This window comes from Nocardia australiensis (assembly GCF_020733705.1).
Classification (GTDB): domain Bacteria; phylum Actinomycetota; class Actinomycetes; order Mycobacteriales; family Mycobacteriaceae; genus Nocardia; species Nocardia australiensis.
In genome coordinates this window covers 803065-858846 of record NZ_JAJFZM010000002.1, presented here as the reverse complement: position 1 = coordinate 858846, position 55782 = coordinate 803065, and the positions used below count along the sequence as shown (strand labels likewise).

General features: G+C 65.6%; 57 protein-coding genes, 1 tRNA gene and 7 pseudogenes (2 of these 65 cut by a window edge). 25 read left to right on the top strand and 40 right to left on the bottom strand.

Annotated features, from left to right (window positions below; translation table 11 throughout):
- The 3 genes in view from LKE06_RS18830 to LKE06_RS18820 are tightly spaced (each overlapping or abutting the next) and all read right to left on the bottom strand, a layout consistent with a single transcriptional unit that may run on beyond the window.
- On the bottom strand, nt 1–1924 hold the 5' portion of the coding sequence (locus LKE06_RS18830) for an MMPL family transporter (RefSeq protein WP_228000542.1). The gene continues 170 nt to the left of window position 1, outside the view; only the first 1924 of its 2094 coding nucleotides appear in the window; it begins with the start codon at nt 1922–1924; its stop codon lies beyond the left edge, outside the window.
- Nucleotides 1924–2463, bottom strand: coding sequence for a WKL family lipoprotein (locus LKE06_RS18825; protein WP_228000541.1), 540 nt, complete (start codon nt 2461–2463; stop codon nt 1924–1926). Before LKE06_RS18825 ends, LKE06_RS18830 begins: the two co-directional genes overlap by 1 nt.
- Nucleotides 2464–2820 carry a hypothetical protein gene (locus LKE06_RS18820; protein WP_228000540.1) on the bottom strand — a complete coding sequence of 119 codons (357 nt, stop codon included), beginning with the start codon at nt 2818–2820 and terminating at the stop codon, nt 2464–2466.
- Nucleotides 2821–2983: 163 nt separating this feature from the next.
- Here LKE06_RS18820 and LKE06_RS18815 point away from each other — a divergent pair, with 163 nt between their 5' ends.
- The 3 genes from LKE06_RS18815 to LKE06_RS18805 are packed head-to-tail and all read left to right on the top strand — an operon-like array spanning nt 2984 to nt 5410.
- The gene (locus LKE06_RS18815; protein ID WP_228000539.1) at nt 2984–4030 is read left to right on the top strand and encodes a YncE family protein; all 1047 of its coding nucleotides are present in this window, start codon (nt 2984–2986) and stop codon (nt 4028–4030) included.
- Nucleotides 4030–4311, top strand: coding sequence for a DUF5703 family protein (locus tag LKE06_RS18810; RefSeq protein WP_228000676.1), 282 nt, complete (start codon nt 4030–4032; stop codon nt 4309–4311). Before LKE06_RS18815 ends, LKE06_RS18810 begins: the two co-directional genes overlap by 1 nt.
- A 4-nt stretch (nt 4312–4315) precedes the next feature.
- The gene (locus LKE06_RS18805; protein ID WP_228000538.1) at nt 4316–5410 is read left to right on the top strand and encodes a quinone-dependent dihydroorotate dehydrogenase; all 1095 of its coding nucleotides are present in this window, start codon (nt 4316–4318) and stop codon (nt 5408–5410) included.
- 70 nt (nt 5411–5480) lie between these two features.
- Here LKE06_RS18805 and LKE06_RS18800 read toward each other — a convergent pair whose 3' ends face one another.
- From LKE06_RS18800 to LKE06_RS18790, 3 genes are read right to left on the bottom strand one after another with little or no spacing between them, the layout of a single operon-like run.
- Nucleotides 5481–5891, bottom strand: coding sequence for a hypothetical protein (locus tag LKE06_RS18800; RefSeq protein ID WP_228000537.1), 411 nt, complete (start codon nt 5889–5891; stop codon nt 5481–5483).
- On the bottom strand, nt 5888–6172 hold the full coding sequence (locus LKE06_RS18795; protein WP_228000536.1) for a hypothetical protein: 285 nt from the start codon (nt 6170–6172) through the stop codon (nt 5888–5890). The genes LKE06_RS18800 and LKE06_RS18795 overlap by 4 nt, the downstream gene beginning before the upstream one ends.
- Nucleotides 6169–6447, bottom strand: coding sequence for a hypothetical protein (locus LKE06_RS18790; RefSeq protein WP_228000535.1), 279 nt, complete (start codon nt 6445–6447; stop codon nt 6169–6171). The genes LKE06_RS18795 and LKE06_RS18790 overlap by 4 nt, the downstream gene beginning before the upstream one ends.
- A gap of 448 nt (nt 6448–6895) precedes the next feature.
- On the opposite strand from LKE06_RS18790, the gene LKE06_RS18785 reads away from it, so the two are divergent.
- The 3 genes from LKE06_RS18785 to LKE06_RS18775 all read left to right on the top strand — a co-directional run bounded on the left by LKE06_RS18785 (nt 6896) and on the right by LKE06_RS18775 (nt 10094).
- Nucleotides 6896–8389 (top strand): PfkB family carbohydrate kinase, encoded by a 1494-nt coding sequence (locus LKE06_RS18785; protein ID WP_228000534.1) that lies wholly within the window; start codon nt 6896–6898, stop codon nt 8387–8389.
- 67 nt (nt 8390–8456) lie between these two features.
- Entirely contained in the window at nt 8457–9248 is a 792-nt protein-coding gene (locus LKE06_RS18780) for a GTP cyclohydrolase II (protein WP_228000533.1), read from the top strand.
- Nucleotides 9249–9398: 150 nt separating this feature from the next.
- Nucleotides 9399–10094: a GTP cyclohydrolase II gene (locus LKE06_RS18775; protein WP_228000532.1), complete on the top strand. Its 696-nt coding sequence runs from the start codon at nt 9399–9401 to the stop codon at nt 10092–10094.
- A 73-nt stretch (nt 10095–10167) separates the two neighbouring features.
- Here the strand turns inward: LKE06_RS18775 and LKE06_RS18770 are convergent, their stop codons facing one another.
- On the bottom strand, nt 10168–10320 hold the full coding sequence (locus LKE06_RS18770) for a hypothetical protein (protein WP_228000531.1): 153 nt from the start codon (nt 10318–10320) through the stop codon (nt 10168–10170).
- A 249-nt stretch (nt 10321–10569) separates the two neighbouring features.
- On the opposite strand from LKE06_RS18770, the gene LKE06_RS18765 reads away from it, so the two are divergent.
- The 4 genes from LKE06_RS18765 (at nt 10570) to LKE06_RS18750 (ending at nt 14029) form a co-directional block, all read left to right on the top strand.
- Complete coding sequence (locus LKE06_RS18765; protein WP_228000530.1) at nt 10570–11055, top strand: MarR family winged helix-turn-helix transcriptional regulator; 486 nt, start codon at nt 10570–10572, stop codon at nt 11053–11055.
- 79 nt (nt 11056–11134) lie between these two features.
- Nucleotides 11135–11401, top strand: a complete 267-nt coding sequence (locus LKE06_RS18760) for a hypothetical protein (protein WP_228000529.1) — start codon at nt 11135–11137, stop codon at nt 11399–11401.
- A gap of 5 nt (nt 11402–11406) precedes the next feature.
- Nucleotides 11407–11880, top strand: a complete 474-nt coding sequence (locus tag LKE06_RS18755) for a TIGR03618 family F420-dependent PPOX class oxidoreductase (protein ID WP_228000528.1) — start codon at nt 11407–11409, stop codon at nt 11878–11880.
- A gap of 319 nt (nt 11881–12199) precedes the next feature.
- Nucleotides 12200–14029, top strand: coding sequence for an AMP-dependent synthetase/ligase (locus tag LKE06_RS18750; protein ID WP_228000527.1), 1830 nt, complete (start codon nt 12200–12202; stop codon nt 14027–14029).
- A 57-nt stretch (nt 14030–14086) separates the two neighbouring features.
- On the opposite strand, the gene LKE06_RS18745 is transcribed toward LKE06_RS18750, so the two are convergent.
- Both LKE06_RS18745 and LKE06_RS18740 read right to left on the bottom strand, forming a co-directional pair.
- Nucleotides 14087–14617: a YbhB/YbcL family Raf kinase inhibitor-like protein gene (locus LKE06_RS18745; protein WP_228000526.1), complete on the bottom strand. Its 531-nt coding sequence runs from the start codon at nt 14615–14617 to the stop codon at nt 14087–14089.
- A gap of 34 nt (nt 14618–14651) precedes the next feature.
- Complete coding sequence (locus LKE06_RS18740; protein WP_308188383.1) at nt 14652–16013, bottom strand: M20/M25/M40 family metallo-hydrolase; 1362 nt, start codon at nt 16011–16013, stop codon at nt 14652–14654.
- A gap of 213 nt (nt 16014–16226) precedes the next feature.
- Here LKE06_RS18740 and LKE06_RS18735 point away from each other — a divergent pair, with 213 nt between their 5' ends.
- On the top strand, nt 16227–16478 hold the full coding sequence (locus LKE06_RS18735) for a hypothetical protein (protein ID WP_228000525.1): 252 nt from the start codon (nt 16227–16229) through the stop codon (nt 16476–16478).
- A 48-nt stretch (nt 16479–16526) separates the two neighbouring features.
- Here the strand turns inward: LKE06_RS18735 and LKE06_RS18730 are convergent, their stop codons facing one another.
- On the bottom strand, nt 16527–16910 hold the full coding sequence (locus LKE06_RS18730; protein ID WP_228000524.1) for a winged helix-turn-helix transcriptional regulator: 384 nt from the start codon (nt 16908–16910) through the stop codon (nt 16527–16529).
- 176 nt (nt 16911–17086) lie between these two features.
- On the opposite strand from LKE06_RS18730, the gene LKE06_RS18725 reads away from it, so the two are divergent.
- A tRNA-Leu gene (locus tag LKE06_RS18725) sits at nt 17087–17171 on the top strand.
- Between the two features lie 22 nt (nt 17172–17193).
- On the opposite strand, the pseudogene LKE06_RS18720 reads toward LKE06_RS18725, so the two are convergent.
- The 3 genes and pseudogenes from LKE06_RS18720 to LKE06_RS18700 form a co-directional block, all read right to left on the bottom strand.
- Nucleotides 17194–18189: pseudogene (locus tag LKE06_RS18720) on the bottom strand (recombinase family protein); the annotation flags it as partial.
- Nucleotides 18190–18243: 54 nt separating this feature from the next.
- Nucleotides 18244–19399, bottom strand: a pseudogene (locus LKE06_RS33265) (IS3 family transposase).
- A gap of 68 nt (nt 19400–19467) precedes the next feature.
- Complete coding sequence (locus tag LKE06_RS18700; protein WP_308188393.1) at nt 19468–19809, bottom strand: MmyB family transcriptional regulator; 342 nt, start codon at nt 19807–19809, stop codon at nt 19468–19470.
- Between LKE06_RS18700 and LKE06_RS18695 the strand changes: the two genes are divergently transcribed.
- Nucleotides 19741–19998, top strand: coding sequence for a hypothetical protein (locus LKE06_RS18695; RefSeq protein WP_228000692.1), 258 nt, complete (start codon nt 19741–19743; stop codon nt 19996–19998). The two genes, LKE06_RS18700 and LKE06_RS18695, sit on opposite strands and share 69 nt — an antisense overlap.
- 203 nt (nt 19999–20201) lie before the next feature.
- Here the strand turns inward: LKE06_RS18695 and LKE06_RS18690 are convergent, their stop codons facing one another.
- The 8 genes and pseudogenes from LKE06_RS18690 to LKE06_RS18655 all read right to left on the bottom strand — a co-directional run bounded on the left by LKE06_RS18690 (nt 20202) and on the right by LKE06_RS18655 (nt 27607).
- Entirely contained in the window at nt 20202–21821 is a 1620-nt protein-coding gene (locus tag LKE06_RS18690) for a GMC family oxidoreductase (protein WP_228000522.1), read from the bottom strand.
- A 21-nt stretch (nt 21822–21842) separates the two neighbouring features.
- The gene (locus LKE06_RS18685; protein WP_228000521.1) at nt 21843–22277 is read right to left on the bottom strand and encodes an HIT family protein; all 435 of its coding nucleotides are present in this window, start codon (nt 22275–22277) and stop codon (nt 21843–21845) included.
- Between the two features lie 59 nt (nt 22278–22336).
- Nucleotides 22337–22600 (bottom strand): hypothetical protein, encoded by a 264-nt coding sequence (locus LKE06_RS18680; RefSeq protein WP_228000520.1) that lies wholly within the window; start codon nt 22598–22600, stop codon nt 22337–22339.
- Between the two features lie 107 nt (nt 22601–22707).
- Entirely contained in the window at nt 22708–23568 is an 861-nt protein-coding gene (locus LKE06_RS18675) for an enoyl-CoA hydratase/isomerase family protein (protein ID WP_228000519.1), read from the bottom strand.
- A gap of 218 nt (nt 23569–23786) precedes the next feature.
- Nucleotides 23787–24753, bottom strand: a pseudogene (locus tag LKE06_RS18670) (alpha/beta hydrolase).
- A gap of 65 nt (nt 24754–24818) precedes the next feature.
- Nucleotides 24819–25265 (bottom strand): Dabb family protein, encoded by a 447-nt coding sequence (locus tag LKE06_RS18665; RefSeq protein WP_228000518.1) that lies wholly within the window; start codon nt 25263–25265, stop codon nt 24819–24821.
- Nucleotides 25262–26143, bottom strand: a complete 882-nt coding sequence (locus LKE06_RS18660) for an SDR family oxidoreductase (protein WP_228000517.1) — start codon at nt 26141–26143, stop codon at nt 25262–25264. Before LKE06_RS18660 ends, LKE06_RS18665 begins: the two co-directional genes overlap by 4 nt.
- A gap of 27 nt (nt 26144–26170) precedes the next feature.
- Nucleotides 26171–27607, bottom strand: a complete 1437-nt coding sequence (locus LKE06_RS18655) for an MFS transporter (RefSeq protein ID WP_228000516.1) — start codon at nt 27605–27607, stop codon at nt 26171–26173.
- 126 nt (nt 27608–27733) lie between these two features.
- Here LKE06_RS18655 and LKE06_RS18650 point away from each other — a divergent pair, with 126 nt between their 5' ends.
- Both LKE06_RS18650 and LKE06_RS18645 read left to right on the top strand, forming a co-directional pair.
- Nucleotides 27734–30025: an ATP-binding protein gene (locus tag LKE06_RS18650; protein WP_228000515.1), complete on the top strand. Its 2292-nt coding sequence runs from the start codon at nt 27734–27736 to the stop codon at nt 30023–30025.
- A gap of 74 nt (nt 30026–30099) precedes the next feature.
- A complete protein-coding gene (locus LKE06_RS18645) occupies nt 30100–30378 on the top strand; it encodes a helix-turn-helix domain-containing protein (RefSeq protein ID WP_228000514.1) in 279 nt (92 codons plus the stop codon).
- Nucleotides 30379–30799: 421 nt separating this feature from the next.
- Here LKE06_RS18645 and LKE06_RS18640 read toward each other — a convergent pair whose 3' ends face one another.
- The 3 genes and pseudogenes from LKE06_RS18640 to LKE06_RS33260 form a co-directional block, all read right to left on the bottom strand.
- Entirely contained in the window at nt 30800–31036 is a 237-nt protein-coding gene (locus tag LKE06_RS18640; protein ID WP_228000513.1) for a hypothetical protein, read from the bottom strand.
- 246 nt (nt 31037–31282) lie between these two features.
- Nucleotides 31283–31558 carry an SDR family oxidoreductase gene (locus LKE06_RS18635; RefSeq protein ID WP_228000512.1) on the bottom strand — a complete coding sequence of 92 codons (276 nt, stop codon included), beginning with the start codon at nt 31556–31558 and terminating at the stop codon, nt 31283–31285.
- A gap of 43 nt (nt 31559–31601) precedes the next feature.
- A pseudogene (locus tag LKE06_RS33260) lies at nt 31602–31874 on the bottom strand (SDR family NAD(P)-dependent oxidoreductase); the annotation flags it as partial.
- 38 nt (nt 31875–31912) lie between these two features.
- On the opposite strand from LKE06_RS33260, the pseudogene LKE06_RS18625 reads away from it, so the two are divergent.
- Together LKE06_RS18625 and LKE06_RS18620 are read left to right on the top strand one after the other, a co-directional pair.
- Nucleotides 31913–32311 (top strand): annotated as a pseudogene (locus tag LKE06_RS18625) (Tn3 family transposase); the annotation flags it as partial.
- Nucleotides 32312–32370: 59 nt separating this feature from the next.
- Nucleotides 32371–32739 (top strand): hypothetical protein, encoded by a 369-nt coding sequence (locus tag LKE06_RS18620; protein ID WP_228000511.1) that lies wholly within the window; start codon nt 32371–32373, stop codon nt 32737–32739.
- 253 nt (nt 32740–32992) lie between these two features.
- On the opposite strand, the gene LKE06_RS18615 is transcribed toward LKE06_RS18620, so the two are convergent.
- The 3 genes from LKE06_RS18615 to LKE06_RS18605 are packed head-to-tail and all read right to left on the bottom strand — an operon-like array spanning nt 32993 to nt 35414.
- On the bottom strand, nt 32993–33793 hold the full coding sequence (locus LKE06_RS18615; RefSeq protein ID WP_228000510.1) for an alpha/beta fold hydrolase: 801 nt from the start codon (nt 33791–33793) through the stop codon (nt 32993–32995).
- Nucleotides 33794–33849: 56 nt separating this feature from the next.
- A complete protein-coding gene (locus LKE06_RS18610; RefSeq protein ID WP_228000509.1) occupies nt 33850–34551 on the bottom strand; it encodes an alpha/beta fold hydrolase in 702 nt (233 codons plus the stop codon).
- A 38-nt stretch (nt 34552–34589) separates the two neighbouring features.
- On the bottom strand, nt 34590–35414 hold the full coding sequence (locus tag LKE06_RS18605; protein ID WP_228000508.1) for an alpha/beta fold hydrolase: 825 nt from the start codon (nt 35412–35414) through the stop codon (nt 34590–34592).
- A 171-nt stretch (nt 35415–35585) separates the two neighbouring features.
- On the opposite strand from LKE06_RS18605, the gene LKE06_RS18600 reads away from it, so the two are divergent.
- Entirely contained in the window at nt 35586–38381 is a 2796-nt protein-coding gene (locus LKE06_RS18600) for an ATP-binding protein (protein WP_228000507.1), read from the top strand.
- Between the two features lie 740 nt (nt 38382–39121).
- On the opposite strand, the gene LKE06_RS18595 is transcribed toward LKE06_RS18600, so the two are convergent.
- Together LKE06_RS18595 and LKE06_RS18590 are read right to left on the bottom strand one after the other, a co-directional pair.
- A complete protein-coding gene (locus LKE06_RS18595) occupies nt 39122–39604 on the bottom strand; it encodes a DinB family protein (protein WP_228000506.1) in 483 nt (160 codons plus the stop codon).
- 212 nt (nt 39605–39816) lie between these two features.
- The gene (locus LKE06_RS18590; protein ID WP_228000505.1) at nt 39817–40179 is read right to left on the bottom strand and encodes a hypothetical protein; all 363 of its coding nucleotides are present in this window, start codon (nt 40177–40179) and stop codon (nt 39817–39819) included.
- Here LKE06_RS18590 and LKE06_RS33255 point away from each other — a divergent pair.
- Nucleotides 40088–40555, top strand: a pseudogene (locus LKE06_RS33255) (TIGR02679 domain-containing protein); the annotation flags it as partial. The gene LKE06_RS18590 and the pseudogene LKE06_RS33255 sit on opposite strands and share 92 nt — an antisense overlap.
- A 17-nt stretch (nt 40556–40572) precedes the next feature.
- Here the strand turns inward: LKE06_RS33255 and LKE06_RS18580 are convergent.
- The 4 genes from LKE06_RS18580 to LKE06_RS18565 form a co-directional block, all read right to left on the bottom strand.
- The gene (locus tag LKE06_RS18580; protein ID WP_228000504.1) at nt 40573–42048 is read right to left on the bottom strand and encodes an MFS transporter; all 1476 of its coding nucleotides are present in this window, start codon (nt 42046–42048) and stop codon (nt 40573–40575) included.
- Nucleotides 42049–42078: 30 nt separating this feature from the next.
- Nucleotides 42079–42567, bottom strand: coding sequence for an SRPBCC family protein (locus LKE06_RS18575; protein WP_228000503.1), 489 nt, complete (start codon nt 42565–42567; stop codon nt 42079–42081).
- A gap of 114 nt (nt 42568–42681) precedes the next feature.
- On the bottom strand, nt 42682–43902 hold the full coding sequence (locus LKE06_RS18570) for an RNA polymerase sigma factor (protein WP_228000502.1): 1221 nt from the start codon (nt 43900–43902) through the stop codon (nt 42682–42684).
- Nucleotides 43899–44234: a YciI family protein gene (locus LKE06_RS18565; protein ID WP_228000501.1), complete on the bottom strand. Its 336-nt coding sequence runs from the start codon at nt 44232–44234 to the stop codon at nt 43899–43901. Before LKE06_RS18565 ends, LKE06_RS18570 begins: the two co-directional genes overlap by 4 nt.
- A gap of 9 nt (nt 44235–44243) precedes the next feature.
- On the opposite strand from LKE06_RS18565, the gene LKE06_RS18560 reads away from it, so the two are divergent.
- From LKE06_RS18560 to LKE06_RS18545, 4 genes are all read left to right on the top strand, one after another.
- On the top strand, nt 44244–44411 hold the full coding sequence (locus tag LKE06_RS18560) for a hypothetical protein (RefSeq protein WP_228000500.1): 168 nt from the start codon (nt 44244–44246) through the stop codon (nt 44409–44411).
- A 322-nt stretch (nt 44412–44733) separates the two neighbouring features.
- Complete coding sequence (locus LKE06_RS18555; RefSeq protein WP_228000499.1) at nt 44734–45279, top strand: helix-turn-helix domain-containing protein; 546 nt, start codon at nt 44734–44736, stop codon at nt 45277–45279.
- A gap of 19 nt (nt 45280–45298) precedes the next feature.
- On the top strand, nt 45299–45673 hold the full coding sequence (locus tag LKE06_RS18550) for a hypothetical protein (RefSeq protein WP_372477383.1): 375 nt from the start codon (nt 45299–45301) through the stop codon (nt 45671–45673).
- 568 nt (nt 45674–46241) lie between these two features.
- Nucleotides 46242–46670: a VOC family protein gene (locus tag LKE06_RS18545; protein ID WP_228000497.1), complete on the top strand. Its 429-nt coding sequence runs from the start codon at nt 46242–46244 to the stop codon at nt 46668–46670.
- Between the two features lie 59 nt (nt 46671–46729).
- Here LKE06_RS18545 and LKE06_RS18540 read toward each other — a convergent pair whose 3' ends face one another.
- A complete protein-coding gene (locus LKE06_RS18540; protein WP_228000496.1) occupies nt 46730–47158 on the bottom strand; it encodes a hypothetical protein in 429 nt (142 codons plus the stop codon).
- A gap of 355 nt (nt 47159–47513) precedes the next feature.
- Between LKE06_RS18540 and LKE06_RS18535 the strand changes: the two genes are divergently transcribed.
- The gene (locus LKE06_RS18535; RefSeq protein ID WP_228000495.1) at nt 47514–48152 is read left to right on the top strand and encodes a TetR/AcrR family transcriptional regulator; all 639 of its coding nucleotides are present in this window, start codon (nt 47514–47516) and stop codon (nt 48150–48152) included.
- Nucleotides 48153–48486: 334 nt separating this feature from the next.
- Nucleotides 48487–49749: an IS701 family transposase gene (locus LKE06_RS18530; RefSeq protein WP_228000494.1), complete on the top strand. Its 1263-nt coding sequence runs from the start codon at nt 48487–48489 to the stop codon at nt 49747–49749.
- Between the two features lie 85 nt (nt 49750–49834).
- Here LKE06_RS18530 and LKE06_RS18525 read toward each other — a convergent pair whose 3' ends face one another.
- From LKE06_RS18525 to LKE06_RS18500, 6 genes and pseudogenes are all read right to left on the bottom strand, one after another.
- Nucleotides 49835–50902, bottom strand: coding sequence for an MFS transporter (locus LKE06_RS18525; RefSeq protein WP_228000493.1), 1068 nt, complete (start codon nt 50900–50902; stop codon nt 49835–49837).
- A gap of 686 nt (nt 50903–51588) precedes the next feature.
- A pseudogene (locus tag LKE06_RS18520) lies at nt 51589–51891 on the bottom strand (ATP-binding protein); the annotation flags it as partial.
- 224 nt (nt 51892–52115) lie between these two features.
- A complete protein-coding gene (locus LKE06_RS18515; protein WP_372477382.1) occupies nt 52116–52217 on the bottom strand; it encodes a formate dehydrogenase accessory sulfurtransferase FdhD in 102 nt (33 codons plus the stop codon).
- Nucleotides 52218–52281: 64 nt separating this feature from the next.
- Nucleotides 52282–54591: an FdhF/YdeP family oxidoreductase gene (locus LKE06_RS18510; RefSeq protein WP_228000492.1), complete on the bottom strand. Its 2310-nt coding sequence runs from the start codon at nt 54589–54591 to the stop codon at nt 52282–52284.
- A gap of 1 nt (nt 54592) precedes the next feature.
- Nucleotides 54593–55225, bottom strand: a complete 633-nt coding sequence (locus LKE06_RS18505; protein ID WP_228000491.1) for an MBL fold metallo-hydrolase — start codon at nt 55223–55225, stop codon at nt 54593–54595.
- Nucleotides 55222–55782: the 3' portion of an S-(hydroxymethyl)mycothiol dehydrogenase gene (locus tag LKE06_RS18500; RefSeq protein WP_228000490.1), read on the bottom strand. Its footprint extends 525 nt past the window's final position; only the last 561 of its 1086 coding nucleotides appear in the window; the start codon falls outside the window, past its right edge; the stop codon is at nt 55222–55224. The genes LKE06_RS18505 and LKE06_RS18500 overlap by 4 nt, the downstream gene beginning before the upstream one ends.

The window sequence follows — 55782 nt, the reverse complement described above, 5'->3', positions numbered from 1 at the left end:
CGCCGCCGGTGTGGGCGATGCCGTAGCGGATCGCCTCGGGTGGGTCGGCGCCGCCCGCACGGGCTTCGGCCATCCGCGACAGCAGAAACACCTCGTAGTCGGTGGACAGCCCGAAGATCACTGTCACGATCAGTGCCAGCACTGCGAACATCAGCGGTCCCGGTGTGAAATGGAAGGTTCCGGCGCCGTGCCCCTCCACGAAGACCCAGGTCAGGATGCCCAGGGTGGAGCCGAGGCTCAGGGCACTCATGACGACGGCCTTGAGCGCTAGCACCATCGATCGGAACGCCACATACATGAGCGCGAGAGCCGCGACCACCAGGGTCGCCGCCAGCATCGGCAGCCCGTTGAGCAGTCCGTTGATGCTGTCGCGTTCGAGCGCGGGAACCCCGGCAACCATGATGTCCACGCCCGGTGGTTCCGGGATGGCTCGCAGGGCGGCGATCACCGTGTCCGCGTCGCGTTTATCGGACAGTCCCGCGTTGAGCACATTCATATCGTTCTTGGTGGGCGCGCCGGGTTCGAATCGTCCGGTGAGACCGGGCACTTGATTGGCTTCGTAGCGAATGTCGCTGAGCTGCTGTGGATCAGCGCCGATCACCACGAGTTTGAGTGGTTCGGTGCGGAAACTCGGGAACAGTTCGTCGAAGTGTTCCTGGGCGCTGCGCGCCGAATTGTCCTCGGCCAGATAGCGTTCGCTCAACGCGCCGAATTCGATATTGCGGAATGGGATGCTCAGCGCCAGCAGTATCAGCACGATCGGTACTGCCACCAGCCACGGCCGCCGCATCGCCCGTTGCGCCAGCCGCGAGAAGAATCCGGCATCGATTTGTGCCTCGGTTTTGGTGCGCGAGAACCGATGCCAGCCCCACAGGTCGATTCGTGTGCCCACAATGCTCAGCACCGCCGGTAGCGCGGTCACCGACAGCAACGCGGCCAACAGCACCGCGCTGATGCCGCCGTAGGGTACCGAGCGCAGTACGCCGTTGGGGAATATGAACAACGCGCCGAGGCTGACGGCGATGATCGCCGCGGAGAACAGCACGGTGCGTCCCGCGGTCGCGACCGTGCGTGCGGTCGCCTCCTCGACGGTGCGGCCCGACGCGAGTTCTTCGCGAAATCTGGTCACGGTGAACAGTCCGTAGTCGATTGCCAGTCCCAGGCTCACCAAAGTGACTACGGCGCTGGCGAATACGTTCACTTCGATGTGGTCGGTGAGCGCGCGCACGGTGCCCTGGGTGCCCAGCACGGTCATGCCGCCGATGAGTACCGGCAGTAGTGCGCCGATGACCCCGCCGAACACGAAATACAGCAGGATCGCCACGACCGGCAACGCGATGATCTCGGCGCGCTTGATGTCGTGCTGCATGCCCTGGTTGATGCCTTCGACGATCGGTTGCAGCCCGGCCAGCTGCACCGTGGTCCAGCCTGGTCCGCCGCCCGCTGATCCGGCACCGAGTTCATCTTTGATCGCCGCGTAGTTCTCGACGGTGGCGGTGCCCTCCCCGCGCAGACCGATGCTGGCGAAGGCGTGAGTGTGGGAGGCGTCGGTGGCTTGCGCGGCGAAGGGGCTGTCCCAGTAGCTGTCGATCTTCTGGACGCGGTCGGGGTGGGTGGTGAGCAGTTGCTCGAGTTCGCTGGTCACCGCGGCGCGCACGGCCGGGTCGTCGACGGTGGTGCCTTCGGGTGCGGTGTAGAGGGCGATGATGTCGCTGTCGGTGTCGCGGCCGAAGGTGTCGTCGGCGATTTTGGACGCGGCGACCGATTCGCTGCTCTCGTCGAACCAGCCCTCTTGGGTCAGCCGGTCTGCCAGGTCGCGCCCGTACCAGCCCGAGGCGATAACCGCGAGCGTGAAGACGGCGATGACGAGGTATCGGTGGCGGTAGACGATATGGCCCCACCGCGCCAGACCGGTGTCGAGCATTAGCCGCAGGCAGGGGTGTGGTAGTCGGCGGAGCGCAGGATGCCGCACAGGTCGGTGCGCGAGATCTTCCATTTCCCGTCGAGGAGCACGAAATGCACCACCGTGGTGCGGATCGCGGAACCGGTGCCGTCCTTGTCCAGGCGCATGGTCGCGGTCAGCGTGCTGTCGCGGTTGTCGAACACCGGATCGGTGACGCCGTAGACAGCGTGCGGATTGTCCCGCAGCGCCGTGTACATGTCCGGGATGGCGTCTTTGAAGATTTCACCGTCCTCGATGAGGGCGGTGCGTTCGCTGTCGGGCAGTGCCGGGTCGAGGGCGCGTTTGATTTGGGCGTCGAGTTCGGCGGCGGTCGGCAACGGTGGGTGTGCGGCGCTGGAGGAGGCGGCGACCGAGGAGGACAGCGACGCATTGGCCGACGAACGTGCGGCGTCGATGGCCGCCTCGTCCGGTCCCGTGCTGCACGCCGCGGCCGAAGCCACTGTGAGGGAGGCTGCTGCGGTCAGCGCGGTACGGGCGAATCGTGTGGTTGGCATCACCATCTACATACCATCGATGGCGGAACTGATTCGGCCCAGCAGGGCCCGGACGGTCGTCACGTCACGCTCGGCGTTCGCTTCGACCGCCACCGCGTCCGGAATCATGTCCCGGACCAGTGCGATGACGCTGCGTTCGTCGTCGAGGTCGATATCGGTGACGCGGGCCTGTGCGACGGCGGTGACGTCGTCGGGTCCGGGCACGTCGGTGTCCAGGTCGCAGCGGTAGATCTCCAGCTCAACGGTCGACCGGACCGTGCGGAACGCGTATGGTCGGCCGTCGGCGGTCGTGCCGAACCCGTGCGCGAACGGACCAACGGTTATGTCGTCGATGGCAAATCCCGATGGATGGTCGGCTTTCAACCGGATCTCCCTGAGGTGGACGCTGATTGGAGTTAACCGTAACCCTGATCACCCACATTCAGTTGGAGCCGCCACCCCGGTCCGCCGCCACAGTGCGTCATCATGGTCAGATGGTCATGTTGCGGTTGATTTTGTCGGTAGTGCGGTAGAAGGAGTTCGGTGGATGCGCCCTCGTGGCTCGGTCTCCTCAGCGATTGCGGGTGTGGCGGCATTAGTGCTGCTGGTTGGCTGCTCCTCCGATAAGGGGACCGCCGTCGCGCCGACCCGTGACCCGGCCACCGCGGCCGTCGCACCCGGGATGAGCACTCCGCCCGGCGGCGAGGTGTTCGCGCTGGCGAAACCGATCGGCGGGCTGCTGGCCGAGTCAGGCACCGGGAAACTGGTCGCACTCGACGCGGGCGGTGCGCTGATGATCATCGACCCCGCGACACTCACCCGTATCGGCCCCTCGGGCACACCGAACCCCGACCTGCGCACTGTGGCGCTGCCCGCACCCGCGGCGGCGATCGCGCAGGGCGCGCCCGGCGAAATCCTCGTCCCCGCCCAGGGACGGGTCATCCGCGTGGACATCGCGACCGGCGCGATCAGCGAGGTCCCGGTCGAGGGCGACGTCAGATCCGTCCAGCGACGTGAGGATGGCGACCTGGTCGTCGGGACCGCAGACGGCAAGGTCCGCATCATCACAGCCGGCGGCGATGTGCGGGACTCGGTATCGGGCCTGGCCTCGGCCGACGCGCTCGCGATGGTCGAGGACCGCATCGCCGTGCTGGACCGCCGTCAAACCTCCCTCACCGAAATCGATACGGACAAAGACCGGATCGGTCTGTCCCTGCGCGCGGGCGACGGTGCCACCAATATGATCTCCGACCACTACGGCCGGGTCATCATCACCGACACTGCCGGTAACGAACTGCTGGTCTACACCACCGGACCGCTCGTGCTGCGTCAGCGTTTCCCCGTAGCATCGTCGCCTTACGCGCTCGCCTACGATCAGCGGTCCGACACCGTGTGGGTGACGTGCACGCAGAGCAACGAAGTCGTCGGATTCGATCTGTCGACGGGGATGCCGAAGGAGATCGGCCGGTATCCGACCGTCCGGCAGCCGAATTCGGTGACCGTCGATGAGCACACCGGTGACCTGTTCGTCGGGTCCGCGACCGGAGACGGTCTGCAGCGGATTCGCGCGGACCAGCGCAAGAGAGGGCAATGATGGCGCCGAAGGATACCGAAACGCCGGAACATCGATCGCGCCGGAGCCCGCGCAACATACTGCCCCCGAGCTGGGAAACCTCCAGTGACGACTATGAATACGTGCCACTGCGACTGCCTCCGGAGGTGAACCGGGTGACCGCATCGATGCGCCTGGCCATCCAGGCCGAATTCGGCGGTTGGGAACTCTCGCGCGTGCGTGCCTACACCGACGGCAGTCGCCGAGTGTTGTTGCGCCGCCGCAAAACCGCGCTGCTACCCCAGCCCGAACCGGGAATGTGAACCGATGTACGCACTACTGCTACGCCTGATGTTCCTGCTGCCGCCCGAACGCATCCACCATCTGGTCTTCACCGTGATGAAACTCGCCGATCGTCTCGCCCCGACGCGGTGGGCGATGTCGAAGGTGCTGGTCTGCGATGATCCGATCCTGCGTAACACCGCCTTCGGTGTCGACTTCCCGGCACCGTTGGGGCTGGCCGCCGGTTTCGACAAGAACGCCGACGGTGTCGATGCCTGGGGCCCACTCGGTTTCGGTTTCGCCGAGATCGGCACCGTCACCGCGCAGGCCCAGCCGGGTAACCCCGCGCCGCGACTGTTCCGGCTGCGCGCCGACCGCGCCCTGATCAACCGGATGGGTTTCAACAATCACGGCGCGGCGGCGGCCGCGAAGCGACTGCGCGGCCGCCGCGCCGCCGCGCCGGGCCGTGTCACCGTGCCGATCGGCGCGAACATCGGTAAGACGAAGATCGTCGAACCCGACGCCGCCGCGGCCGATTACGCGATCAGCGCCGCGCTGCTCGGTCCACTCGCCGATTTCGTTGTCGTCAACGTCAGCTCCCCCAACACCCCCGGCCTGCGGGACCTACAGGCGGTCGAATCGCTGCGCCCGGTGCTGCGAGCGGTGCTCGACAGTGTCGAGGTGCCCGTCCTGGTGAAGATCGCCCCCGACCTGTCCGACGACGATATCGACGCGGTCGCCGACCTCGCTGTGGAACTGAGGCTGGCCGGCATCGTCGCCACCAACACCACCATCCGCCGCGACAGTCTGCACACCGACGCCGCCGAGGTCGCCGCCATGGGTGCGGGTGGCCTATCGGGCCCCCCGGTCGCGGAGCGCTCCCTGGAAGTGCTGCGCCGCCTCTACCTCCGTGTCGGCGAGCGGCTCGTGCTCATCAGCGTCGGCGGCATCGAAACCCCCGATCAAGCGTGGGAACGTGTCCTAGCCGGGGCGACATTGCTGCAGGGCTATACCGGTTTCATCTACGGTGGCCCGTTCTGGACCCGCAGGATTCACCGCGGGCTCGCCGACCGTCTGCGCGCGCACGGCTACAAGAACATCGCCGACGCCATCGGCGCCGAACACGCGCCACGCGCCTGAGACTCACCCCCCGATACCCGATACAAGACCGGCAGGGCCGCGTCGCCGTCGGCGTGTGTGCGCCGAGGTGTCAGCCGACGACCCGCGGTGGTCCGGTGTGGTGCAACGACATTCCTTCCGAGTGCAGGGTGCGACCGGTATCGACCGGTTCCCCCTGAGCCCCATGCTGATCCGACGTCTCGCCCGAGCGGTGCAGGCGCCCCGCGATCCGCTTGAACAACAGGATTACCGCCTGTTGCCAAATGATGCCGACCGTGTCCGCGCGCCGTGCCGCTTCATAGTGCGCGAGACGGTCGTGCACGCCGCTGGGGTCGCTGAGGATTTCGTCGAGTTCCATGCCGGCCTGTGCCTGTGCCCGGGTGAGTAGCTGGTCGGGCAGCCAGCTCAGCCGCCAGACCGCATCTCCCGACCGGATGGTCCGGTATGCCGATTCGGGGGTGATGTCGCTGATCATGGTCCATTCGGTGATGTGCACATTCATGGCTGCCTCCGATGCAACAGCTCGAGCCCGATGAGCTCTGGGGGTATTCCGAGTTGGCCGGCACAGAAGAAGGCCCGAGCGGGGATCGTCGAGTCGTGCCGGAAATGCGGGGTGCCGAAGATCTCTGCGAGATCCATCCCTGCCAGTGCTTGTTCGCGAGTGACCAGATGGTGGGGCAGCCAACTCGGCCGCCACGATTTCGTCCACCTGTCCGCCGGCTGGTGGGCCGACTCCGCTGTTGGGTCGCTGCTCATCGACCAGTCGGTGACGCAGCTGGTCACGAATGCCTCCTATCGAGGATCCGCTGGTGCAGCAGGCTCAACGCCTGTTGCACGGTGATACCGAGTGCACCGGCCTGCGCGTGTGCGTCAGGGTCCGATGCCGGATCGGGACGGCTGAGGATTTCCTGCAGTTGCATCCCGGCCAGCGCTTGTTCGCGCGTCAGCTGTTTGGGTAACCAGCTCAGTTGCCACGCCGGCTCGTCGCGGTCCGCCCGCCACGCCCACTCGGGTGTGACGCTGCTGGTCATCGACCGGCTGCTTTCGTAAATCGTCACGAATGCCTCCTCGGGCCGAGGAGTCGCCGCCGCGCAACCGCCGATCGGTTCAGGGGTGCGGTGGGTCCCCGCCGACGCTGGAACCGAGTCGGCCGGTGCTCGCTGCCATCGAGAAAAGCGGAGCGGGCGACGACGTTGGCTGATAGGTGTGTGGGTGTCGTTCGGACGTACGGAAGCCGTTCGCCCACTCGGTATCGCAATCGCCTGCCCTGTGGTGGCCGCGTCGCCGAGCATGTCGCATCAAGAGAATCACTCTCATCACCAGGCCCTCCCGAGTTGTCTGGTGGACGATCAGATCGTCGAACTCAGTGTGGCATTTGCCCTTCATGAAGGTCAATTGCCGGGGTATGTTGGGGATTGCCGGAATCTGCTCGCACTAAACCTCGCCGCAGGGGCAGTTCGCCGGACGGCACAACGAGTCGGCAACAGCCACATGGAGGGTCGGAGCGTGCAAATCCTTCCGCAGGACGCTCGCATGGTCGCGATACGCAACATCCTCACGCGGCTGTGTAAATACTCGGGCTTGAGTTCGGATCGCCTGCGTAGCACCGAGATCGACGTCGCCCCCCTGCTGGAACTGGTCGTGGTCCGTCAGCGCGCGCACCGCACGGGCGCGGCGCCGGAGGAATCGGTGATTCCGGTCGTTCGCGATATGGCGCGCAGGCTGCAGCCGACCGATCGCCTGATTGCCGACGCGGCGCTCTCGCTTGGCCTTTTGCGTGAAAGTTCTCCTGACGGAATCGATCTCGAGCGTTTATATGCGGAGAACCTCGGCCAGCGCCGTGAGTATCTCGCCGAGCAGTGGCAGCGGTTGCATGATTCGCTGGGAGCCGAGGTCGTTCCGGAAGCTCCCACGGTGAAACGGCTGCGGACCTCCTCGGAACATGAGGCGTTCACCGCATTGGCCGGCCTGCTCGCCGGTGACCGCAGCTACACTATTCCCGCGCCAGGTCCAACCCCGAAAATTGTTGTATCCCTCACGGATTCGCAGCCACGCGCCGGGCGGGTCACGGTGGTCGGCGACGCGGTCATCGACCACCTCTATCGAGTGGACCGCCATCCGTCGGTCGACGCACCCGCGCACGGCATCTTCGAGGAGCATCCCGGCGGCAAAGGACTCAATCGTGCGGTGGCCGCGGCCCGCCTCGGCCTCGAGGTACACATCATCTCCGCGCTCGGCGATGATGAAAACGGCCGTCGCATACTGGAATACCTCGATCACGCCGGAGTTCATTCGGAGCTGATCAAGTCCGTTCCGCTCGCGCCATCGCCGATCACCGCGGTGATCACCACCGCGAACGGGGAGATGGCGTTGATCGGTTGTCAGAACCACCGCGTCCGGCTGGAGGCGGCCGATCTGCTGCGTCCGGACGCGCGCGCTGCCATCGGTGGCTCCGATGTCGTGCTGCTGACCTTCGAACATGCCGTCGGTGTCGTCGAACAGGTGCTGGAGATGGTTTCCGCGCTGCGGCCCAAGCCTCGGTTGATTGTCTGCCCGACGCCGAATCTTCCAGTGCCACAGGACCTTTACCGATATTTGCATATGGTCGACTACCTGGTCGGATCCGCCGAGGAGCTCGCGAAAATGATCCCGGATGTCACGACTGCCTCCAGTGAGGACGTCGCTGGACGGTTACGCGGGCTCGGAGTGCGGGCGGTGTGCACCGTGGGTGGATTTCGGTGCGAGATGCGTTCGGACTACCTCAGCGCCGACATCACGCATTACCCCCGCGCATTGAAGAATGCGCCCGGTGCCGCGGCCGCGTTCTCGGCCGCGCTGGCCTACCGGGTGGTCGCCTCGGACGGACCGCTACAGGCAAAAGACCTGGACTGGGCCACCGCGGCGATGCTGCTGACCCAGAAACTCGGCGATGTGCCCAGCACGATGCCACTCACCGCGGATATCGACGAGATCGTCGAACGCTACGCGGGCGGCCGCTGACAATGGACGCATCCGATCTTTTCGTGGTGTTACCTACCGGATACAGCACATCGGCTAAGGTCACCGCGTGACCATCGCGAATCCGATGCGGCCCGGGTTTCCGGCCACGTCGAACACGGTTGCCCCATTGCCCGATGACACCGCGCATCGGTTCACCCGTAACGGGCTCGAGCTGCGGGTTCGTGTCATGGAAGTCGCCGGGGGCGCCGAATACGGACACGTCCTGATATTCGGTGAACTCACCGACAACGCCCTGGTCCGAATCCATTCACGATGCCTCTACGGCGACGCCCTCGGCTCCCAGGACTGCGACTGCGGACCCGAACTCGACAAAGCCATGGACATGATCCAAACCGCCGGATCAGGAGTCCTGGTGTACCTCGAACAAGAAGGCCGCGGCGCCGGCCTGGTCGCCAAAGCACGCGGCTACCGCGAAAGCGAACAATCCGGCACCGACACCTTCACCAGCTACGAGACACTCGGCTACCCCGTCGACGCACGCACCTACACCCACGCCGCCCAAAGCCTGCTCGAACTCGGCCTGCGGTCGGTGCAACTACTCACCAACAACCCCGCCAAAGCCGACGACATCCGCACCGCCGGCCTCACCGTCACCGTCCTACCCTTGAGCACCCGCCCACTGAGCACCCGCGCCGCCGCCTACCTCGAAGCCAAACGCCACCACAGACACCACTGGATCCCCACCGACACCGCACCATGGGCCCCCACCGACTGGCAACCAGACACACCACCAGGCACCCCCACAACCGCGAAACCACCACGCGACAATCTGCGGGGGTGGATCACCCGCCACACCCCCCGCCTCCCCCACAGCTGGCGACAGCGTTCGCGGCACTGAAACCGCTACCCGACCACACACCCGAGGCGCACCCGATCCGGGGTTCCTCGCCTCCTCGGTGTCCCCCGGCATGGCCTGCGGCTATCATATGGATTGTGGGACCGACGATTTCACGGTCCGTTCGACCGCTGCACCTTGCATGGGAGGAGCATGGCCAAAGCAGCGCGCCGCCTCGCTGAAACCGGACATCGGCTCACTCGCAAGGGTCGCGAGGTCGATGTGCGGGTGATGCCCATTCCCGGCAGCGACGACGGCGGCCACGCCCTGCTGTTCGGACACGTCACCGATGGCGCACTGGTGCGGATCCACTCCCGCTGCCTCTACGGGGACGTACTGCAATCCGACGACTGTGATTGTGGACCGGAGCTCGAGAAGTCCATGGACCTCATCCAAGCGGCCGGGCGCGGCGTGCTGGTCTACCTCGAACAGGAGGGGCGCGGCGCCGGACTGGTCAACAAGGCGCGCGGGCTGCGCACCAGCGAACAACTCGGTGTCGACACCTTCGACAGCTACGAACGACTCGGTTTGAGCGTCGATATGCGCTCCTATCGGCTCGCGGCCGAGGCGCTGGTCACGCTCGGGCTGCGGTCGGTGCGGCTGCTGACCAACAATCCGGACAAGGTGCGTGCGGTGCGCGAACACGGCATCGCCGTGACGGTGGTGCCGCTGGTGACCCGACCACGCAACGATCGTGCGCGCCGATACCTCGAGGCCAAACGCCGCCGGCGCGGCCACATGCTGCCGCTGGAGTTGGTCACCGTGCGCACACGGCGTGCGGGCCACTGGCGAGGGTGGTTGCTCCCGCTGTCGCGGCGCTCGCGGCGGTTGCGTCTGCGGTTGCCCTAAGGAGGGGTGCCGGTAAGAATCGTGTCACCAGACCAAACGGCGTTGATCTTGTGACCAGCTTCAGCAGGGCAACTTAGCCGCAGTCGTCCAGCAGCACGGTCCGTACGCTGCCGCCCTTGCCGTGGATGCGGACATGCTCGTCGTCCAGGCGCAGGTCGAGGGTCCTCGGCGTAGCGGCCGCACACCTCGGAGGCGCGGGCGCGTCCCCCGTCGTCCGATCTCGCAAGGCAGCTCCTCCAACCCGTCGCGCCGCCTCGCGAAGGCAGGTGGGTGGCGGTCACGTGCGCCTGCGTTCTGTCCGGTCGGCGTAACCACCCTCGGTTCACTCTCGCCGAAGAACTCTCACCGCGAGCGCCCTGGGTTCGGCGTCGGATGCGTGAATCCCGCAGCGGATACGAACCTGCGCGCCACCTCTCGCTCCAATATGGGAAGGAAGTAGATAATCCGGAACGGAGCTAGTTGCTAGGCTGCGGGTATGACTGCGATGGCGCCCGCCCGTACCGAACCGGACCTGTCGTTCCTGCTGGACCATGCCGGCCACGTGCTGCGAACCCGGATGGCGGCCGCGCTGGCCGAGATCGGGCTGACGGCGCGCATGCACTGCGTGCTCGTTCACGCCCTGGAAGAGGAGCGCACGCAAATCCAGCTCGTCGAACTCGGCGACATGGACAAGACCACGATGGTGGTCACCGTCGACGCTCTGGAGAAGGCGGGTCTGGCCGAGCGTCGCCCGTCCAGTACGGACCGGCGAGCCCGGATCATCGCCGTCACGCCGAAGGGTGCGGAGGTGGCCGGGAGGAGCCAGGCGATCGTCGACGGCGTGCACAGGGCGGCCTTGGGTGCGCTACCGGAGGATGAGTGTGGGGCGCTCTTGCGTGCAATGAATCGCCTGGTCACGGGACATTTGGCGACCCCAGTCGAAACACCGCAAGCGGTGCGGCGGGTTCGACAGAGAGCCTAAATAGATCTACAACGGATCGTCTGCAACAAAACTATCTGCTACGGTCTCTCCTGTCCCTCTATGGAGCAGGAGAAACCTCATGTCACATACCGCACCCCGATCGCGCTGGCCGGCGCTCACCCTGCTGTCGGCCGTGATGCTGATGACGATCCTGGACGGCAGCATCGTGACCGTGGCGATGCCGGCCATCCAGCGGGATCTGGGCTTCTCGCCCGCCAGGCTCAGCTGGACCGTCAACTCCTACCTGATCGCCTTCGGCGGGCTGCTCCTGCTGGCCGGCCGCCTGACCACCCTCTCAACCAGCACAAACAACCAACAGGCACAACTAACACAAGGCAAGGGCTGATTCACGTGACCGACAACGAGACGGGCTCCGGCCCCGCGCCGCGGATCCTCACCGATGAGGAACTCACCCGGCTGCTCGGCGACCAGCAGTTCGGCGTGCTGGCCACCGTCAAGCGCAGCGGCCACCCCCATCTGTCCACCGTCCTCTACCGCTGGGATCCCGTCGAGCGGATCATCCGGATCTCCACCACGAGCGACCGGCTCAAGGCGCGTCACGTACGCAACAACCCTCGCCTCGCCCTGCACGTGAACGGGCCGGATATCTGGTCGTTCGCCGTCGCCGAGGGCGATGCGGAGGTGTCAGAGGTGACCACGGAGCCAGGGGATGCGACCGGCCGGGAACTGCTGGCGCTCGTCCCAGGCTTCCAGGACTCGGCGGAGGAGGCCGCCTTCCTTCGGCAATTGGTGAACGAACGGCGCGTAGTGATCAGGCTGCGAGTCTCACACCTGTACGGCACGGCCCTGGACATCCCCACCTAGAGATAAGGGGCGGCAGGCAATCGCAGTCCTCGGGGCCGCAGGTTCCGGGTGGGCGTCTACGTGCCGGCCTTCGCGGGTGGTGCGAGGCTCCCGAAAATGTGGCTCACCGTGCGCCAACCTTGATTCTTACCGGCGCCCCAAGGACCGCCGCGATCCGCTTCTGCTGGCTACCATGAGTGAACTACGCCACTCGCCGCCACGCGATCCGTGAGACACTGACATAAATTTTGATACACCATGTCAAAATCGGGTCCCGAACCGTACCCCGGGTGTGTATGCCTGTGGTTCGGTTCATGCCGGAGATATCGGGAACGGGAAGATGACAACAGCAGTCGGATATGCGCACAAATCGGGCAAGACGGTCTACACGGTGCCTGCGGCGTTTCAGGAGACGGTGACGCTGCGACCGGATCAGGTCGCATTGCGGACCGTCGGCGGCACCCAGGAAATCACGTGGCGGGAGTACGGTGAGCGCGTTCGCGCCATCGCGTCGGGACTCGCGGCGCTCGGTGTCGGCCGCGGTGACACCGTCGGGATCATGCTCACCAACCGGCCCGAGTTCAACCTGATCGACACCGCCGCACTGCATTTGGGCGCGGCACCGTTCTCGGTCTACAACACCAGCTCCCCTGAGCAGATCGCGCACCTGTTCACCAACGCCGAGAACAAAGTCGTGGTCACCGAGCAGGCATTCCTCGGTGTCATCAACAGCGCCGAGGCCCCGATCGACCAGGTGATCGTCGTGGACGGCCCCGCCGAGGGCGCCACCACCCTCGCCGATCTCGAGTCGAACCCCGCGCCCGACTTCGATTTCGAGGCCGCCTGGCAGGCCGTCGAACCCGACGATCTGGCCACAATCATCTACACCTCGGGCACCACCGGCCCATCCAAGGGCGTCGAGATCACCCACCGCAACGTTATCGCGGAGGTCATCGCGTTGGTCGAGGGGCCGCTCGAGGTCGGGCTGGACGACCGCTCCGTGTCCTACCTGCCCGCCGCGCATGTCGCCGACCGAATTTCCGGGCATTGCATCAACCTGCTCACCGGCGTCCAGATCACCACCGTCCCGGACCCGCGTGAGATCGCTGCCGCACTGCCGGAAGTGCGACCCACCACGTTCTTCGGTGTGCCACGGGTCTGGCAGAAGATCAAGGCCGGAATCGACGGCAAGCTCGCTACCGAACCGAGCCCGGTGAAGAAGGCACTCGCCAACTGGGCCGTCGCGACCGGTATCGCCGCGGCACGGGCGGATCTGGCGGGCAAGAGCCGTGGGCTGCTGCTCGATGTTCAGTACCGGCTCGCCGAGACCCTCGTGCTCTCGAAGCTGCGCCACGCCCTCGGTCTCGACGAACTGCGCGTCGCCGCCTCCGGTGCGGCCGCCATTCCGGGCGAAACGCTCGAATACTTCCTCGGGCTCGGCTTCACCGTTTCCGAGGTGTGGGGCATGTCCGAAACCACTGGTGTCGTCACCTACACCGAACTCGACAAACCACGCCCCGGATCGGTCGGGCGCGCGGTCGAGGGGGTCGAGCTGCGGCTGGGCGAGGACGGTGAACTGCTGGTGCGGGGCCCGATCGTCACCCACGGCTACCGCAAGGAACCCCAGAAGACCGCCGACGCCCTCGATTCCGGCGGCTGGCTGGCGACCGGGGATATCGCCACCATCGACGCCGACGGCTACGTCCGCATCGTGGACCGCAAGAAGGAACTGATCATCAACGAGTCGGGCAAGAATATCGCGCCGACAAATATCGAGAACGCCATGAAGGCCGCGTCCTCACTGATCGGCCAGGTGGTCGCGATCGGTGACGCCAAGCCGTTCATCTCGGCCTTGATCGTGCTAGACCCCGACGTCGCCGCGCTGCGAGCCAAGGCGCTTGGCGTACCCGACGCCGACGCCGCGACACTGGCCACCCGCCGAGAACTCATCGACGAGGTGCTCACCGCCATCAAGGCGGGCAACATGAAACTGTCGAGGGTCGAACAGATCAAACGGTTCACCCTGGTGGCTGCGGCGTGGGAGCCCGGCGGGGACGAACTCACCCCGACTATGAAGCTCAAGCGCTCCCCGATCGTCGCCAAATACGCCGAGGAGATCGTCGCGCTCTACGCCAACCCGCTGCCCGACACGGTCGTGAACGTGCCTTAGGTCTGAAATGATTGTGGCCCTGAGTGTTTCGCTCAGGGCCACAATCATTTTTCGACGCTACTTCACCTCGTAGGTGCCGATCACAGTCGCGCGGGCGAGGGTGTGGAAGAACAGGTTGAAACCGAGGAACGCGGGCGTCGCGTCCTCGCTGACCTCGAGATTCTCCACGTCGACCGCGTGCACCACCACGAAATACCGGTGCGGTCCATGCCCCGAGGGCGGCGCGGCACCGACGAAACCGGGAAACGACCCGTCATTGCGCAGATTCATCGCACCCTCGGGCAACGTGCCGCCCGCGCTACCCGCGCCCGATGGCAACTCCGTGATCGTCACCGGAATATTGGCGACCGCCCAGTGCCAGAAACCCGACCCGGTCGGCGCGTCCGGGTCGTACACCGTGACCGCGAAACTCTTTGTCTCCTCTGGAAATCCGGACCACGACAGCTGCGGGGAGATGTCCTTCCCACCGACGACGCCGAAGAATTCACTGACCTGGTCATCGCGAAGCGACTCGCCGGGCGTGATGTCCTCGGAGGTCACTGTGAAGGTCGGCACCTGCGGGAGCGCGTCGTAGGGGTTGTAGGTCATGAGATCCTCTCGGGGATGTGATTCCGGGATTGATTCAGCTGTGCAACAAAAAATGTTCCAGCACCTGGGTGCCGAATTCGAGCGCGTCCACCGGCACCCGTTCGTCCACGCCGTGGAACAGCGCCGTGAAGTCCAGATCCGGCGGAAGCTGCAACGGCGCGAAGCCGAAGCAGCGAATACCCAAGCGGGCGAAAGCCTTTGCGTCGGTACCACCGGAGAGCATGTAGGGCACGGTGCGGCCCTGCGGATCATGCGCCAGGATCGCGTCGTTCATAGCGTCGACGAGGTGACCGTCAAATGTCGTTTCGTAGGAATCGAGTTTGGTGATCCACTCGCGTTCGACATCCGGGCCGATCAATTCGTCCACTTCGCGTTCGAACGCGGCCTGACGTCCCGGCACCACCCGGCAGTCCACCACCGCCTCCGCGGTCTGCGGGATGACATTCGCCTTGTATCCGGCCTGCAGCATCGTCGGGTTCGCGGTATCGCGCAGTGTGGCACCGATAATGCGAGAGATGGTGCCCAGCTTCGCGAGCTGGCCCTCGATATCCGGGCTGGACGGATCGAATTCCAGACCCGTCTCCTCCGCGACCGCCGCCAGGAATTCGGCGACCGAATCCGAAAGCACCAGCGGGAAGGTGTGTTTCCCGAGCCTGGCCACCGCGGCGGCCAGAATGGTGACCGCATTGTCCTCATGCAGGAAGGATCCGTGCCCGGCGCGCGCTTTGGCGCGCAACCGCATCCAGCCCAGCCCCTTCTCCGCGGTCTCCACCAGATAAAGCCTGCGTTCGGTGCCGTCGGGGCGCGGGACCGTCAACGAGAACCCGCCGACCTCCCCCACCGCTTCGGTGATCCCCTCGAACAGGTCGGGCCGGTTGTCGGCCAGCCACTGCGATCCCCACTTGCCGCCGTTCTCCTCATCGGCAAGGAACGCGAACACGATATCGCGCGGCGGCACCGTCCCCTCGATCTTGAACTGGCGCGCGATCGCCAGCATCATGCCGACCATGTCTTTCATATCGATCGCGCCGCGACCCCACACATAACCGTCGCGGACCGCGCCGGAGAAGGGATGCACACTCCAATCGGCGGCCTCGGCAGGCACCACATCCAGGTGACCATGGATCATCAACGCGCCACGACTGGAATCGGCGCCGGCCAGGCGGGCGAACACATTCCCACGCCCCGGCGCGCCGGATTCCACATACTCGGTGGTGTAGCCCGCCTCATGCAGTTGATCGGCCACCCACTGCGCACACTCGCGCTCCCCTTTGGTGGTCGCCAAATCGCCGGTATTGGAGGTGTCGAACTGGATCAGCTTACTGACCAGTTCCACTACCTCCGACACCGCGTGTGTGCGTTCATTCGGGCCGGATCCCTCGCCAGTTGCTGACACGTACCCTTTCCTACCACCTGCCCGCCGTGCCCAAACGTCGTCCCCACGGCCACGCCGTTGCCGCGCTCGCGGAAGGCTACCGCCTGTGGTGGGCAATCGCACAGCGACAGGCAGGCGGCGGATGCGATCGCAAATCCTTGCCGATGGCGCGGCGAACCCACCGCGCCCGCGCGGCCGTAGTTATCGGAGTGCGCAGATCATGGCCGCGGACCGGTGTTCCTCACCCACCGCGGCGAATCCGGCGCCAGCCTGCTGGAGCTGATGGCGAAATCCCGGCACCGTAAAGAATCGCGGATTCCGTTGCGCCGCAAACCTGCCCGCGCCGCATCCATTACCGGCGGCCGGGGCCCAATCAACGACTATGGGGGCAGCTTGATGGCGATCATCCAAGAGGGCTCGAACATCATCATCCGCTGGGCTGCTTTCACCGCAGGCGTGAACGGCGGCGAGTTCAGCCGGCCATAAGTTCAAACGATTACCGAAACCCCCAGCGTGCCTGGGGGTTTCGTTGTTTCAGCTGTCTGTTGCGCCTTCCTCGGGTTCCAGTGAACCGTGGACGCGGGCTGCGCCGATCCGGTCGATGCGTTCACGTCCCCACACGCCGAGCGGCGCCAGCGCGGCATTCAACGCTGAACCCAACTCGGTCAGCCGATACTCGACGCGCGGCGGCACCTCGGGATAGACCTCACGGTCCACAATCCCGTCCTCCTCCAGCTCCCGCAGCTGCTGGATCAGCATCTTCTCCGACACCCCCACCAGCCCGCGCCGCAGTTCACCGAACCGCCGCACCCCATGAGTCTCCAGCTCCCACGCGATCAGCGACTTCCACTTCCCGCCGATCACATCCATCGCCGCGTCGATCCCGCAGAAATACGGCCCAGATCGCTTCTCGCCCATCACCCGACCTCACTCACAACCCACCGGAACCGCCAAGCCGGATAGTAAGTACCACCACCCCGTCAAGCAACGACCACCCCCGGAGTCCGCACATCGGCAAACCATCCGAGAATCACCAGCTAGACGCACGATTTGGTCCACACGTCCACATCCGATAATCTTGCTGAGCATCACCGGTCCGGGTGGCGGAATGGCAGACGCGCTAGCTTGAGGTGCTAGTGCCCTTTAACGGGCGTGGGGGTTCAAGTCCCCCTCCGGACACAACCAGTACGCCCACGGGTGGTTACGGTTCAGCTTCAACCGTAACCACCCGTTTTTCGTGGCTATAGGTCAGCTTCAGACCTAGTTGTTGGTACGCCTCCCACTTGTCGCGAACATCGGCGGTTCGCAAAACACTTGTCAGCCCGCCGAGATGCTTCCCCCCCTCTTTGATTTCGTTTCGGGTCATCCGACGGTTGTGTTCGGGTCGTCGGTTACTGGCCGTGATCTGCGCTTCCGCTAACCGTCGTTCCTGCTGAACTTCTCGAATCCATTGGGCGACAAGAACAGGATCTGCGCCGGCTTCCAACGCGGCACGATGTCGAGCCAGCTTCCGCTCACACTCGGCCAGGGAACCCGGTGGTGGGTCCAGCGTTAGTCGACTGGTCTGTTGCGACTCCTCCAGCATCCGCAGCGAGTGTTCGATCCGGTCGGCCTGGAACACGTCGGCCAGCCAGGTGTCGACCTGTTCGATGAACGCATCTTCGCGCACGTATACCGAAGGCGGATGGTCGATGAGGTTCGCGATGGCGTATTCCGAGGGATACCGGCAGCGATAGTGAGCGATACCGTGGTTCCAGTTGCCCTGCATCCGTCGCCCACACTCTTCATGGAACATCATGCCCTTGAACCCGTACGGGTGTAGGTGGCGCGTGATTTCCCGCCCGGTCGACCGGGGGCCGCGCGATGCAAGCCGAAGGCGAACCTGTTCGAAGGTGTTCTTCGTGATCAGCGCTTCGTGGACGGGATGATCGGAGAATACCCAGTCGCTCTGGGGATTCCATGTGAGCTTCGTCTGATGCCCCAGCGCGACATCATCGACATCGATCAGCGACTCCTGCTTGCGTTGTTTGTTCCACACTTCGTAACCGGTGCAGCGCGGGTTGGTCAGGATCACTCGCACGGCGCTCTTCGGCCACGCGATCGTCGTTCGGTGGGGATTGCGCTTCCTGTCGTTGGCCGACGGCGATGGCACCCGATCCGCAGTCAGTCGTTGCGCAATCGCGAAAACACCTATCCCCGAAAGATATTTGAGGGGCCCGGCGTTTTCCGGACAGCATCCCGAAGGGTTATTTCATGCTGCTGCCTGCCGGTTCAGATAATCGGCGTGGACCTGTAGTGGCGCCTTGTAGCCGAGTCCCGAGTGAAGACGATTCCGATTGTAGAATGTCTCGATATATTCCACAACCGCACGCCGCGCCTGGTCGCGGGTGGTAAATGACACTCGGTGCAGCCATTCGTCCTTCAGGGTGCCGAAGAACGATTCCGCCATACAGCTGTCCCAGCATACTCCGGTGCGGCCGACGGACTGACGCATGTTCATCTTCTTCAGTTTCTTCCCGAAATCATAGCTGGTGTAGTTCGAGCCGCGGTCGCTGTGGAATATAGCTGCAGCGCGAATCGTGCCACCACGATCCAGAACCTCGAAAAACCGATCCTTCTCCGCCGCAGTATATTTCCGCGCAGCCAACGCCAACCTCGCATCGTCGGTGTTGCAACGACTGCTGGAATCCAAGCCGTCCGGATATACGTGATATCGGAGACGAATTTCTCACCCGGCGCGGCGGCGGTGAAGTCGCGTTGCACGAGGTCGGGGATCCGGTGACCGATGTCGGCCTCGGTGGTGGCCGGCCGCCATGGCTTCGGCTGGCAGGGCACCAAATCCAGCTCCCGCATGAGCTTGCGTACAATGTCGTCGTCCACTGCGTGACCCGAGGCCACCAGCACCGCATGGATGCGCCGATGCCCGTAGGTTCCGTAGCTGTCGTCGAAGACAGCCCGGATCATCAGCTTCATATCCTCGCGCCATTTCCTGGTTTCCGAGACCGGTCGGTCATACCATTCGTAATAACCGGATCTCGACACCCTCATGTTCTTGCACATGAAGGCGACCGGATACGCCTTCTCCGCGTCCATATCCGCAATGTATTCGTATTTCACTGCTGGTGACTCGCGAAGAAGGCGGCCGCTTTTTCCAAGAAGTCCGCCTTCATGCGCAATTCCCGGTTCTCCCGCTCCAGCTCCCGCAAGCGGGCACGCTCGGATATCGTCAGCGGTTCCTCTTCGACCGGATGCTTCTTCCGGTACAGCGCCACCCAATTGGTGAGCGTTCCCTCATTGATTCCCAGATCCCGCGCGACCGCCGCGATCGACCGGCCCGAGCTCTCGAGAACCATTTTCACAGCCTCGTCCTTATATTCGGGCGAGTACTTTCTCCTCTGATGACCCACGAACAGTTTCCCTCTCAATTCCCGTAACCACCCTACGAGGGGTCACTGTCCGGAGGGGACCGGGCACCTCAGAGGATCTGGTCCGGGTCGTCTACGGGAGTGAGGGCCTGGTAGGTGACGGTGAGCTCACCCACAAGGGGGTGGTGGTAGCCCTTGGTGTCGGTCGTGCGCCGGTGGACTTTGTTGTCCGCCCAGAACCGGCTGAATTCCTTGCTGTGTATGGACAGCTCATCAACCAGGTGACTCAGGGCGGGGTCGTCCGGGTGGCGGCCCGCGTCGAGGCGGAGCATGGCGGCGGTGTCCGCGGCGACGCGGGGCCAGTCCCGGTACAGCTCGCGCGCGTGCGGGTCGAGGAAGACGAAGCGGGCCTGGTTCCGTTCGGCCGCGGGGAGCGCCCGGAAGTCGGTGATCAGGCGTCCGGCGAGAGCGTGGTCGTGGAACCCGGCGTCTTCCGCACCGACTTCCTCGGCACCAACTCCCTGTCGACCGCAGCCAGGCGCATCCCCGCCTACGGCGGCACACCCGCCCACGCCACCCTGGAGTGGATCGGCACCGCCAACCACACCGACTCGGTGACCCGGTCAAGGGCGCCGCCCTGATTCACGAGGCCACCAGCGGGGACAGGCTCCCCCGGCAGCCGGCCCTGGGCCGCGACGCGATCGAGCGCCCGCTGGTCAAGGTCCGCAGCCTTCAGGACGACCTCGCAGCCTGGCAGGACAAATCCGCCGCCACCGCCTGCGACGGCGCCGCCTGATCACCCTGCCTCTGAGGACGGCCTTTCATCTCGGCACTGCTCGTCATCTCAGCTCTGTTCGGCCGCGAGAATCTCGGCTGCCCGCTCGCCGACCACCATGGAAGGGGCCATGGTGTTGGCGACCGTCACGTGGGGCAGCACCGAGGCGTCGGCGACGCGCAGGCCCTCGATGCCGTGCACCTTGAGCCTCGCGTCCACCACGGCTCCCTCGTCCCGCCCCATCCGGGACGTACCGCTCTGGTGCCAGTAGGTCTCCACGGCGTTCCGCACAAACATCTCCACCGTGTCTGTCGCGAAGGACGCCGGGGACACCTCCCGTTCGACGAACGGGCGGAGCGCCACGGAGTTGCCGATCTCCCGGGCCATGGCGACGGCGGACAGGGCCGAGCGCACGTCGTCGGGGTCGGCGAGGAAGTTCGTCTCGATGCGCGGTCCGGCCATCGGGTCCGTGTTCGCCAGGCGGACCCGGCCGCGGCTGCCGCCGCGCAGGCGCATGGCAGGCATCAGGGTGAAACACCGCTCGGGCGGCGGGTACTGCGCCGCGCTCTCGGGGGAGACGGATGGCGCCGGCGAGACGTACATGACGAACTCCGGTGCGCCCGGCCGTGTTTCGTCCTGCCAGAAGCAGACGGTCTGGCTGCGTGTGGGCACCGGCAGCGGCACGTCCGTCGCCTCCCACATGCAGGGCAGGCGTATGTGGTCGTCAAGGTTGCGGCCGACGCCGGGCAGGTGCTGGACCACCAGGATGCCCAGGTTCCGCAGTTCGTCCGCGTCCCCGATCCCGGACCGCATGAGCACGGCCGGGGTGCCGAGCGCGCCCAGCGACAGCACCACCTCGTGCGACGCGTTGACGCGCAGCGGCCTGCCGTCGCGCACGAGCTCGACGCCGCGGGCCCGGCCTGAGGAGAACAGGACACGGGAGACCGTCGTGCGCGGCAGGACCGTGAGGTTCGGCTGCCCCACACGGTCGGCGACGTAGCGACGGAAGGGGGTCTGCCGTACACCGTCGTGGATGTTCTCGTCCCGCACGGCGCCACCGGAGTTCGCCTCCATCAGGACCCCGTTGGCGCTGTCGAATCGGGGGATGCCGGCGGCCTCGGCGCCGTCGAGGAAGGCGGTGAAGAGCGGATGCACGTCCTGCGACGGTCGTATCCGCATCGGCCCGCCGGTCCCCCGGCGCTCGGGGTCGGGCGCGCCCTGCCAGTCCTCGATGCCGCGGTAGTGCTCCAGTACGTGCGAGTAGCCCCACGCGGAATCGCCCGCGGTCTCGGCGTAGAAGTCCCAGTCGCTCCGGTGGCCACGGGCCCACACACCCGCGTTGATGGCACCTCCCCCGCCCAGCCCACGGCCGGTGGCGTAAGCGAGCCGGCGCCCGTTCAGATGCTGGTTCGGCTCCGTGACGTGGTCCCAGGTCCGCTCGCTGCCGAGGTTGGCCGGCCACAGGTCGGGATCGCGGACACGCTCGTCATCGTCGTCGCCGCCGCTCTCAACAAGCAGTACCGTGACGGCCGGATCGGCCGCGAGCCTGCCGGCGAGAACGGAACCGGACGAACCGGCGCCGCACACGATGTAATCGAACGTGGCACCGTCGTCCATGTGGTCGGCGAGTGCGAGCCAATGCGAGGTCGCGGTCGCCGCGGCATCGGCCTGTTCAGGGTGGATACTCATGCTCAGCGTCTCCTTGGAGTATCAGCCGCGGTCGGTGTCCCGGGCCTGTTCATAACCGAGTTCGAGCAAGGCGGCACGCAATTTCTCCGCGGCGTCGTCCAGAGCGGACTGGTCCTCCTCCGGCTTGGCCTTGCTGAAATCGAAGTCGGACATGTCCCAGACAGGAGCGACATGTATGTGCAGGTGCGGCACCTCGAAGCCCGCGATGACGAGGCCGGCTCGCGGAGCGTCCCAAGCCCGCTGCGCCCCTTGCCCAACGGCCTGGGCGACCTCCATGCACCGCCCCAGAAGCGCGCCGTCGGCATCCGTCCACCGGTCGATCTCGCGCCGAGGAACAACGAGAGTGTGGCCGGGCCGCAAGGGCGCGATGGTGAGAAACGCGGTGACTTCAGGATCCCGCCAGACAAAGCGTCCGGGCAACTCACCGGCGATGATGCGTGAGAACAGAGTGGGCACGGCTGAAGTACCTTTCACATACGGTGGGCGGACCATCCGCAGAGGGGTGCGAACGGGTTCTATTGGTGCCCCTGGTCCTGGGTGAAGTCCGAGGGGCGGAAGGGAAGTTCCTCACGCGGCCACCTGGTGTCCCGCTGAAAGGCCTCGTCGTCGAAGCCCGCGAGGGTGTCGCGGAGCTGACGGAGATTGCCTTGCGTGAAGTACAGGGCGCGCAAGGTGTACTGCGACACGGCCATGGTGTGCCTGCGGTCATCGTGCGGAATCAACCCCATCTTTGCGGCGCGGCGGTGCCCCCAGACCACATCGCGGATGTCCTCGTCCACCCGTCGCAGGCGGGCGTCGACGAGGGCGAGCAGCCTCGGTAGCGGTGCTCCGCGGCCGAGGAAGACACGGAGCAGTGCGGTGTCCGGCGGACATGGCCGGCGGCCGGTCAGGAGCGGTGGGCCCAGGGGATGGATTCGAGCAGGCGCTCCAGTCGGAGTTCCCCGCCGCGTGTCTGTCCGCCGTGGTTCATCAGTACGCGGAGCCGGTGGACGACGTCGTCCGGGGAGGGGTAGACCTTGGCGTGGGCGGCTGCTTCTTCTGCCAGGTTCGGTACGGGGCCGCTGGCCTCGGCCGCGTCGAGTGCCTCCTTCGCGGCGGCGGCCACGCCCTGGGGCAGAACGGCGATGCGCCGTGCCAGCGAGTCGACGAAGGCGTCGAGGTGCTCGTCGGGTACCGCGCGGTTGATCCATCCGTAGCGCTCGGCGAGCGAGGTTTCGAACAGTTCTGCACCGAGCACGATCTCCAGCGCGCGGGCCCGCCCGACCAGCCGGTTGAGGTACTGGGTGCCGCCACCACCGGGGAAGATCCCCATCAGCGACTCCGGCTGTGACAGCCAGGTCCGGTCTGCAGCGGCGAATCGCATGTCCGCGGCCATCGCCAGCTCGACACCGCCGGCGCGGGCGTAGCCGCGCAGTTTCGCGATCGTCACCTGGGGAAGAGCACGCAGCCGCTCGTTGAGCTGCTGCAACGGGTTGAGCGACGAGTCGGAATCCGGGTCGGCCAGGGCCATGAGCGTGCTCGGGTCGAAAGACCACTCGAAGTCCGCGTGGGCGGAGAAGAACTCAGGATTGGCCGACTGGAAGACGATCACGACGATGTCGTCGTCGGAACGTACCTCGATGGCGAACGCCTTGAGGTCGCCGGCCAACGTGCCATCGAGGGTGTTGACTGGCGGGTTGTCGATCGTCACCCAGGCGACCCGGTCTTCCGCACGGACCATGAGGGACCGATAGCCGCTGTATTTCATCGATGTTCTCCATTCGGTCGGACGAGCCGGTCGAGGCCCGGTCCGTCGTCGTCGCGATGCGGGGTGGGTATCGGTGGCCGGGCACGGCACAGCGTCGGCAAGCAACTGGATCGAGTCCAGAAGCCGGGAGCCCGGTAATCGCGTGCAGGAATAGCCACACGATGTCCATCGGTTGGGCCGGATCACGCACGCGGCCGGGTCGACGGCGGGGCTGTCGCTCAGGCCGTCAGTGCGGTCTTCAACGTGGCGATGGCCTGCCCGATCGCGGCCTGGGCCGCGTGGGTATCGCGCAGGGCGTTGAGCATGACGAAGTCGTGGATGATGCCCTGGTAGCGGGTGGCGACTACCTGCACCCCGGCGCTGCGTAGCTTGTTGGCATATGCCTCACCCTGCGTCGCGCAGCACGTCGGCCTCGCCGGTGATGACCAGCGCCGGGGGCAGGCCGGCGAGTTCGTCGACACTCGCGCGCAGCGGGCTCGCGGTGATCTCCGCGCGCTGTGCATGGTCGCTGATGTACTGATCCCAGAACCACTGCATGGCGTCACGACGCAGGAAGTAGCCCTCAGCGAACTCATGGTACGAGCCGGTGTCGAAGTCGGCGTCGGTCACCGGGTAGAACAGCACTTGCTGGCAGAACTCGACATCGCCGCGTTGCTTGGCGAGCAGGGTGACTGCGGCGGACATGGCGCCGCCCACCGAGTCACCCGCGATCGCGATGCGCGTGGTGTCCAATCCGTGCTCTGCGCCATGCCGCGCCACCCATGCGGCCGCCGCGTAGTTCTGCTCGATGGCGACGGGGTATCGGGCCTCCGGCGACAGGTCGTACTCGGGGAAGACGACAGCGGCATCAGCGCCGACAGCGAGCTCACGGACCAGGCGATCGTGAGTGCCGGCGTTGCCGAACACCCAGCCGGCGCCGTGGATGTAGATGATCACTGGAAGCGTGCCGGTGGCCCCGGCAGGCTTGACGATGCGGACATCCACGGACCCGGTGGGTCCGCCGCTGACCGAGACCCACTCGTCATCGACTGCCGGCTTGGCAATGTCACCGGACTGGACCTCGTCGACCGTCTTGCGGCCCTCGACCGGGCCCAGCTCGAACAGGAACGGCGGCTTGGCGGTCGCCGCCGCGAACTCGGCGGCAGCGGGCTCGAGTACTGGCGGCGTCGGAATGTATTCAGGCATGACTGCGTCTCGTTCTGAAGTGCGAATGATCGCTGTTGTGGCCGGCGTGGCATGAGTGGTGCAGGTCAGGTCAGATCTGGTGTGGCGGTAGGCCGGGGCTGTCCGTGTCTGCCGGGTGCGGCGCTGCCGCTGTACTCGCCGACGTCGGCGACCAGTTCGGCGATATCGGGCACGTTCTCGAACCGGCGACGGTGGATGTCGGCGATCTTCCTTCCCACCTCTGGGTCCGGATCGTCGGCGATGTCGTACGACACGAACTTGTCGACCAGTGGCAACCCGACCCGGTCCATGGCCAGGTGCGCCGGGTGGTTCATGTAGTCCTCGTAACTGTCGAGGTCGGCGAGGACGGACACCGCACCGTAGTCGAACTCCCCGCCGAAATCGGGCCCGACGATGCGTGCCTCGATGGCTGGGATGGCGTTGATGTGCTCGCGCATCTGCGCGAGAGCGGCTTCCTTCTCCTCCTCCGCGACGTTGGGCTTGACTGTGAACCGAATGCAGTGATAAATCATCGAGTTTTCCTCTCAGCGGGCGTATGCACCGCCATGAACGCGGCGGCGTAGTCGCGGGCGAAATCGCTGATGTCGCGGGCCGGGTGCTCGGTGAGGTCGGCGACGGACGTGTGCACGTCGGCGGCTTCGCCCCGGGCGTAGTGGGCGTAGTCCTCGACGAGACCGGCGAGGTGCCACGGCGACAGCAGGCCGGTCAACGCGGCGGTGAATTGTTCGACGGACGAGTCCTGGAAAGTGATGTCCTGCCCGGTCGCGTGGGAGAGCGCGCGGGCGATCTGCTCGTGGGTCACGGCGCGGGGGCCGGTCAGCGTGTAGGTGCGGCCGGTGTGTCCCGTACTGGTCAGCACGACGGCAGCGGCGTCCGCGATGTCCCTGCTGTCGATGGCGCTGACGGCGCTGTCGCCGATCGGCGCGGCGAACCAGCCTTGTGCGATGGTGCCGGCGAACCCGAGCAGACCTTGCATGAAGAGGTTGGGGCGCAGCACGGTGTGGTCGAGCCCGAGCTGCTGTACGTGGGCCTCGACTTCGGCGTGCCAGCGCAGGAACCGCACCGGCGAGTCGGCGTGTGCCGCGTACTGCGAGAGCAGCACGAGCCGGTTCACGCCGGCGTCGTGGGCGATGTCGGCGAACCGGATCTGGATCGCGGCGGCGTCCTCGGCCGAAGGGCTGTTGAGGAAGGCCGCGTCGACGCCGTCCAGCGCGGTGGCGATCGATGCCGGATCCCGCAGATCGGCGACGACGGTATCGGCGCCAGGGACGGGGTGGTCGGGGTTTCGGGTCATCGCGCGGACGGTGGCGCCCCGGGCTTGCAGGGCTGACACGAGTGCGGATCCGACTGTCCCGGTTGCGCCGGTTACGAGCACGGTGGGTGGTTTCATCGTTGGTCGTCCCTTCTGTGAAACAGGTCAGCGGGTGCTTGCGGTGGTCGAGGACGTCGGCGTCACGGCGGTGGAGATGAGTGACACCACGAGGGCGATCAGAACGAGGGCGGCTTGGCCGAAGAACGCGGCCGTGAACGAGATGTCGCCGGTTTTTCCCGAGGCACCGATCGCGATCCCGGCCAGGGCGGCGAGCCCGACCGCGCCGCCCAGCTGCTGCGCAGCGTTCACCAGCCCGCTGAGCAGGCCTGCCTCACCGTCTGCACTGTCGCGCACGGCCATCGCGGTGGCGTTGACGGCGCCGAGTCCGAGACCGGTGCCGATCAGCAAGAACGCGGCGGCAAGGCTGACGGAGAAGCCCGTGGTGGTCGGATCCAACGCCAGCAACAGGAATCCGAGGAGCAGCACGGCCAGGGCGACCGGCTGCGCGCCTGTCAGCCCGATGCGCTTCGCCAGCACCGGCGACGCGACGCTGCCCACGATGATCATTCCCGCGAGCGGGAGCTGAGCTATCCCGGCTGTCAGTGGGCTCATCCCGAGTACCTCCTGCTGATACTGGGGCAGGAAGAAGAACAGGCTCACCAGCGTGCCGCCGATCACCAGCATCACCACGTTCGCCGTGACCACCGGCGTCCTGCGGAAGACACCGAGCGGGATCAGCGGGTGGGGCGAGCGCGCCTCGACGATCACGAAGGCCACCAGAGATGCGAAGCCGACTGCGAGGCCAAGGACTGTTCCGGCCGCGGTCCACCCGCCGTCGGAGGCAGAGACCATGCCCAGCGCGAGCCCGGAGATCCCGAGGGTGATCGTGATGGCGCCGAGCGCATCGAACCTGCCGGGCCGGCCAGGAACCGGCCGCACCGAGCGCCACACGATGGTCGCCCCGGCGATGCCGAACGGCACCGGGGCCACGAACACCGCCCGCCAGCCCAGCAGCTCGGTCAGCGTTCCGCCGAGAAAGACACCGATGAGACTGCCGGCACCCGCGACAGCGCCCCAGATGCCCACGGCACGGGTGCGCTCCGTGGGAGCCGTGTAGAGGGCGAGCACGAGCGAGAGCGCGGCCGGTACCACGGCCGCGGCGCCGATCCCCTGCGCGATCCGCGCGGCGATCAATGTCGTTGCGTCGCCGGCCAGCGCACACGAGCTCGTCGCCACCAAGTAGACCGTCATCCCGCTCAGGAACACCTTCCGGGCCCCGACCACGTCGGCGAGGCGACCTCCGAGCAGGAGTAGTCCGGCGAACGCCACAAGGTAGCTGTCCACGACGAGAGTGAGCTCCGCGGCCGTGAGCCCGAGGCCCGCACGGATCGTAGAGGCAGCGAGGTTCACCATCGCGGCGTCGAGAATGACCAGGAACATGGCGGTAGCCAGGCCGACCATCGCCACGCCGCGGGGTATCGGCGAGTGGGCGTTTACAGCAGTGGATGCGGAGTCGGTGCGCATCGCCTCGTCCTTCCTCATGCCACCACGATCCGGTATGCACATCCCCGTTCGCGTCGGTGACAATCACCTACTCGTCGACCACCTACCCGTCGACATGGGCGGGCTCGATGCCTCAGCGGTATCCCCCGTAAATAGGGTGCGACCATGCCCACGACATCCCGTCACCCGCTCATCGGCCGAGACAAAGAGATCACCCGACTCCTCGGGCTCGTCGGCGCGGCACAGCACAGCGACGGCGGTGTGCTCGTGCTCCGGGGAGAGCCGGGTATCGGCAAGAGCGCGCTGCTGGACCACATCGAGTACGCGAGCCGGGAGAAGTTCCAGATCATCCGCGCGTCCGGCTCGGAATTCGAGGCCGACCTACCGTTCGCAGGACTTCACCAGCTGTGCGTTCCGGCGCTGACGCACCTCGACACGCTGTCGGCTCCCTACCGTGACTCTCTCAGGGTCGCGTTCGGGCTGGCCGACGGCACGCCGGACCCGTTCCACGTCGGCCTCGCCGCGCTCGAACTGCTCGCGACGGCCGCGGCAAAACGGCCACTGCTGTGCCTCGTCGACGATGCCCACTGGTTGGACAGCGCATCGACCAGGGCACTGACGTTCCTGGCGAGGCGCATCGCGGCGGAGCCGATCGCGATCGTGTTCGCGGCCCGCGATCAAGAACCCCTCCGTGGGCTGGACGAACTGCCCAGGGTGATGGTCGGTGGCTTGAGCGACACGGATGCGCGGGCGTTGCTGACCCGTGAGCAGATCATCCCGCTCGACGAGCGGATGCGTGATCGCCTCCTCGCCGAGTCCCGCGGGAACCCACTCGCCCTGATCGAACTGCCGAAATCCGGTGTCTTCGGGCTGCCGACGCCCTCGCCGGTCCCGGGCCGGATCGAGCGCAGCTTCCAGATCCGGATGGCGGCGCTGTCGCCGGACGCACGGTTGCTGCTGATCCTCGCGAGCGCCGACCCCACCGAAGACCCGGCGTTGATCTGGGCGGCCGCGCAACGTCTGGACATCGACGTACCGGCCGCCAGTGCCGCCGCCGAAGGGTCCGGGCTCGTGGTGTTCGACGCACGCCCGCGCTTCTGCCACCCGCTGGCGCGTTCGGCCGTCTATCGCGCGGCGGAACCGACGCTGCGCCGGACAGCGCATCGAGCGCTGGCCGATACCACCGACCCGGTCGCTGCCCCGGACCGGCAGGCCTGGCACCGGGCCTGGGCCACCACCGGCCCGGACGAACAGGTTGCGGCGCAGCTGGCGTCCTCGGCATCGCGGGTGCAGGCACGCGGGGGTGTCGTTGCCGCCGCCGCATACCTCCGCCGAGCTGCGGCGCTGTCACTCGATCCCGGCAAACAGATCGAGCGCACGCTCGCCGCCGCGCGGGCGACGCTCGAGACGGGCGCGGCTGACGCGGCCGCGGACCTGCTGAGCGGCATAGATACCGGGATGCTGGATGATCCCCAGCACGCGGCCGTCGACATGCTGCGCGGGCAGATCGCATTCGTCCAAGGTGCCGACGGGGTGGTTCGAGGGCCGGAGCTCATCGTGCAGGCGGCGCGGCGTCTCGCCGCCGGCGATCCGGAACGCTCGCGTGAATACCTCGTGGCAGCGCTGGACATGGGGCTCTCCGTGGGGCGTGCCGCCGGGGTGATGGACCGGGTACTAGAGGCGGCTCGTTCGGCGCCGCCGGCAGCGCGAGGGCCGGACCTCCTCGACGCGCTGGTGCAGTTGAACGCCGACGGACACCGCACCGCTCTGCCGATGGTTCGGCAGGCCCTCACCGGTGAGGAGGCCGGCTGGACCCGGACACCGGCTCTGGCCACGGTGCTCGCGGGCGAACTGTGGGACCTGGACCTGCACGCAACGATCGTCGATTGGCTGGCGCGAACCGGACGCGATACAGGGGCACCGGTGATCATCCGACTCGGCCTGGCCCAAGCGGCGCTGCACGCGGTGCTCACTGGGCACTTCGGGCAGGCGATGGCTGCGATCGCCGAGGAGGAAGCGTTCGCCGACGCGGTCGGTGACCTGCCGCACCTGTATCCGAGAGTCCACTTGGCCGCTATGCGTGGCCGCCGTCAGGAGGTGCTCGACCTGTTCGCGGAGGGAACGAGCCGGGGTACCGGCTTGTTGACCGCGAACCTCAGCTGGGCGAAGGCGCGCTCGAAGCGGCACAACAGGCCGTGGCGAGTGGTGACCTCTTCGTCGCCGGCTTCGCGTTGCCCGAGTTGGTGGAGTCCGCCGTCCGCTGCGATGAGAACGTGCTCGCGCGGTCGGCGCTGGAGTCCCTTGTCGAGCGCACGGAAGCCGCTGGAACCGACATGGCCCTCGGTGTGGCGGCCAGCGCGCGGGCACTGGTCGAAGACGCGGAAGGCCACTACCTGGAGGCACTCGAGCACCTCACGGGTCGTTCGCTGCCGTTGCACCTCGCGCGGGCGCACCTGAGGTACGGCGAGTGGTTGCGCCGGGCCGGCCGCCGTCGCGACGCTCGGGAACACCTGCGCATCGCGTACGAACAGATGTCGGAGATCGGGTTGGAGGCATTCGCCCAACGGGCCGCGGCCGAGCTGCGGGCGACCGGCGAGGTTGCCCGCAGCCGCTCCGAGCACACATACGACCGCCTCACCATGCAGGAGATGCACATCGCACGCCAGGTCGCGACCGGTGCGACGACGAAGGAGGTGGCCAGAAGCCTGTTCCTCAGCCCGCGGACGGTGGACGCTCATCTTCGCAACATCTTCCGCAAGCTCGGTGTCACCTCACGCAGGCAGCTCAAAGCCATCCCCGACCTCGGGTGACGCGGGATCGCGGCAGTTCGCCGCCCCGACTACCATCGGCGCTGAAGTGCAGCATGGCACTCGACCGAGCCAGCCATCGAGCGCGGCGCGCCCGCGCGGCGTTCGGTGCCGTTCGATCCGGTCAGGCAGTTCGCCGGCGTTGCCGCCATGAGCGCGTTGACCTTCGCGGCGATCGAGACCGGTGCCCGCGGGTCCGGTTCGCCGAAGCCGGACCGCGGGACAACCTCAAGAGAGTCGGGATATTTCATCCTGGAATACTCACCATCCCAATCGATTTCGAGTTCGAGAATTGTTGGCCGATGTCGCCTCCGCAGGCCCGCAAAGTTTCCTGCATCAGTTCATCGCAGGATGGGTGGCGACCGGAAGCTACCGCCCGGAGTGCTGGGGAGAAGGCGCACGGCCCGTTCCATCGCCTTGGCGCTCACTGCGGACTTCTCCTCGGTGTGCGGTCGCCGACATTGTTGACGAAGATGTCCAGCAGGCCCGCCAGCCGGGCGAACCGGAATTCCAGATTGCCCGGGAAGCCCACGACATAGGGCTCCTCGGCGCGCATGCCGTCGATGAAGGTGTCGAGATGTTCGAACAACTCGTGCTCGGGCCGGGCGATGTCGGCGATGCCGTAGAAATCCATCTCGCCGGTGTGCGATGAAGTGTGCACGAAATACCACCTGTGATGGGTTGAACAACCCCGCAGGTCGTTCGAAGGGCCGGCCGGGACCGGCAGTGCTCGATGCCGCTCTCGCGGCAGCGTTTTCTCAGCAATAAGGAGCAGGCCCTGGGCGAACGGCTGCCGAACATCCACCCCGGGCTCCGGTCGTTCGCCGCCGGTGAACAAACGCATGGGACAACTCGGGTGGCGATCGATGCTGGATCGTCGACGTTTATGTCTTCTCGGGTGAGAAAGTCATTCATCGTCTCCTGTTGTTCCTTGAGCTTCCACTGCAAGGTGCTGCCAGGCGGCCCAGGTCTCGAGCCGGTCGGCGTAGACCTGGGGAACAATCTGGTTGCCGAGAGTGCCGAAGAACACTCGGAGGGGTGGGTTGCCGCTGTCGACGATCGTGAGGAGAGCCTTGCCCGCAGCGACGGGGTCGCCGTGGTCGATCGTCTTCTCGAACGCGGCAAAGGCCTCTCGGAGGGCGTCGTAGAGGTGGGTTGGCGTTGGTCTGGGCTGCGCGCGCAATCATGCCGGTGGCGTATGAGCTGGGCTCGACCAGAGTCACCTTGATGCCGAAGCCGGCGATCTCTTGGGCAAGGGATTCACTCAGCCCTTCGAGGGCCCACTTGGATGCGATGTACCCGCCGCCGAGTGGCGATGCGGTGAGGCCGCCCGTTGAGGAGATCTGGATGATGCGCCCGCTGCCCTGTTCACGTAGATGGGGCAGCGCCGCTTGTACGACCCACACCGCGCCGAACAGATTGGTCTCCAGCTGGCTCCGCAATTCCGGCTCGGTCAGCTCTTCGACTGCGCCGAACAGCCTGTAGGCCGCGTTGTTCACGATAACGTCCAGACGGCCGAAGTACTCCTTGGCACGCGATCATCGACTATCACCAGAGGTTTCCGCTCACCGCGACTTTCGGCGGCGGCACCCTGTCGTCCAGTGACGGGCAGCGGTTCCCGACCCGCGGCAAGTCGACCACCGCCCGCACGGTCCCGCATTTCTTCGCCGACCAGGGCTTGTCGACCTACACCCACGTCACTGATCAGCACACGACCTATGGAACCAAGGTGATCGTCACTACGCGCCACGAGGCGCACTACGTGCTGGACGAGATCCTGGGCAACGCCAAGGATCTGCCGATCACCGAGCACGCGACAGATACCCACGGGGTGACCCTGGTCAACTTCGCGTTGTTCGACCTGCTCGGTATGCAGCTCTCGCCCTGTATCCGGGATTTGGGCAAGATCACCCTGTACCGGCCAGGGCCTTCCGCGCCGGACTCGACCACCCCGACACGATCACCCACCTCGCCTGCCTGGATGTGCTTCCCACCATGGACATGTGGGAGGTCATGCACGGCACCAGCGCCGCCGTCGGTTTCCACCTGTGCCTGATGGCGCAACCGCCCGGCCTGCCCGAGCAGATGATCACCGCCAGCGCCGACGCATTCTTCGGCTACTTCCTCGACCAGTGGACCGACGACCCCGCTGCGATCCCCGCCGACGTGCGCGTCGCATACCTGGCCGCATGCCGCGATGCCCGTGACTGTCCTACAACAGGATTGGGGCGCCGCACTCGGCTACGAGGCCACCGCCCTGTGGTCCAGCTGGGCCACCGATCTGGACCATCGCACCGCCATTTCATGACCGAAGTAGCACCCGCCGACATTGCTACGGCACTGTGCGACCTCAGGCGGCGCTGACCGCGCCGATGGTCGGAAATGAACGGTTCGAGCAGTTCACGAAATCGGTGGCGCGGGTTGCGGACCGGATCGCCGCGATGCACCCAGCCGAGGACGTGGTGGCGTTTCTGCTCGAACGGATGCGGTGAATGACTGATCGTGACAAGCACACACGGCCTGTCCGGATCGGGCGTCGTCGACCTGGCGGTCGATCGCACATGACCGTGCCGCGTGGAATGTCCATGCGGCACAGTGCCGGGAGAGGTTCGGATGATCAGGAAACCGCCTTGACGGCATCGACGATGATCTTCGCAACCGGCTCGGGCTGGGAGACCGCAAGGGCGTGCGATGCCCCGGCGATCTCGACGGTGGCGCGGGCACCGGCGCGCTCGGCCATGAACCGCTGCGTCGCCACGGGGATGTTGTAGTCCGCCGTCGGGATGATGAACCACGACGGCAGGCTCTTCCAATTCGGTACACCCGACTTGCCGTTGAGGGCGCGGTCGTTGAGCGGACGCTGGGTCACGGCGTCGAGTGCCGCTTGCGCGTTGGGCACGTCGGCCGCGAACTGATGCTGGAACTTGCTCGGCTGGATGTAGAGGTCGGTGCTGCCGTCGGGCAGCGCGACCTTGTTCAGCGTCTCACCGAGTGTGCTGCCCGGGAACTTGCCGGAGAGTTCACCGATGGTCTCGCCCTCCTCCGGCGCGAAGGCTGCCACATAAACCAGGCCCTTCACCTTGGGATCGTTGACCTGGGAGATGACCTGGCCGCCATAGGAATGTCCGACCAGGACAACGGGTCCGTCGATCGAGGCCACCATACTGCGGACGGCATCGGCGTCGCCTTGGACGCTGCGCAGCGGGTTGCCCGCCGCGATATTGGGCAGTCCATGCTTGTTGAGCAGGTCGATCACGCCATTCCAGCTGCTGGATTCGGCGAAGGCCCCGTGCACCAGGACGACGGTCGGCTGCTTCACCGCGGGCCCGGGTTCGGCGGTCGCGCAGCCGGCGCTGGCAATGGTGGCCGTGAGGCCGAGAGCTACGGCGGCGAGTTTGATGGTCTTGGTGAAACGCATGACAGTTCCTTCTATTTCAAGAGCTCGATGGCGAAGGTCGTTGGTGAAAGCCGGCTTTACCGGGTGGCTTCGACGGCGGCGACGATGACCTCGGTGACGGCCTCGGACTGGGATGCCGGGAGCGCGTGCGAGGCGCCGGGGATTTCGACGGTGGCGCGGGCACCGGCGCGCTCGGCCATGAACCGGTGTGCCGCCACCGGGATGTTGTAGTCCGCCGCCGGGAAGACGAACCACGACGGCACGTTCCGCCAGTTCGGGGCTCCCGACTTGCCGTTGAGTGCCACATCGCTCAGCGGACGTTGGGTCACCGCGTCGAGCGCGGCCTGCGCGGCGGGCAGATCTGCGGCGAACTGCTGGTGGTACTTGTCCTGCCGGATGTAGAGGTCGGTGCTGCCGTCGGCGAGGGCTACGGGATTCAGGGTGTCGCCGAGGGTGCCACCGGGGTATTTGCCGGAGAGTTCGCCGATGGTCTCGCCCTCCTCCGGAGCGAAGGCCGCAACATATACCAGCGCCTTGACCTTCGGATCGTGGATCTGCGAGATGACTTGTCCGCCATAGGAATGTCCGACCAGGACGACGGATCCGTCGACGGAGTCGACAATGCCGCGAACGACCTCGGCGTCACCCTCGACGCTGCGCAGCGGGTTGGCGGCGGCGATCACGGTGACATCGTGGTCGCGCAGACCGTTGATGACCCCGCTCCAACTGGCGGATTCGGCGAACGCGCCGTGTACGAGGACGACAGTGGTGGTGCTCATGGAAGTGCTCCCTTGAAAGTGCTGATAAGGCTGGAAAATCAGTGCTGGATGAACGCGAGCAGGTCGGTCTCGAAGGCAGTACGGAACTCGCCGAACAGTCCGTGCGGCGCACCCGCATACACGCGGAGGGTCGAATTCTTGATCAGCTCGGCCGATTTCACGCCGGAGTCGTGCAGCGGGACGATCTGGTCGTCATCGCCGTGTGCGACGAGCACCGGCACGTCGATCCGCTTCAGATCCTCGGTGAAGTCGGTCTCGGAGAATTGGGCGATGCATTCGTAGGCGGCACGGATGCCGACCTGCATGCTCAACCGCCAGAACGCGCGGCGGGCGCCCTCCGATGTGATCGCGCCGGGTCGGTTGAAGCCGTAGAACGCTTCACTCAGATCCCAGTAGAACTGGGAGCGATCGCTCGCCACGCCGGCCCGGATTCCGTCGAAGACGTCGATCGGAGTGCCCTCGGGGTTGGCGTCTGATTCGACCATGACCGGCGGTACCGCGCCGAGCAGTACGGCCTTGACGACGCGGGAGCTGCCGTGCCGGCCGAGGTAGCGGGTGACCTCGCCGCCACCGGTGGAGTGCCCGACCAGGACGGCATCGCGCAGGTCGAGGTGTTCGAGCAGCTCACCGAGGTCGTCGGCGTAGCGGTCCATGGTGTTGCCGTCCCAGGTCTGGCTGGATCGGCCGTGGCCGCGGCGGTCGTGGGCGATGGCACGGTAGCCGTTCTCGGCGACTACGCGAGCGGTTTCGTCCCAGGCATCGGCGTTCAGCGGCCAGCCGTGGCTGAAGACGACCGGCTGTCCGGTGCCCCAATCCTTGAAGAAGATCTCGGCGCCGTCGGTGGTGGTGAAGGTGTTTGTCATGGCACCGAATTTATGGATCCAACCACCTCCCGCGAATCAGCAGAATGACTGCATCGATGACTGCACCGGCTACTCAGTCGTACTGCCCGATGATTCGGTCGGATCCCGTGGCAACGCGACGACCTCCACCATCGCGTTGTCGGACGGCGGATTCTCTGTCAGGATTCAGCAGTGGGTAGCGAGATCTCGAAGTCGGCGTTCAGCTCCAGCGACGTCCTGGCGACCACACCCGCAGGCTCCCGGGGGCTGGTCGGGCGCGAGCGATACCTGGCGATGCTGCACGATCGACTCGATCGAGCCGTCGCCGGTAACGGGTCCGCCCTGGTGCTACGTGGCGAAGCGGGCATCGGGAAATCGGCACTGTTGGCCACCGTCCGGGACGCGGCGATCGAACGGGAACTGACCGTCTTGTCGGCGGTCGGCGTCGAGAACGAAGCGGGCATGCCGTTCGCCGCCCTGCATCAGCTGTTGCATCCGCTCATGTCCGAGGTGCCGAAACTGCCTGCGCCGCAACAGCGCACACTGCGTGCGGCGTTCGGGCAGGACGAGGGGACGCCGGATTTGTACTCGCTGGCGCTGGCCGCACTGCAGTTGGTCGGCGAGTCCGCCGCGCGGCGCCCTGTCGTACTGATCGTCGATGACCTGCATTGGCTGGATACCTGTAGCGCCGACGCACTGGGCTTCCTGGCCCGCCGGATCGGCAAGGATGCGATCTTCGCCCTCACCGCCACCCGCACCGGTCAGATGGATCCTGCGAGCCGAGCCGGACTACCCGATCTCGTCGTGGACCCACTCGACGAGAACGCCGCCAACGAACTGCTCGAAGCACAAGCCCCCGCGCTGACCACCACCGTTCGGCAGCGACTGCTCGGGCAGGCGGCCGGAAACCCGTTGGCCCTGACCGAACTCCCTCGCGCACTGTGCCGGACCAGCGCCGACGGGGTGGTCGAGGAATTCCCGCTGACCACCCGCCTCGAAGCCGCGTTCGCCGCCCGTTCCGCCGAGCTGAGCGATCCGGCCAGGGTATTGCTTGTCGTACTCGCCGCGGAGGTCACCTGCGATCTGCGGCGCCTGTTGCGTGTCGCCACCGAACTGGCGGGCACTCCGGTCACCACCGCGCATCTGCAGGAAGCCCTCGATATCGATCTAGCCGAATTATCCGGTGCGGGAATGCGTTTCCGTCATCCGATGATGCGTACGGCCATCTACGCCCGCGCGCCGCTGGCGCAGCGGCTCGGCGCGCACAGCTGCCTGGCCGAGGCACTCCCCCACGTCCCCGACAAGCAGCTCTGGCATCGCGCCGCGGCGACACTCGGCGCCGACGACACCCTCGCCGTGCAGCTCGAGCAGTACGCCGAACGCTCGAGGGCCCGCGGCGCGATCATGACCGCGGTGTCGGCACTGCACCGCGCGGCGGAACTCGCCGAGAGCCCCGACCGCACGAACGCACTGTTGCTGTACGCCGCCGAACTCACCGGAGAGGTGGGCGGCCGCCGCGAAGCGCAACGCCTCGTGGACCGAGCGAACATGAGCGCATTGGGGCCGACCGAACGCGGCAGGCTCGCCAATACCCAGGAAGTCATCTCGTTCGACGGATTCGAAGACCCCGAACACCGGATCCGCGAATTGGTCGACATCGCCGCGCAGGTCCATGGTGCGGGCAATATCGACCTGGCGGCCGAGCTGCTGTGGCGGGCCGCGTCGCGCTGCTTCTTCCAGGATGCATCCGCGGGAGCGCGCAAAGCCATTGCGGCGCAACTCGATAGCCTCGGCCTGCCCGCACAGGACCCACGCGTACTCGCCATCGACGCCTATAGCGTGCCGTGGGACCGCGGCCCGGCGATCCTCGACCACCTCGCCCGGCTGACCCCCGACCGCACCGACGCCGATGCCATGCGCTTCCTCGGCAGCGCCGCCCTGTTCCTCGGCGATTTCCGCCGCGGCTCGGCGTATATGGACGCGGCCGCGACTGTCGGCCGCAACCATGGCCGGCTCGGCCTGCTCGCCGGCATCCTCGGCGCCGGGAACTGGAGCCGAATCTGGCTCGGCGAATGGGACAAGGTGCGGGCGGAAACCGAAGAAGCCCAATCCTTCGCCCAGGAGACCGGCGAGGAGTTCTATGGCGTCGCCGGTCACACCAACCTGGCGATGATCGCCGCCCTGCGCGGCGAAACCGAACCTGCGGACAACCATCTGCGCGCCATCGCCGCCAGCCCGCTGGCCACCGGCATGCGCTGCATCCAGATCGCCGCACAGCAGACCCGCGGCCTGGGCCACCTGCTCCAAGGCCGGGTCGAGGAGGCCTACACCGCACTGGAGCGTGTCTTCGACCCCGCGGACCCCACCTACCACCCGATGCGGTGCTGGTGGGTCGCCCCCGAACTCGCGGACGCCGCCGTCGCCGCCGAAAAGGCCGAGGCCGCAAGGCTTTTGCTGGCCCAGCTGCCGGATCTGGCGCAGCGGCTGCCCGCCGCGATGCTCACCGTCGTCGACGAGTACAGCCGCACGGTGCTGGCCGATGACACAGACGCGGACGCCGCCTACGCCGCGGCGATCAACGGCCATGTCGGCTCCTGGCCGCTCTACCGCGCCCGTTTGCAACTGCACCACGGCCGCCGACTGCGCCGCCAACGCCGAATGGGCGAAGCCCGCGAACCACTGCGCGCGGCCCGCGACGCCTTCGACGCACTCGGCGCGGATCCGTGGGCCGAGGCCGCACGCAACGAACTGCGTGCCGCGGGCGAAGCCAGCACCAGGCGGACCACCAGTGCCCGCGATCAGCTCACGCCGCAGGAATTGCAGATCGCCGCCCTGGCCGCAGAGGGGCTCACCAACCGCCAAATCGCCGACAAGCTCTACCTGTCGCACCGCACCGTCGGCTCGCATCTCTACCGGATCTACCCACGCCTCGGCATCACCAGCCGCGTCGAACTCGTCGGCGCATTGCAGGGGATCACCGCCGCATGAGGCCGGTGTGCCTCGATAAGTGAGCAGTTTCTGGCCTGGCAACTGAGCATTGCCTGCGCCGCGCCGAGCAGGTCGTGCTCGCCACCGCCGTCCTTCTGGTTCAGCAGGGCGCGGTCTCGACACGCCCGCAACGACCCGCAGCGGTAGTTCCGCTGCGGCCTTCCACTAAGACCCCCGGAGCACACTTGATCTGATCATGGCGTCCGAACGCAGAGCATCTAATCCAGAATGACTACGTGAAAGGATATGTACACCATGCGATTTGGCGGCTGCTTGTGCGGAAGTCTCCGGAAAAGCCGGGGTGATTCACGAGGAGGAACGCTTCGGCCTTGGCAAATCGGGTACCGATGAGCTCACCCATGTCATCGTCCGCATACGGGACCAGCCAACCGCCCTGCTCGAACCCCTCACTACGGTCCTCATCAGGCGCTCCCGGCCCTGCACCACTCCATCCAAGGTCATGAACGTCGTAACCGTCAAACGCATCCTTGTACTCCTGTCCTGTGGTCTCTGGATGACGAGGATCGACCTCGACCTCTTGGACGGACCGGAGCCCCGAAACTCATCGGTCGTGGGCAAGCCGGATCAACGAGACAGCTCGAAAAGATCCGGCACTACCTCACCAGCACCGCCCTCACCGCTCGGCCACCACGACACGCCGCTACCCGGAATAGCTCATTGTCTTGTCTCATTGAAAGCGAAGCAAGGACAACGCGCTGAACTGGGTGCCTCACAGGGAGTCATCGGGCCTCGATTTGTTCGCGCAGGATGTCTCCGTGGCCGGCGTGCCGGGCGAACTCGGCGGTCATGAACACATAGATCCAGCGAAGGCTGACCACGCCTGCCACATGTGGATGCTCGCGGGTCTCGTCCAGAGGAATCCGCGCTGCGATAGACCTGGCTCGGGCGCTGGCGCGTTCGAACTCCGCGATCACCTCAGCTACGGTCTCGTCATCGCCCACCTCGAACCCGCCGTGTGCCCACAGCGGGCCGTCGCAGTCACTGTCGGCGAGTCGCCCCAGCGTGCGCTGAAACCACATTCGCTCGGCGAACGTGGCGTGTTTGATCAGGGTAATCGGGGTTGTCTGCGAGGGTACGAGGCGTCTCCTGGCGTCGGTTTCGGACAGGCCGCGCACCGTATCGATGAGATCGGTGCGTGCCTGGTCGAGCATGTTCTCGAGCAGTTCTCGTTCGGTGGCGGGGGTGCGGACTGAGGTGGTCATGGCAGCTGGTCCCTTCTTGGCCGGTCCGGCGCACGCCAGACAGAACCGATCTGCTGGTGGTGGTTCGGAAACGGTTCGCCGGAAGGAACCGGCACCGGGATGGTCGCGTGCTTCGCGACCAGGAATCCTGATTCGGCCGCCGCTGGGTTCGCAACCCACATCAGACATAGGTGCGGCGGACCGCCTATGAATCTACCACTTGCCGCTCAGCCTCAGCTGTCGACGTCAGCGAGACAGGACACAGGAATTGCGGTAACGAGCAGGACCGTCATGTCCTCGACCATTGGGGCGATGCTGAGCCGGTAGGAGACTAGTTCGCCGTTCGTGGGGTCGCGGACGTGGAGCAGGGCATCGCTGTCGCGGCCGTAGTTCACGTCGAGACTCGAGGCCCAGAGGCGACGGAATTCAGTGTTGGGGCCGAGATGCCGTATGAGATCGCGGGCTTGTTGAGAGTTTCGGTAGAGCCCGAGGATTGCTGAGACTTTGCGCCATTTCGGGGCGGCACCATTGACGTTGGCGAAGCTGGCATACGACTGCGCGGGCGATCCGAACGCTTTCGACCTGAACACCCTCACCGGACGCCGCCTCGTGGAAGCGGTTGCGGAACTGTACGGCCAGCCCGATCCGACTCGACCCGACATGGTGCGTGCCCTGCTGGCCAAAGCCAGCATCTCAGCCGACAGACTCTCCACGACCGTGCTCGTACTTAACGTGCAGGCAACCGGGAACGGGGTTGTGGACCAACGCCTTCGACTCGGCGGAGGTCCAATGTCACTAACGCTTTACGACCTCACGGTCCATCCTCCGAACCTCCAACCCTCTCCCCTGCTAATAGTGGAAAACCCCTCGGTTCTCGAAGCCGCCATGGCAATCGGATTCAGGAACCCGCTGGCCTGCACCAGCGGGCACCTGCGAGCCGTCGATCACGCTTTCCCACAACGCGCCATTGACTGCGGAGTTCCCTTGCGCTACGCAGATGACCTCGACCGAGACGGGCTGATCATCGCCGTCGCACCGCAGGCGAGCGGCCTCGCGCCGGGTCGGAAGCCGGTTGCTGCGACGATAGCTCCGAGACCGGCCAGGATTGCGATAGCGGCGAACGCGGCGTGGAAGCCGTCGAGGCCAGTTCCGGCCACAAAGACTGTTGATACGGCGGCGACGCTTGCCGCGCCACCGATCTCGCGCATCGTCTCAAGCAAGCCCGATGCTAGTCCAGATTCCGATTCGGTGACACCGGACAGCGCGGCGATCTGGAGCGAGGGCCCGCAGACCCCAAATCCTAGTCCAGCGACCAAGAACGCCGGAAGCAGGTCGGTGAGGTAGACGGCGTCGACGGGGACCCGAATAAGCCACAGCACTCCGACGACCTCTAGCGTCAGGCCGGTTACCAGCAGGCGCCGGACGCCCACGGCGGCTGCGAGACGGCCGACGGCCCACGCGACCCCGAACCCGGTCGTTGTCGTAGCCAGCCACGCCAGGCCTGTTCGCGCTGCTGAGTAGCCGAGTTTCTGCTGCATCAGCAGCGATCCGATGAAGATGAACGAGAAGAACGCGCCGAATGCGAGCAGCGCGGTGAGGTTCGCCGCGACGAGCGTGCGGTTCCTCAGCGCCCTGGCCGGTACGAGCGGGGCTGGTGAACGCTTCTCCGACCACACGAACACGGTCATCAGCACGCCGGCCGCGATGAACCACGCCAGCGTGCCGGCGGAGGTCCATCCGTGGGTGGAGGCATGGTGGAGTGCGTAGACGACCGTCAGCAGTCCGCCGGTCACCGTGCTGGCCGCTGCGACATCGAGCCGCCCGGAACGGCCACGGGGCTCATCGGCCGCAAGGCAGGTGATGGCGAGTGCGATGAGCGCGAGGCCAGCGGGAACGTTGATGAAGAACGCCCACCGCCAGCCCGGACCAGCGGCAATGAGACCACTAGCGACAACGCCCACCGTTCCGGCTACTCCGCCGACGGCTCCGACGATGCCGAGAGCCCGATTGCGTTCCCGCCCTTCACGGAAGGTGACAGCCAGCAGCGATAAGACTGCCGGTGCGATGAGCGCACCGCCCAACCCCTGGAGCCCACGCGCCGCGATCAGCACGCCGCTGTGCTGCGCCACGCCCGCCACCAGTGACGCGGCGGTGAACAAGCCGAGGCCGGCGAGCAAGACGCGACTTTGTCCTAGCAGGTCGGTCATCCGGCCACCGACGAGGAGGAATCCGCCGAGCAGGAGACCATAGGCGACGACAACCCACTGCAAACCGCCTTGACTGATTGCGAGGTCTCGCTGGATCGAGGGCAGGGCCACGTTTACGATGGCGATGTCGAGGCCCACCATCGCCATGGCGGCGCACGCCAGTACCAGCACGAGCCCTTGGCGAGGGCCCGGCTTCTGCCGGCGCGTGGAGGTCACCCTACTAGCGGCGGTTTCCCCGGGGCTGTGCGTGTCAGACATGGGTTCGGTGTCCTTTCAGCTCGCGGCGTTTCACCGGCGGTAGCTCGCAATGGGCTGGCCGGCGCCGGTGGTGAGCAGCTGCGGCAGGCTCGTGGTGATGAAGAAGGTCCAGGCGCGCGAGCACGCTTCGAAGCAGGCGGATTCCGCCGCGGTGAGGCCTTCGTGCGTGAAATGCAGCGTCGTGCCCTGCGCGGTGGTGGTGATGTCGAAGGTGACGTCGGTGTCGGTCCACTCGTCACGGTCGTCGATGAAGTCGGAGTCCACGACGTGCCAGACCACCCGTCGGCCGGGCACGAACTCGGTGATCTGGAACCGGGCGAAACGAAGGCCCTTCTTGGCTCGGACGGTCTCACCGGCGTATTCGCTGTCGTCGGTGAAGACGAACTCGTCGTGCAGGGCGGCAGAGTGGCCGATGAGGTTCTCGCTCCACCAGCCGCGGACGTTGGTAATGGCCTCGAAGACCTGTTCCGGCGTCCGGTCGACGGTCATGGTGGCGGTCAGGTACTCGGTGTCCGACATCGTCGTTGCCTCTCTCTCGGGTGGTTTCGCCCCACCGACGAAGGAGGCCGCCCAGGATCGACATCGACCGGAAAAAAACTTCGAAAAATTCGGCTGTGATGGCCTTTGTACTGGTCAGAGCTCGGAAAGACGATCCGTCAGATAGCGACGTTCAGCGTCGGTCGGCGCCAGTTTCAGCGCCTCCTCATAGGACGTCGCGGCCGCGGCGAGGCGGCCGTCCCGGCGGAGAAGATCGGCCCGTGTCGCGGGCAGCAGGTAGTAGCCATCGAGCTCGCCGGACTCGGTGAGCTCGTCGACGAGGGCGAGTCCGGCGGGGATGCCGTCGGCCATCGCGATCGCCACGGCGCGATTGAGGGCCACCACGGGAGATGGCGCCAACCGCATGAGCTCCGCATAGAGGGCCGCGATCTGCGGCCAGTCGGTAGCTGCGGCGTCGGGCGCAGTGGCGTGACAGGCGGCAATCGCGGCCTGCACCTGATACGGCCCGGAGCGTCGCACGGCCAACACTTCGTCGAGCGTCGTAAGGCCTTCGGCGATCAGCGCGCGATCCCACCGGGATCGGTCCTGGTTTTCCAACGTGACCAGCACGCCGTCGTCGGTGCGATTCGCGCGGCGGGCCTCGAGCAGAAGCATCAACGCCAACAGGCCGCGCGCCTCAGGCTCGGCCGGCATCAGACCGACCAGCGTCCGGGCGAGGTGGATCCCCTCAGCGGCCAGTGCCCCGCGCCCGTCTTCTTCGTCGTAGCCCTCGTTGAAGATCAGGTACAGCACCGCGAGGACAGCTGTCAGCCGGGGCGACAGGAGCTCCGCCGGTGGAACCCGGTACGGTATCCCGGCCTCGACGATCTTGCGCTTGGCCCGTACCAGGCGTTGCGCCATCGTCGATTCGGTGGTCAGGAACGCCCTGGCGATCTCACCCGTGCTCAGCCCCGCCAGCGTCCGTAGCGTCAGGGCGACCCGGGACGGGAACGGCAGCGCGGGATGGCAGCACGTGAAGATCAGCCGCAGCCGCTCGTCCGGAATCTCCGCGCGGTCCTCCCCCTCGATCGGATTCCGCTCCAGCACAGCAAGCTGCCGCAACTTCGCCGCCCCCGTTGCGTCCCGCCGCAGCCGATCAGTCACCCGGTGACGTGCCGTCGTCGTCAGCCACGCACCCGGACGATCCGGAACGCCATCGCGCGCCCATGTCGCCAACGCGGCGGCGAACGCGTCCTGCGCGCAGTCCTCCGCCAGATCCCAGTTCCCGGTCAGCCCGATCAGCGTGGCGACCACTTGGCTCCATTCCTCCCGATACGCCGCATCGACCGCGGCACGAACCGCCTCCGTCGCGGTCATTCCCAGACGGGGCGGACCTCGACACAACCCCGGCTCGCGTAGGGGTGCCGTGCCGCGATCGCGAGCGCCTCGTCCAGATCGACGCACTCGATGATGTCGATACCGCCGATGAAGTCCTTCGTCTCCGCGAACGGACCATCGGACACCAGCGTCTCCCCATCACGGACACGGACCGTCGTCGCATCCGCCACCGGACGCAACCGCGCACCACCGAGAATGGCTCCCCGCCGATCCACCTCCGCCCCATACGCCTGATACGCCGGATCCGCCGCGACCTCCGCCGGGCTCGGCACAGACGTCTCGTCGTCACAGATCAGCAAGACATACCTCATGAGGCCACTATGCCCGATCACCCGGCCATCCCACCCCAGCCGACAATCGGCCATCCCTACCGGGTGATCCCAATGCTCGCGGTGAGACCATGGGAGACGGCCAGGGCGGTGTCGGCGGCGCACCCGTTCAGCGGCCGTTCGAAGTTCGAAGCGGATGACATCGGGTGCGGCGGCTGATAGGCCCGCGCCGGTTGACCTGCCTATACCTTCACCGACGCAGTAGTTCATCAGGCGACGCAATAATTACCTCCCCTGAAAGCCAGACCCATTCGAGAACTGATCGACATCGCGGATCCAGCCTGGCCGATCTCGAGCAAGATGATCACAGCAGCAGTGAATTGAGCCGGCATTCCGGGACGCACAGCGGCTCCGGCAGGCTTCCGGTGCCGATGTCGCCGTGGGTCGATGAATGCCCACAACGAGCGGAAACCTAAGCTGTCAACGTAAACTTGACGGAGATGCTTGACACTCGGATTCCTTGAATCGTAGGGAGATTCGGGTGAGTGAGCCTGCCATGGACCGCGAAGTGCGTCGGCGCTTGGCGGTCCTTCGTCATGTCGAGGAGGTCACCGGCAACGTCGCGATGACCTGCCGGTACTTCGGCATCAGCCGACCCACGTACTACACGTGGCTGCGGCGATACGAGACCGAGGGCGTCGACGGGCTGCGCGAGCGGTCACGGCGCCCGCGGACCGGGCCGGCCGCGACCCGCGCCGAGGTCGTCGAGAAGATCATCCACCTGCGGCAGCGCTACCGCTTCGGGCCGGACAATATCCGCATGTACCTCGAGCGCTACTACGACATCCAGATCAGCAAATCCGGGGTCTGGCGCATCCTCAAACGACTCGGCATGGTCCGGCTACCGGCCTCCCAGCGCTACAAGCGGCACGATCGCCGCTGGAAGCGGTACGAGAAGCAACGGCCCGGCCACCACGTTGCAGATCGACGTCAATTTCGTCGAACCCCTGCCCGGCGAGCCTGGCACCCCGGCGGTGAAACTGGTTGGCAGGTGCGGGAAGTTTTACCAGTTCACCGCGATCGATGACTGCACGCGGCTGCGGATCTTGAAGATCTATCCGCGCAACAACCAGAAGACCGCGATCCTGTTCCTGGACTACGTGCGTTCGCAGCTGCCGTTCGCGGTCGAGACGATTCGGACCGATAACGGAGCGGAGTTCCAGTCCGCGTTCCACTGGCACGTGCTGGACAAGGGCGTCAACCATGTCTACATCAAGCCCCGAACGCCCCGGATGAACGGGAAGGTGGAGCGCTCGCACCGGATCGATGCCGAGGAGTTCTGGCGATACCGGTGTCCCCGCGGCCGGAGTTGTCCGCCGGCGACGACACGGTCGGCCCCGCCGGGGGTGCGGTGGATTCCGGAATGGGTTTCGGCTCCACTCGGGATACCGGATCGCCGACAACATCGAAGTTGCCGGTAGCAAAGTTCAGGCCCTCCACTTGGTCGGTGAAGTCCTTGGAATGCTGCTGGATCCGGTCAGCGTGGGCGTCGAGCACCTGGGCGTAGCGTCGAACCTCGTCGGGTTCTACGTGCAACACCTCCGAGGAACTGTTGTTCGGCGGGTCGCCCAATGTGTCGCTTACGGAGGAAAACCGCCAATCCGCCGCTGGCGGCTGCGGCGGCCAGCGCTGCCGTGTAACTCACCGCCAGCGCCGCAAGTTCGGTCAGGAACCAACGGAATCAGCGCCGCCGGGTGAGTCGCGTGTTCGACCCTCGCTACTTCGGTGACAGCTGACTCGCCCGCTCGCTTCCCGGCCCAACTTCCGGTTTCCCGGACAACCTAGACCCGCCGAGCGGACCTACACTCGGCCCCACGGGAAGTATCGAATAGCCGGCAAATCACACGCATCAGCAGATTCATAGGCATCTGTCCCTTGCCAAGGTCATCGTGAATGGTTCTGGCACGACGTTCTCAGTGCGCGGTTCCTACCGGTCATGTTCTCCGCGTATCGTTTACAGACGATTCGCAAGCTGGCATCCTCTTGGCCATGCCTCGACAGTTTCAGGTTGTCATCGACTGCCACGATCCGGATCGGATGGCCGCCTTCTGGTCTGCGGCCCTGGACTACCAGGTCGACCCAGCCCCGACCGGCTATGACGACTGGATGGACTACCAAGTCCGTCTGGGGTTCCCGGAAAACGAGCGGGTTCACTTCGCTGCGGTGCACAACCCGCAGGGGCCGGAGCGGCTGTGTTTCCTCGCTGTGCCGGAATCGAAAACCGTCAAAAACCGGCTCCACCTGGACATTCAGGCGACCCTTCCGGATGACTCGCTGACACGCAAGATCGAACGGGTTGACGCGCTGGTGACCGAACTCCACGTCCTCGGCGCTACCTCGCTACGGACCGGTCGCGAACGCGATCAGTATTTCGTGACCGTAGCCGACATCGAGGGCAACGAATTCTGCGTGCACTGACCCCTATCAGCAGACGATAACGAGCATCACGGCCAGTCAGGTCAGGTCCGAACAGGGCTTCAGCGCAACAGTTTTCGGGCTGCGCCGCGCCGATACTCGCTTGAACAGCAACTGTTCCTTCTCGCCGCGAGTCGCACGACTGTGCGATGACGGCGGTGATCCCCTTCCGTCAACGATGAAACCTCGTCTCCAGCCACAGGATCCCACGACAATAATGCAGAATCTGCCATGAGATCAACGTCGCCGATAACGTGCTGCAGGGAAAGCTTGTCGAGCAGGATCAGCTGCCCGTCGCGGACATCTCGGGACCAGACACCGTATTCGAGGGCACCGAGAACCAGGTCGGTATCGCAGCGATCGGAAGTCTTCCAGCCGACAATCCTGTTGGAGAACGCATCTCGCACCGCGGCCAGCCAGAGGTTGGTAGCCGCGAAACCGATAAGGGAAACGACCAGCATGATCTTGCGGTTGGCGGTCTGGGTCGCCACCGTTGCGGGTATTGCCGCAAGGATTGTGCCAACCGCGTAGGCCGAAACGATCTGCCCCGCCGTCGAACTTGCAACTCCGAAGTCTGTCTAGATCTGCGACAGTAGTCCTACCGGCAGGGCCTCTTTTGAGGACGATGAATGCCGTTGCGGCCATGGCACGTAGCACACTGATCGGGAGTCGACTTCTCTCGCTGATATCCATTGTGGTCTCGGATGGAAGCGGATCGTGATTTTGCCTCAAGAGCTGCACCCTCTCAACTTATGGATCGTTCACACCGTAAGTCCTCCAAGCTAGAATGTTCCGGTCTACGAGACGTGGATCACTCGATCTCTAAATGTGGCGAGAGGAGTTGGGATGGCCAGGACAGGCCGACCCCGAACCTTCGATATCGATGAGGCAATCGATGCGGCCTTGGGGCTGTTCTGGAGTCAGGGATACGAAGCGACGTCACTCGCCCAGTTGCGCGAGGCGACGGGACTGTCCTCGGCAAGCTTCTATGCAGCCTTCTCCTCGAAGTACGGGATCTTCGAACAGGTCGTCGACCGCTATGTGCGTGACTACGGCAAGGTCATGGCCGGCTTCATTGACGACAGCCGTTCCCCAAGAGAGGCACTGGAATCCACTCTGCGGGCGTCACTGGCGATGCAGACCGATCCGTCGCATACGTCGGGCTGCTTGGTGGCCCTGTGCGGGACGCTGGATCCTCCTGGAGAGGAGTTCCCACGTGGGGTTGTCGCGTCCCGACGAGCGGTTGATCGCGAACGGATCATCGCGTGCGTCCGCCGCGGCGTCGAGAATGGAGAACTCGCACCAGAAACGGATGCGGTCTCAACGGCATCCGCGCTTCACGCGTTTCTTTTGGGCCTGTCGACGCAGATCCGAGATGGGGTATCAGTCGACGCACTCGAAGGATCGATCGATCAGATCCTGGCAGTCTGGGACAGCCATGCCCTAAACACATCGGCTGGCGGCCGAAATGAGGGCAGCTCGTGAAGCTCTGGTGACTAGCGAGGTGTCCGAAAGATCACTACCCCCAGCCATTTCCGCCAAGATTTTACGCTCGTGGCCCACCCCGATCACCCTTGAAGCTGATCGCGCAGCCACATGCATCACAACAACTCTTCGACCTGGAGCAGTCTGCCGGACGTCTCTGGATCCGCGCCCACGCCGGACTCATGTCTGATTTCGTCGGCCCGGAACGAAGCCGTGCGAACGTGCCGCGACCACTACGATGATGATTGCGACGACAATCACTAGTAGGACTTTGTTAGGTTTGTCACTGCGTGCCCTCTCGAGTTCTGGCGGGTTTCTCGAGACCATGTCCGGTGTGGATACCGGTGAGCTGGCCCGAGTCGATGAGTTGCTGGATTCGTTTGTCGGTGAGGTGTTCGCGTCGCTGACGCGCAAGGATCGGGTGGCCACTGCCGGGGTGTATGTGCGTGGGTTGATGCTGGACGGTAAGCGCAAGTCGATGCAGCCGATGGCGCAGCGGTTGGGGACTGACCATCAGCGACTGCAGCAGTTCGTCACGACCTCGCCGTGGGATGTGGTTCCGGTGCGGAAAGTTTTGTCCCGCAACGCATGTGAGGTGATCACGCCGCAGGCGTGGGCGCTGGACGACACGGGGTTCGCCAAGGACGGTGACTCCTCGCCGTGTGTGGCCCGGCAGTATTCGGGCACCCTGGGCAAGGTCGGCAACTGCCAGGTCGCCGTCAGCGTGCACGGGGTGACCGACACCGCGTCCGCGCCGCTGGACTGGCGGCTGTTCATGCCCGAGAGCTGGGACGACGCTACTGCGGAAACACCGGCCGAGCAGGCGGCGATCGCGGCGCGCCGCGCCAAGGCCGCGATCCCCGACGGTGAGCGTCATCGCCGTAAATGGGAGATGGCGTTGGAAATGATCGACGAACTCCTCGAATGGGGCCGCGCCGCGCCCCCGGTCGTCGTGGCCGACGCCGGCTACGGCGACGCCACGGAGTTCCGCACCGGCCTGTCCGATCGATGCCTGCCCTACGTCGTGGCGGTCAAGGGTGCCACCACCGTCCAGCCCGGCCAGGCGCAACCGGTAACCCCGCCCCCGCCGCCGAGGGGACGCCCACCCAAACCCCGCTACCCCGATCCGCCGGTGACCTGCAAGGACATGGTCGTAGCGGCTGGGCCCACAGCGTTGCGGGAGGTGACCTGGCGCCACGGCAGCAAATCCGGCCCCGGCAACCCCGGCGCCGCGATGACCTCGAAGTTCACCGCGATCCGCGTCCGGCCCGCGAGCCGGTTCATCACCCGCGCCGACGACGGCAGTGCGCCCGAAGCCTGGCTGATCGCCGAATGGCCCACCGGCACAAAAGAACCCACCGACTACTGGCTGTCCACCCTCCCGTCCGAAACACCCATCACCGAACTCGTGCGACTGGCGAAAATCCGCTGGCGCATCGAACACGACTACCGCGAACTCAAAGACGCGCTCGGCCTGGACCACTTCGAAGGACGCTCCTGGCTCGGCTGGCACCACCACGCCACCCTCGTCACCGTCGCGCACTTGTTCCTCACCACCCTCCGGCTCACGAACCCAAAAGCACGTGGGCAGGACTGACCCTCTACGGCATCCTCCGCAAACTCCAACGCGCCCTTGGCATCTGGATCGGCACCTGCCCACTCTGCCACCACACCTTCCCCACCTAACAAAGTCCTACTAGTGCTGCGATCGGAAAGGATCCGGCGCCGAACGCGCCCAGCACGATTCCACCGAGCGCCCCGCCCCCGAAGATCGCCAAGTTCGCCACAGTCGTGAGCATCGAGTTCGCCACGTCGGCATCGGGCCCTGACGCATCTGCGAGCGCGGTCTGAAGCAGGGAGGCCGCGCCGCCAAATGACATGCCCCACAGCAGGACTCCGATGACGAATGCGATCGGGTTGCTGCCGACAACTGCCAAGACGACGGCTCCAATGGCGAAAGCAAGCAAGCTCGCCAGTACGAGACGCCGCAGCATGTGATCGACCAAAGCGCCCGTGACGACGATACCGGCCAGTGAAGCGACTCCGAAGATCGCCAACGCGACGTCCACTCGGATCCCGCTACCCAGGTGTTCTACGATCGGGGAGACATATGTGTACAGCAAGTTGTGTGCGAGGAACCAGCCGAGGACAACCGCAAGGATCGATCCGACACCTGGGATGAGGATTACCCGCCGCAGCGGCGTCTGCGCCGTTCGATTCTGCCCCGAGGCGTCGGGGACCGCGGCGACGATCCACACGACGAGCGCGACCGCGGCAATCGACATGACCGCGAACGTCGCGCGCCATCCGGTCACAGTGCCGAGGAATGTCGCCAATGGTGTGCCGACGGCAAAGGCGACGGGGGTGCCTGACATCGCGACGGTGAGTGCGGTTCCGGCGAGTGCCGGCGGCGACACCTTCCGGGCGTAGCTCGCAAGCATTCCCCAGAGCATTCCCGAGAATGCGCCTGCCACGAAGCGTGCTCCGAGCGCGACAGCAAAGTCAGGCGCCAGCGCAGTTATCGTGTTCGCCAGGACGAAGCCGCTCACTGCGGCGATCAAGATGGGTTTGCGCCGGTGTCCGCGTGTGAGGGTAATTGCCGGTATTGCGCACAGGACCGCGCCGAGTGCGTATGCACTGATCATCTGACCGGCAGCGGCTTCACTGATCACAAGCCCCTCCGAGATCTGGGAGAGCAGTCCTGCAGGCAAGGTCTCGGTCATGATGACGATGAATGCTGTTGCGGCCATGGCCAACAGCGCCGACCAGGGCGGCCGGGGGGCGGCTGAATCCTGGACCGCCAGCGGACCACCGCCAGTCTGCGGCAGGGCGGAAGGCTGGTCAACAACTAATTTTGGATCAATCACTCCATAATTCAAGCACTCTCAACCTTCAGCCCGCAAATTGATATGGATCAATCAGTCTGTAATTAGAGAAACCGGACGATCCAGGCAGTTCGATCAGTTCGATGTCGCCGATGCCCTTGACAGGCCTTGCCCCTGTTCAGGGAACAGCGGTAGGACTCGACATCTCTGGCACAGCTTCGTTCGCGTAGCTAGCATTCGCGCCAGAAGACTGGCGATTGCCTGCTCTCGCTCATGTGGTCTCGATTGGGCAGTAAGGGCGTCGAGGCGAGACACGAGGGTGCAGTGCTGTTCTACTTCGACCCACCCCTCTCATGTCGACCGGAACGCGAGCGGATGGCCGAGGACGTCTACTTGCCGGGCGCAACGGGCACTGCCACTCAACCGGGAGCCGGCAGGTTGAGCGGCCGATGGTCTCCGCAGGCGCTCGACCGGGTCCAGTGCGCGGCGTGTGGCCAGCCCCCCAGGGCCCTCGCTACATTGACGGGTAGTCGGTGTAACCGCGGTGGTCGCCGCCAGGCCAGGCCCATGACGGAGAGGGCGTCTACGAGTGTGCGGTAGGCAGTGTTGCAGGCCGCCTCGCCGATCCGGGCGCGCGTTGCCGCGTCTAGCAGCGGCGAGGGCACCTCCTCTCTCGCCTTCTGGTGCCGGCGCTGCAGACTGCATTCGCGCTCGCCCAGATGAATCACATTGCCGTGGGTGTCGGCGAGGATCTGCACCTCGATGTGCCTGGGCCGCAACACGAATCGCTCCAGGAACAGGGTGTCGTCGCCGAACGAGGACGTCGCTTCCCTGCGCGCGCTGATCAGCGCCGCAGGCAGCTCGGCCGGGTCCTCGACAATCCGCATCCCCTTGCCGCCACCGCCAATGGGAGGCGCTGCACGAAAGCCCCCTGGCCAAGTTCGCCTTCGATGAGGCGCTGCGCGTCGAGTCGCCGATTCAAACGTTCACCGAGCTTCGATGCATCGTGAAACGTCCGCGCGGCTATCTCTGTGGCATCGGATACACAGACCACGCACCCACAGTCCCTTATGCCCCTCGTGCAGGCGGCCGCGATGAGCATCGGGCGTGTCCCCGCCACCCGCTCACCGCAAACCTGCTAGCCGCGAGCAGTGACGCTGACGCGGTGCTCGCCGGAGTAGATGTTCATCGTGGGTCCGCGCAGGAATCCGATCAGCGTCAGGCCGGACTCTGTGGCCATGTCCCCATCTCGGCGGTATCCGAGTCGGCAAAGCGCGGATATGACCTACGAGCAGAGGTTCGGTTCATCGCGCCGATCGCCCTGAACTGCCACCCGGTTCGATTCTGATCACGACTGCTTTCGAGACCGGGGTATTGGACTGCGCCGCAACATGGTCCAGCGGAACCAGTGGATTCGTCTCCGGGTAATATGCTGCCGCATTGCCGCGAGGTGTGGAGTAGCCGACCAATCGAAAATCCTCCACGCGCCGCTCGATATCGTCGCCCCACTCCGAGACCAGGTCGACCAGGTCGCCGTCGCGGAAGCCGAGGGCAGTGATGTCGTCGGGATGCGCCAGCACCACTTTGCGGCCGTTGCGGATGCCTCGGTAACGGTCGTCGAGTCCGTAGATGGTGGTGTTGTACTGGTCATGGCTGCGCAGAGTTTGCAGGATGAGTCTGCCATCAGGGACCTGCAGCCAGGTCAGCTTGTTGACGGCGAAGTTGGCCTTGCCGGTGGGGGTACGGAATTCGCGTGCGTCGCGTGGCGGATGTGGCAGCTGGAAGCCGTTGCGCGCGCGAACTTTTGCGTTGTAGTCGGTACAGTCGGGTACGACGCGAGCGATAGCGTCGCGGACACTGTCGTAGTCATGTGCGAAGCGTTCCCATGGCACCGGATGATCGGGGCCGAAGATTGTCCGAGCAAGTTCGCAGACGATCATGACTTCGCTGCGCAGCTGGTTGCTGACCGGTTTCAACCGGCCGGTGGACAGATGCACCATCGACATCGAGTCCTCCACCGAGACTTTGTTTTTGGTGCCGCCGGGGGCAAGGTCGAGGTCGGTGCGCCCGAGCGTCGGGAGGATGAGCGCGGTACGGCCGTGCACGATGTGGCTGCGATTGAGTTTGGTGGAGACCTGCACGGTGAGCGTGCAGTCGCGCAGCGCGGCCTCGGTCACGGCAGTGTCGGGGCTGGCAGAGACAAAGTTGCCGCCCATGCCGAAGAAGACTTTCGCCCGTCCGTCGCGCATGGCCCGGATAGCCGCGACGGTGTCGAAGCCGTGCTCGCGTGGACAGGTGATTCCGAACTCACGGTCGAGCGCGGCGAGGAAATCCTCGGGCATCTTCTCCCAGACGCCCATGGTGCGATCGCCTTGCACGTTGGAGTGTCCGCGCACCGGACAGACTCCCGCACCCGGCTCGCCGATCATCCCGCGCAAGAGCAGGAGATTGGTGGCCTCCTCGATGGTGGCCACACCATGGGAATGCTGCGTCAGGCCCATCGCCCAACACAGGATCGTCGCCTTCGACCTCGCCAGCAACTCGGCAGTGTGCTCGAGCTGCCCTCGGGTCAGCCCGGTTGCTCGCTCAACATCGCTCAGATCGACCGAGCGAATGTGGCTTTCGTAGGCGGCGTAGCCAGCGGTGCGAAAGTCGACGAATGCCCGATCGACTACTGTGCCGGGCGCTTGCTCCTCGGCCCCGAGCAGCAACTTACCAAGACCCTGGAACAGAGCCATGTCTCCACCGAGACGTATCTGCAAAAAGTCGTCTGCGATGCGAACACCACCAGTAAAGCCCTTGACCGTCTGCGGGTCTCGGAAGCCGAGAAGCCCTGCCTCGGGGAGCGGATTGACAGCGACGACTCGTGCGCCCTTGCTCCTTGCACGCTGCAGTGCGCTCAGCATGCGTGGATGATTGGTACCCGGATTCTGCCCGGCAACGATGATCAGATCCGCGATCGAGAAGTCGTCGAGAGTGACCGAACCCTTGCCGATTCCGATGGAATTCGTCAGCGCGGCCCCGGACGATTCGTGACACATGTTGGAGCAATCCGGGAGGTTGTTCGTCCCGAAGCTGCGCACCAGTAGTTGATACAGGAACGCGGTCTCGTTGGCCGTGCGCCCCGAGGTGTAGAACACTGCCTCGTTCGGAGAAGCCAAGCCCCGCAAGGTATCCGCTATCAACCGATAGGCGTCGTCCCATTCGATCGGCCGGTAATGGGTGTCACCGGGGCGCAACACCATCGGGTGGGTGATTCGCCCCTGCTGTCCCAACCAGTAGCCGGATTTGTCACTCAGCGTCGCCACGGAGTGCGCCGTAAAGAACTCCGGCGTCGCCGTGCGCAATGTCGCCTCCTCGGCGACGGCTTTGGCGCCGTTCTCGCAGAACTCCGCGGGCCGACGAGAGTGGGTGGGGTCAGGCCAAGCACAGCTCGGACAGTCGAAGCCGTGGCGCTGGTTGAGGCGGGTCAGCGCTCGGGCAGAACGCGCAATGCCCATTTGCTCGGCGGAGCGTTCCAGCGCAACGGCGACCGCTTTCAGGCCGGCAGCCGCAGTCTTCGGTTCGCTGACAGTCAGCGCCGCCTCATCGACATCGCGCTCCGGCGCATCCATCTCAGAACCCCCGCTCGATCCACTCGGCCAGGTGCGGCGCTTCATCGCCGATGGTTGTTCCCTCACCGTGCCCGGTGTAGACGTGGGTGTCCTCAGGGAGGGAGAACAACCGCTCGCGGATCGAGCCGATGATCGTCGGGAAGTCGGAGAACGAGCGCCCCGTCGCACCCGGGCCGCCCGAAAACAGAGTGTCACCCGAGAACAATGCCTTCGCCTCGGGCAGGTCCAGGCATACCGATCCCGGGGAATGGCCAGGGGTGTGGATGATTTCGAGCACCGTCCCGGCGAGCGCGATGCGCTGCCTATCCGTCGCGTGCCAGTAGGACTCCGCTGGATGGGTCATCTTCCACAATTCACCGTCCCCGGGATGAAGTACGACCGGGGCGCACAGTGTTCTGCCGAGTTCGGGCGCGAATGTGACGTGGTCGTTGTGCCCGTGAGTACAGACCACGGCCACGACGTTTCGGCCTGCGACGGCTTCGACGATAGGTTGGGAATCGTGGGCGGCGTCGATGATGACGACCTCGTCGTCGTCCCCGACCACCCAGACGTTGTTGTCGACGTCCCAAGTGGCGCCATCGAGTTCGAACACTCCCGAAGTGACGACCCGATCGATACGCAGTTCACCACTCACAGCACAACGACCGAGCGCAGCACGTTTCCAGCGTGCATCGTGTGGAACGCACCTTCGACCTCATCGATCGCGATGCGTTCGGTGACAAACTTCTCCAGCGGCAGCCGCCCCTGGCGATAGAGATCCACCAACACCGGGAAGTCGCGATCGGGCAGGCAGTCGCCATACCAGGACGACTTCAATGCTCCGCCGTGGGAGAAGAAGTCGAGCAGTGGCATTTCCAGCCGCATCTCCGGTGTGGGAACACCGACCAGCACGACCGTACCCGCCAGATCGCGGGCGTAGAACGCCTGCTTCCATGTTTCCGGACGCCCGACAGCGTCGATCACGACGTCGGCGCCGAAGCCGCCGGTGAGGTCCTGCACCGCGGTCACGACATCGGTTTGCGCGGCGTTGATCGTATGGGTGGCACCGAGATCGGAGGCCCACGCCAATTTTTTATCGTCACGGTCCACAGCGATGATCTTCGAAGCGCCCGCGAGTCGCGCGCCCACGATCGCTGCATCCCCGACGCCGCCGCAGCCGATCACTGCGACCGAGTCACCTCGCCCGACGGC

Excerpts from the sequence above, each read along its gene's own strand:
- LKE06_RS18610 (WP_228000509.1), bottom strand. The coding sequence starts at position 34,551 with ATGAGCACCACCACTGTCGTCCTCGTACACGGCGCGTTCGCCGAATCC.
- LKE06_RS18765 (WP_228000530.1), top strand. The coding sequence starts at position 10,570 with ATGACTGCGATGGCGCCCGCCCGTACCGAACCGGACCTGTCGTTCCTG.
- LKE06_RS18745 (WP_228000526.1), bottom strand. The coding sequence starts at position 14,617 with ATGACCTACAACCCCTACGACGCGCTCCCGCAGGTGCCGACCTTCACA.
- LKE06_RS18510 (WP_228000492.1), bottom strand. The coding sequence starts at position 54,591 with ATGGATGCGCCGGAGCGCGATGTCGATGAGGCGGCGCTGACTGTCAGC.
- LKE06_RS18665 (WP_228000518.1), bottom strand. The coding sequence starts at position 25,265 with ATGATTTATCACTGCATTCGGTTCACAGTCAAGCCCAACGTCGCGGAG.
- LKE06_RS18805 (WP_228000538.1), top strand. The coding sequence starts at position 4,316 with ATGTACGCACTACTGCTACGCCTGATGTTCCTGCTGCCGCCCGAACGC.
- LKE06_RS18615 (WP_228000510.1), bottom strand. The coding sequence starts at position 33,793 with ATGCGTTTCACCAAGACCATCAAACTCGCCGCCGTAGCTCTCGGCCTC.
- LKE06_RS18575 (WP_228000503.1), bottom strand. The coding sequence starts at position 42,567 with ATGTCGGACACCGAGTACCTGACCGCCACCATGACCGTCGACCGGACG.
- LKE06_RS18605 (WP_228000508.1), bottom strand. The coding sequence starts at position 35,414 with ATGACAAACACCTTCACCACCACCGACGGCGCCGAGATCTTCTTCAAG.
- LKE06_RS18730 (WP_228000524.1), bottom strand. The coding sequence starts at position 16,910 with ATGGGCGAGAAGCGATCTGGGCCGTATTTCTGCGGGATCGACGCGGCG.
- LKE06_RS18775 (WP_228000532.1), top strand. The coding sequence starts at position 9,399 with ATGGCCAAAGCAGCGCGCCGCCTCGCTGAAACCGGACATCGGCTCACT.
- LKE06_RS18760 (WP_228000529.1), top strand. The coding sequence starts at position 11,135 with ATGTCACATACCGCACCCCGATCGCGCTGGCCGGCGCTCACCCTGCTG.
- LKE06_RS18620 (WP_228000511.1), top strand. The coding sequence starts at position 32,371 with ATGGACATGTGGGAGGTCATGCACGGCACCAGCGCCGCCGTCGGTTTC.
- LKE06_RS18645 (WP_228000514.1), top strand. The coding sequence starts at position 30,100 with ATGTCGGAGATCGGGTTGGAGGCATTCGCCCAACGGGCCGCGGCCGAG.
- LKE06_RS18545 (WP_228000497.1), top strand. The coding sequence starts at position 46,242 with ATGCCTCGACAGTTTCAGGTTGTCATCGACTGCCACGATCCGGATCGG.
- LKE06_RS18535 (WP_228000495.1), top strand. The coding sequence starts at position 47,514 with ATGGCCAGGACAGGCCGACCCCGAACCTTCGATATCGATGAGGCAATC.
- LKE06_RS18810 (WP_228000676.1), top strand. The coding sequence starts at position 4,030 with ATGGCGCCGAAGGATACCGAAACGCCGGAACATCGATCGCGCCGGAGC.
- LKE06_RS18515 (WP_372477382.1), bottom strand. The coding sequence starts at position 52,217 with ATGGCCACAGAGTCCGGCCTGACGCTGATCGGATTCCTGCGCGGACCC.
- LKE06_RS18565 (WP_228000501.1), bottom strand. The coding sequence starts at position 44,234 with ATGAGGTATGTCTTGCTGATCTGTGACGACGAGACGTCTGTGCCGAGC.
- LKE06_RS18800 (WP_228000537.1), bottom strand. The coding sequence starts at position 5,891 with ATGAATGTGCACATCACCGAATGGACCATGATCAGCGACATCACCCCC.
- LKE06_RS18675 (WP_228000519.1), bottom strand. The coding sequence starts at position 23,568 with ATGAAATACAGCGGCTATCGGTCCCTCATGGTCCGTGCGGAAGACCGG.
- LKE06_RS18660 (WP_228000517.1), bottom strand. The coding sequence starts at position 26,143 with ATGAAACCACCCACCGTGCTCGTAACCGGCGCAACCGGGACAGTCGGA.
- LKE06_RS18655 (WP_228000516.1), bottom strand. The coding sequence starts at position 27,607 with ATGAGGAAGGACGAGGCGATGCGCACCGACTCCGCATCCACTGCTGTA.
- LKE06_RS18595 (WP_228000506.1), bottom strand. The coding sequence starts at position 39,604 with ATGACCACCTCAGTCCGCACCCCCGCCACCGAACGAGAACTGCTCGAG.
- LKE06_RS18825 (WP_228000541.1), bottom strand. The coding sequence starts at position 2,463 with ATGGTGATGCCAACCACACGATTCGCCCGTACCGCGCTGACCGCAGCA.
- LKE06_RS18750 (WP_228000527.1), top strand. The coding sequence starts at position 12,200 with ATGACAACAGCAGTCGGATATGCGCACAAATCGGGCAAGACGGTCTAC.
- LKE06_RS18525 (WP_228000493.1), bottom strand. The coding sequence starts at position 50,902 with ATGGCCGCAACAGCATTCATCGTCATCATGACCGAGACCTTGCCTGCA.
- LKE06_RS18815 (WP_228000539.1), top strand. The coding sequence starts at position 2,984 with ATGCGCCCTCGTGGCTCGGTCTCCTCAGCGATTGCGGGTGTGGCGGCA.
- LKE06_RS18690 (WP_228000522.1), bottom strand. The coding sequence starts at position 21,821 with ATGAGTATCCACCCTGAACAGGCCGATGCCGCGGCGACCGCGACCTCG.
- LKE06_RS18570 (WP_228000502.1), bottom strand. The coding sequence starts at position 43,902 with ATGACCGCGACGGAGGCGGTTCGTGCCGCGGTCGATGCGGCGTATCGG.
- LKE06_RS18560 (WP_228000500.1), top strand. The coding sequence starts at position 44,244 with ATGCCCGATCACCCGGCCATCCCACCCCAGCCGACAATCGGCCATCCC.
- LKE06_RS18650 (WP_228000515.1), top strand. The coding sequence starts at position 27,734 with ATGCCCACGACATCCCGTCACCCGCTCATCGGCCGAGACAAAGAGATC.
- LKE06_RS18580 (WP_228000504.1), bottom strand. The coding sequence starts at position 42,048 with ATGTCTGACACGCACAGCCCCGGGGAAACCGCCGCTAGTAGGGTGACC.